Annotated in this window: 53 protein-coding genes and 1 pseudogene; 24 read left to right on the forward strand and 30 right to left on the reverse strand. The window is 61.0% G+C overall.

The features are described from left to right. Nucleotides 1-725, reverse strand: a 725-nt coding sequence (locus QZ498_RS07795; protein ID WP_294621283.1) for a tyrosine-type recombinase/integrase, incomplete at its 3' end; no start/stop codon positions are given. Nucleotides 726-1689: 964 nt separating this feature from the next. On the opposite strand from QZ498_RS07795, the gene QZ498_RS07800 reads away from it, so the two are divergent. Then, entirely contained in the window at nucleotides 1690-2016 is a 327-nt protein-coding gene (locus QZ498_RS07800; protein ID WP_294621356.1) for a thermonuclease family protein, read from the forward strand. 184 nt (nucleotides 2017-2200) lie between these two features. Here QZ498_RS07800 and QZ498_RS07805 read toward each other — a convergent pair whose 3' ends face one another. After that, nucleotides 2201-3334, reverse strand: coding sequence for a putative sulfate/molybdate transporter (locus tag QZ498_RS07805; protein ID WP_294621284.1), 1134 nt, complete (start codon nucleotides 3332-3334; stop codon nucleotides 2201-2203). Nucleotides 3335-3411: 77 nt separating this feature from the next. Between QZ498_RS07805 and QZ498_RS07810 the strand changes: the two genes are divergently transcribed. Continuing rightward, nucleotides 3412-3621, forward strand: a complete 210-nt coding sequence (locus QZ498_RS07810; protein ID WP_294621285.1) for a TOBE domain-containing protein — start codon at nucleotides 3412-3414, stop codon at nucleotides 3619-3621. On the opposite strand, the gene QZ498_RS07815 is transcribed toward QZ498_RS07810, so the two are convergent. From QZ498_RS07815 to QZ498_RS07830, 4 genes are read right to left on the reverse strand one after another with little or no spacing between them, the layout of a single operon-like run. Further along, nucleotides 3576-4397 (reverse strand): ABC transporter ATP-binding protein, encoded by an 822-nt coding sequence (locus tag QZ498_RS07815; RefSeq protein ID WP_294621286.1) that lies wholly within the window; start codon nucleotides 4395-4397, stop codon nucleotides 3576-3578. The genes QZ498_RS07810 and QZ498_RS07815 overlap by 46 nt on opposite strands. Next, on the reverse strand, nucleotides 4397-5419 hold the full coding sequence (locus tag QZ498_RS07820; RefSeq protein WP_294621287.1) for an iron ABC transporter permease: 1023 nt from the start codon (nucleotides 5417-5419) through the stop codon (nucleotides 4397-4399). Before QZ498_RS07820 ends, QZ498_RS07815 begins: the two co-directional genes overlap by 1 nt. After that, nucleotides 5392-6420, reverse strand: coding sequence for an iron ABC transporter substrate-binding protein (locus tag QZ498_RS07825; protein WP_294621288.1), 1029 nt, complete (start codon nucleotides 6418-6420; stop codon nucleotides 5392-5394). The genes QZ498_RS07820 and QZ498_RS07825 overlap by 28 nt, the downstream gene beginning before the upstream one ends. Nucleotide 6421: 1 nt before the next feature. Next, nucleotides 6422-7201 (reverse strand): molybdate ABC transporter substrate-binding protein, encoded by a 780-nt coding sequence (locus QZ498_RS07830; RefSeq protein WP_294621290.1) that lies wholly within the window; start codon nucleotides 7199-7201, stop codon nucleotides 6422-6424. Between the two features lie 470 nt (nucleotides 7202-7671). Here QZ498_RS07830 and QZ498_RS07835 point away from each other — a divergent pair, with 470 nt between their 5' ends. The 3 genes and pseudogenes from QZ498_RS07835 to QZ498_RS07845 all read left to right on the forward strand — a co-directional run bounded on the left by QZ498_RS07835 (nucleotide 7672) and on the right by QZ498_RS07845 (nucleotide 8386). Continuing rightward, nucleotides 7672-7815, forward strand: coding sequence for a hypothetical protein (locus QZ498_RS07835; RefSeq protein WP_294621291.1), 144 nt, complete (start codon nucleotides 7672-7674; stop codon nucleotides 7813-7815). Between the two features lie 35 nt (nucleotides 7816-7850). Further along, nucleotides 7851-8096, forward strand: a pseudogene (locus tag QZ498_RS17065) (formate dehydrogenase accessory sulfurtransferase FdhD); the annotation flags it as partial. Nucleotides 8097-8182: 86 nt separating this feature from the next. Then, nucleotides 8183-8386 carry a formate dehydrogenase subunit delta gene (locus tag QZ498_RS07845; protein ID WP_294621292.1) on the forward strand — a complete coding sequence of 68 codons (204 nt, stop codon included), beginning with the start codon at nucleotides 8183-8185 and terminating at the stop codon, nucleotides 8384-8386. Between the two features lie 232 nt (nucleotides 8387-8618). Here QZ498_RS07845 and QZ498_RS07850 read toward each other — a convergent pair whose 3' ends face one another. Continuing rightward, nucleotides 8619-9404 carry a helix-turn-helix transcriptional regulator gene (locus QZ498_RS07850; protein WP_294621293.1) on the reverse strand — a complete coding sequence of 262 codons (786 nt, stop codon included), beginning with the start codon at nucleotides 9402-9404 and terminating at the stop codon, nucleotides 8619-8621. Nucleotides 9405-9529: 125 nt separating this feature from the next. Between QZ498_RS07850 and QZ498_RS07855 the strand changes: the two genes are divergently transcribed. Together QZ498_RS07855 and QZ498_RS07860 are read left to right on the forward strand one after the other, a co-directional pair. Next, the gene (locus QZ498_RS07855; RefSeq protein WP_294621294.1) at nucleotides 9530-11128 is read left to right on the forward strand and encodes an ABC transporter substrate-binding protein; all 1599 of its coding nucleotides are present in this window, start codon (nucleotides 9530-9532) and stop codon (nucleotides 11126-11128) included. 107 nt (nucleotides 11129-11235) lie between these two features. Further along, on the forward strand, nucleotides 11236-12741 hold the full coding sequence (locus QZ498_RS07860; protein WP_294621295.1) for a M81 family metallopeptidase: 1506 nt from the start codon (nucleotides 11236-11238) through the stop codon (nucleotides 12739-12741). Between the two features lie 284 nt (nucleotides 12742-13025). Here the strand turns inward: QZ498_RS07860 and phnE are convergent, their stop codons facing one another. From phnE to QZ498_RS07875, 3 genes are all read right to left on the reverse strand, one after another. Then, the gene (phnE, locus tag QZ498_RS07865; protein WP_294621297.1) at nucleotides 13026-13826 is read right to left on the reverse strand and encodes a phosphonate ABC transporter, permease protein PhnE; all 801 of its coding nucleotides are present in this window, start codon (nucleotides 13824-13826) and stop codon (nucleotides 13026-13028) included. Next, nucleotides 13819-14625, reverse strand: coding sequence for a phosphonate ABC transporter ATP-binding protein (locus QZ498_RS07870; RefSeq protein ID WP_294621298.1), 807 nt, complete (start codon nucleotides 14623-14625; stop codon nucleotides 13819-13821). Before QZ498_RS07870 ends, phnE begins: the two co-directional genes overlap by 8 nt. A 61-nt stretch (nucleotides 14626-14686) precedes the next feature. Further along, complete coding sequence (locus QZ498_RS07875) at nucleotides 14687-15544, reverse strand: PhnD/SsuA/transferrin family substrate-binding protein (RefSeq protein ID WP_294621299.1); 858 nt, start codon at nucleotides 15542-15544, stop codon at nucleotides 14687-14689. A gap of 102 nt (nucleotides 15545-15646) precedes the next feature. Between QZ498_RS07875 and QZ498_RS07880 the strand changes: the two genes are divergently transcribed. After that, entirely contained in the window at nucleotides 15647-16771 is a 1125-nt protein-coding gene (locus QZ498_RS07880; protein ID WP_294621300.1) for an alpha-D-ribose 1-methylphosphonate 5-triphosphate diphosphatase, read from the forward strand. Next, nucleotides 16764-17573 carry a phosphonate metabolism transcriptional regulator PhnF gene (gene phnF, locus QZ498_RS07885; RefSeq protein WP_294621301.1) on the forward strand — a complete coding sequence of 270 codons (810 nt, stop codon included), beginning with the start codon at nucleotides 16764-16766 and terminating at the stop codon, nucleotides 17571-17573. Before QZ498_RS07880 ends, phnF begins: the two co-directional genes overlap by 8 nt. An 866-nt stretch (nucleotides 17574-18439) precedes the next feature. Here phnF and QZ498_RS07890 read toward each other — a convergent pair. Both QZ498_RS07890 and dapA read right to left on the reverse strand, forming a co-directional pair. Further along, nucleotides 18440-19558 carry an AI-2E family transporter gene (locus QZ498_RS07890; protein ID WP_294621302.1) on the reverse strand — a complete coding sequence of 373 codons (1119 nt, stop codon included), beginning with the start codon at nucleotides 19556-19558 and terminating at the stop codon, nucleotides 18440-18442. Between the two features lie 311 nt (nucleotides 19559-19869). Then, nucleotides 19870-20745: a 4-hydroxy-tetrahydrodipicolinate synthase gene (gene dapA, locus QZ498_RS07895; RefSeq protein WP_294621303.1), complete on the reverse strand. Its 876-nt coding sequence runs from the start codon at nucleotides 20743-20745 to the stop codon at nucleotides 19870-19872. Nucleotides 20746-20903: 158 nt separating this feature from the next. Between dapA and QZ498_RS07900 the strand changes: the two genes are divergently transcribed. After that, entirely contained in the window at nucleotides 20904-22874 is a 1971-nt protein-coding gene (locus QZ498_RS07900) for a lytic transglycosylase domain-containing protein (RefSeq protein ID WP_294621304.1), read from the forward strand. Nucleotides 22875-22962: 88 nt separating this feature from the next. Here the strand turns inward: QZ498_RS07900 and QZ498_RS07905 are convergent, their stop codons facing one another. From QZ498_RS07905 to mnmD, 4 genes are all read right to left on the reverse strand, one after another. Then, nucleotides 22963-24069 (reverse strand): transporter, encoded by a 1107-nt coding sequence (locus QZ498_RS07905; protein ID WP_294621305.1) that lies wholly within the window; start codon nucleotides 24067-24069, stop codon nucleotides 22963-22965. 69 nt (nucleotides 24070-24138) lie between these two features. After that, nucleotides 24139-24513, reverse strand: coding sequence for a hypothetical protein (locus tag QZ498_RS07910; protein ID WP_294621306.1), 375 nt, complete (start codon nucleotides 24511-24513; stop codon nucleotides 24139-24141). 81 nt (nucleotides 24514-24594) lie between these two features. Then, a complete protein-coding gene (locus QZ498_RS07915; protein WP_294621307.1) occupies nucleotides 24595-25461 on the reverse strand; it encodes a DMT family transporter in 867 nt (288 codons plus the stop codon). After that, nucleotides 25458-26129, reverse strand: a complete 672-nt coding sequence (gene mnmD / locus QZ498_RS07920; RefSeq protein ID WP_294621308.1) for a tRNA (5-methylaminomethyl-2-thiouridine)(34)-methyltransferase MnmD — start codon at nucleotides 26127-26129, stop codon at nucleotides 25458-25460. Before mnmD ends, QZ498_RS07915 begins: the two co-directional genes overlap by 4 nt. Nucleotides 26130-26234: 105 nt before the next feature. Here mnmD and QZ498_RS07925 point away from each other — a divergent pair, with 105 nt between their 5' ends. Then, complete coding sequence (locus QZ498_RS07925) at nucleotides 26235-27266, forward strand: FAD-binding oxidoreductase (protein ID WP_294621309.1); 1032 nt, start codon at nucleotides 26235-26237, stop codon at nucleotides 27264-27266. An 88-nt stretch (nucleotides 27267-27354) separates the two neighbouring features. On the opposite strand, the gene QZ498_RS07930 is transcribed toward QZ498_RS07925, so the two are convergent. Next, nucleotides 27355-28149, reverse strand: coding sequence for a MaoC family dehydratase N-terminal domain-containing protein (locus QZ498_RS07930; RefSeq protein WP_294621310.1), 795 nt, complete (start codon nucleotides 28147-28149; stop codon nucleotides 27355-27357). Nucleotides 28150-28191: 42 nt separating this feature from the next. On the opposite strand from QZ498_RS07930, the gene QZ498_RS07935 reads away from it, so the two are divergent. After that, nucleotides 28192-28596: a VOC family protein gene (locus QZ498_RS07935; protein WP_294621311.1), complete on the forward strand. Its 405-nt coding sequence runs from the start codon at nucleotides 28192-28194 to the stop codon at nucleotides 28594-28596. A 4-nt stretch (nucleotides 28597-28600) separates the two neighbouring features. On the opposite strand, the gene QZ498_RS07940 is transcribed toward QZ498_RS07935, so the two are convergent. Continuing rightward, nucleotides 28601-29137 carry an NADPH-dependent FMN reductase gene (locus tag QZ498_RS07940; RefSeq protein ID WP_294621312.1) on the reverse strand — a complete coding sequence of 179 codons (537 nt, stop codon included), beginning with the start codon at nucleotides 29135-29137 and terminating at the stop codon, nucleotides 28601-28603. A gap of 157 nt (nucleotides 29138-29294) precedes the next feature. Further along, nucleotides 29295-30200, reverse strand: a complete 906-nt coding sequence (locus tag QZ498_RS07945; protein WP_294621314.1) for a LysR family transcriptional regulator — start codon at nucleotides 30198-30200, stop codon at nucleotides 29295-29297. Nucleotides 30201-30394: 194 nt separating this feature from the next. Here QZ498_RS07945 and QZ498_RS07950 point away from each other — a divergent pair, with 194 nt between their 5' ends. Beyond that, a complete protein-coding gene (locus QZ498_RS07950; protein ID WP_294621315.1) occupies nucleotides 30395-30838 on the forward strand; it encodes a DUF4399 domain-containing protein in 444 nt (147 codons plus the stop codon). Between the two features lie 4 nt (nucleotides 30839-30842). Here QZ498_RS07950 and QZ498_RS07955 read toward each other — a convergent pair whose 3' ends face one another. Further along, the gene (locus tag QZ498_RS07955) at nucleotides 30843-32870 is read right to left on the reverse strand and encodes an NADPH-dependent 2,4-dienoyl-CoA reductase (protein WP_294621316.1); all 2028 of its coding nucleotides are present in this window, start codon (nucleotides 32868-32870) and stop codon (nucleotides 30843-30845) included. A 373-nt stretch (nucleotides 32871-33243) separates the two neighbouring features. Here QZ498_RS07955 and QZ498_RS07960 point away from each other — a divergent pair, with 373 nt between their 5' ends. Together QZ498_RS07960 and QZ498_RS07965 are read left to right on the forward strand one after the other, a co-directional pair. After that, nucleotides 33244-33612 carry a DUF411 domain-containing protein gene (locus QZ498_RS07960; protein ID WP_294621357.1) on the forward strand — a complete coding sequence of 123 codons (369 nt, stop codon included), beginning with the start codon at nucleotides 33244-33246 and terminating at the stop codon, nucleotides 33610-33612. A 29-nt stretch (nucleotides 33613-33641) separates the two neighbouring features. Continuing rightward, nucleotides 33642-33977 (forward strand): cupin domain-containing protein, encoded by a 336-nt coding sequence (locus tag QZ498_RS07965; RefSeq protein ID WP_294621317.1) that lies wholly within the window; start codon nucleotides 33642-33644, stop codon nucleotides 33975-33977. 7 nt (nucleotides 33978-33984) lie between these two features. Here the strand turns inward: QZ498_RS07965 and QZ498_RS07970 are convergent, their stop codons facing one another. Further along, entirely contained in the window at nucleotides 33985-36018 is a 2034-nt protein-coding gene (locus QZ498_RS07970; protein WP_294621318.1) for an NADH:flavin oxidoreductase, read from the reverse strand. Between the two features lie 10 nt (nucleotides 36019-36028). Then, nucleotides 36029-36895 (reverse strand): branched-chain amino acid aminotransferase, encoded by an 867-nt coding sequence (locus QZ498_RS07975; protein ID WP_294621320.1) that lies wholly within the window; start codon nucleotides 36893-36895, stop codon nucleotides 36029-36031. A 135-nt stretch (nucleotides 36896-37030) separates the two neighbouring features. Here QZ498_RS07975 and murJ point away from each other — a divergent pair, with 135 nt between their 5' ends. Beyond that, nucleotides 37031-38575, forward strand: a complete 1545-nt coding sequence (gene murJ / locus QZ498_RS07980) for a murein biosynthesis integral membrane protein MurJ (RefSeq protein ID WP_294621321.1) — start codon at nucleotides 37031-37033, stop codon at nucleotides 38573-38575. On the opposite strand, the gene QZ498_RS07985 is transcribed toward murJ, so the two are convergent. Beyond that, nucleotides 38572-39258: a rhomboid family intramembrane serine protease gene (locus QZ498_RS07985; protein ID WP_294621322.1), complete on the reverse strand. Its 687-nt coding sequence runs from the start codon at nucleotides 39256-39258 to the stop codon at nucleotides 38572-38574. The two genes, murJ and QZ498_RS07985, sit on opposite strands and share 4 nt — an antisense overlap. Before the next feature lie 75 nt (nucleotides 39259-39333). On the opposite strand from QZ498_RS07985, the gene trpS reads away from it, so the two are divergent. After that, nucleotides 39334-40359 (forward strand): tryptophan--tRNA ligase, encoded by a 1026-nt coding sequence (gene trpS, locus QZ498_RS07990; RefSeq protein ID WP_294621323.1) that lies wholly within the window; start codon nucleotides 39334-39336, stop codon nucleotides 40357-40359. A 157-nt stretch (nucleotides 40360-40516) separates the two neighbouring features. On the opposite strand, the gene QZ498_RS07995 is transcribed toward trpS, so the two are convergent. Then, nucleotides 40517-41440 (reverse strand): MBL fold metallo-hydrolase, encoded by a 924-nt coding sequence (locus tag QZ498_RS07995; protein WP_294621324.1) that lies wholly within the window; start codon nucleotides 41438-41440, stop codon nucleotides 40517-40519. 134 nt (nucleotides 41441-41574) lie between these two features. Between QZ498_RS07995 and QZ498_RS08000 the strand changes: the two genes are divergently transcribed. After that, a complete protein-coding gene (locus tag QZ498_RS08000) occupies nucleotides 41575-42906 on the forward strand; it encodes an MFS transporter (RefSeq protein WP_294621325.1) in 1332 nt (443 codons plus the stop codon). Between the two features lie 54 nt (nucleotides 42907-42960). Next, nucleotides 42961-44286, forward strand: coding sequence for a glutamate--tRNA ligase (gltX, locus tag QZ498_RS08005; protein ID WP_294621326.1), 1326 nt, complete (start codon nucleotides 42961-42963; stop codon nucleotides 44284-44286). A gap of 534 nt (nucleotides 44287-44820) precedes the next feature. Here the strand turns inward: gltX and QZ498_RS08010 are convergent. The 4 genes from QZ498_RS08010 to QZ498_RS08025 form a co-directional block, all read right to left on the reverse strand. Then, nucleotides 44821-45423, reverse strand: a complete 603-nt coding sequence (locus QZ498_RS08010) for a glutathione S-transferase (protein ID WP_294621328.1) — start codon at nucleotides 45421-45423, stop codon at nucleotides 44821-44823. 62 nt (nucleotides 45424-45485) lie between these two features. After that, the gene (locus QZ498_RS08015) at nucleotides 45486-45965 is read right to left on the reverse strand and encodes a hypothetical protein (protein WP_294621329.1); all 480 of its coding nucleotides are present in this window, start codon (nucleotides 45963-45965) and stop codon (nucleotides 45486-45488) included. A 96-nt stretch (nucleotides 45966-46061) separates the two neighbouring features. Next, nucleotides 46062-47552: a D-alanyl-D-alanine carboxypeptidase/D-alanyl-D-alanine-endopeptidase gene (gene dacB / locus QZ498_RS08020; RefSeq protein WP_294621330.1), complete on the reverse strand. Its 1491-nt coding sequence runs from the start codon at nucleotides 47550-47552 to the stop codon at nucleotides 46062-46064. 55 nt (nucleotides 47553-47607) lie between these two features. Next, complete coding sequence (locus QZ498_RS08025; protein WP_294621358.1) at nucleotides 47608-48222, reverse strand: nicotinate-nucleotide adenylyltransferase; 615 nt, start codon at nucleotides 48220-48222, stop codon at nucleotides 47608-47610. Between the two features lie 181 nt (nucleotides 48223-48403). Here QZ498_RS08025 and QZ498_RS08030 point away from each other — a divergent pair, with 181 nt between their 5' ends. Further along, nucleotides 48404-50239 carry a bifunctional diguanylate cyclase/phosphodiesterase gene (locus QZ498_RS08030; protein ID WP_294621331.1) on the forward strand — a complete coding sequence of 612 codons (1836 nt, stop codon included), beginning with the start codon at nucleotides 48404-48406 and terminating at the stop codon, nucleotides 50237-50239. A gap of 74 nt (nucleotides 50240-50313) precedes the next feature. Further along, on the forward strand, nucleotides 50314-51969 hold the full coding sequence (gene ettA / locus QZ498_RS08035; RefSeq protein WP_294621333.1) for an energy-dependent translational throttle protein EttA: 1656 nt from the start codon (nucleotides 50314-50316) through the stop codon (nucleotides 51967-51969). A 280-nt stretch (nucleotides 51970-52249) separates the two neighbouring features. Here the strand turns inward: ettA and QZ498_RS08040 are convergent, their stop codons facing one another. Further along, nucleotides 52250-52636 carry a BrnA antitoxin family protein gene (locus QZ498_RS08040; protein ID WP_294621334.1) on the reverse strand — a complete coding sequence of 129 codons (387 nt, stop codon included), beginning with the start codon at nucleotides 52634-52636 and terminating at the stop codon, nucleotides 52250-52252. 167 nt (nucleotides 52637-52803) lie between these two features. Here QZ498_RS08040 and QZ498_RS08045 point away from each other — a divergent pair, with 167 nt between their 5' ends. The 3 genes from QZ498_RS08045 to QZ498_RS08055 all read left to right on the forward strand — a co-directional run bounded on the left by QZ498_RS08045 (nucleotide 52804) and on the right by QZ498_RS08055 (nucleotide 55033). Then, a complete protein-coding gene (locus QZ498_RS08045; protein WP_294621335.1) occupies nucleotides 52804-53964 on the forward strand; it encodes an NAD(P)/FAD-dependent oxidoreductase in 1161 nt (386 codons plus the stop codon). Between the two features lie 76 nt (nucleotides 53965-54040). Next, complete coding sequence (locus tag QZ498_RS08050; RefSeq protein WP_294621336.1) at nucleotides 54041-54607, forward strand: L,D-transpeptidase; 567 nt, start codon at nucleotides 54041-54043, stop codon at nucleotides 54605-54607. Between the two features lie 219 nt (nucleotides 54608-54826). Continuing rightward, nucleotides 54827-55033 carry a cold-shock protein gene (locus QZ498_RS08055; protein WP_294621337.1) on the forward strand — a complete coding sequence of 69 codons (207 nt, stop codon included), beginning with the start codon at nucleotides 54827-54829 and terminating at the stop codon, nucleotides 55031-55033. Between the two features lie 218 nt (nucleotides 55034-55251). On the opposite strand, the gene QZ498_RS08060 is transcribed toward QZ498_RS08055, so the two are convergent. Continuing rightward, a complete protein-coding gene (locus QZ498_RS08060; RefSeq protein WP_294621359.1) occupies nucleotides 55252-55899 on the reverse strand; it encodes an arylesterase in 648 nt (215 codons plus the stop codon). Nucleotides 55900-55909 lie beyond the last annotated feature (10 nt).

Here is a 55909-nt window from a genome sequence, read left to right on the forward strand (position 1 = left end):
TGACCTCGTTTCAGGTCAATATCGGCCAGCGTGAGCGAGAGGATTTCGTTTTTCCGCGCGCCAGTGGAGAGCGCAAACACCACCACGGTATAGAGCGCGGCGTTGGTGCTGGCCTTGCAGGCCGCCAACAGCCGGTCGCGTTCATCGTCGGACAGGAAGCGGGTGCGTTCATTCCTGATTTTGGTGATTGCCGTCACGCCGTCCATAGGATCGTCGGCCAGCCAGCCCCAGGAGCGCGCTTTCTTGAGTATGGCTGCAAGGCTGTCCCGGTAGAGCTTCACGGTCTTACGGCTTTTAGGCTTCGCCGCCTTGGCCGTATCCTCATTTTCGCTGGCCGGACTCTTGCGGCGCGTGTCGCCGGCTGCGGCGAGATCGCCGAGCGCGCCGGAGATATGTTCCGGCGTCAGATAGGAGAGGGCATAGTCGCCCAGGGCGCGCTCCCAGAACGCGAGATATGTGGCCGCCGCCCTTTGTGTGCTTTCCGCTTTGTGGGGCAACTCTTCGCGCCTATAGCGCGCAATCACATCGCTCAGCGTCTTTGTAGCGGCTTTGCTGACCACGTTCTTGAACTCGCCACGCCGGATGGCCGCTTCGGTTTGTTGCGCCCACATTTTGGCGTCTGTAACGCGCTCGAAAGTCTTCTGCTGGGGTGGATAGCCCTTGATGCGCACGCGTACCCGATAATAGGTGCCGCCGGGGCGTTTGCGTTTCTCGATTGTTGCCATGATTGCGTCTCCGGGCCGGACCAAAAAGAAGTGGAGGGAATGCGGACCTATCAGGGGCATTAGGCGTTCGCCCTGCGGCCGTCATTCCCTTGCATCGATCCACGGGGCAGAGGTGGTTCCCTTTCCTGATAGCCTCCGTGGGGACACTATGGGGACACTCAATATCATTTTTGGTCGCTATTAGCCAAGAGTCATCAACAAGTCACGTCAGCCAAAACACTGTTTTTATTATGTAAAAAAGTTGACGTGTTTTGGTGATTTTAAGAATACATAGAACTCATAACCTGAAGGTCGCAGGTTCAAATCCTGCTCCCGCAACCAAAAATATCTCATAAATACAGATATTTATTGATCCCCTCGGGTGGTCGATTGCATTAGCAATTTGCCCGTGGAAGCACTGTGGAAGCAATCGGATTGCGAAAGTTGGTGTGGCAATTTTGCTGCATGAGACCCGCAGAGCTTTGACGATTTCCGGCCCAAACCGGCCTTTCGGCTATAAATAGCAGATGCTTCGGTCATGCCTGTCAAACCCGATATTCAAAGTACGGTTGACAAAACCGGGAAGGTTCTAGCGACATTCTGTCGCTTGATAGGTCTATTATGAAATAGCCTGTTGCTTTGAAATCAATTTGTCGTTGGGAAAACTGTCTCGTAATCTATCGAAATGATAAAATTTCTTTTTTTGAGCGCTGCTTAAGCCAAACTATCGGCGTAAGGCCGAACCAAACAAGAAACCTGCTAGAGATACGCTTGCCTATAAGGCAGGTCACAGCTTTTCTACGTCTTCCGCGAAACGAAAACCGCCACAGACGAATACATCCGCACGCGGCGAAGCGTTCGATGCAGCGACCGCTCACCCAGTCACGCTTCCGCGCGTGCTGGAAGGGCCAGCTTTGTTACAGAGGGTGATACGATTACTATCCAAAAGACACAGGTACGTCTTTACGGAATAGATGCACCCGAACTGCATCACCCCTACGGGAAAAAGGCCAAGTGGGCCATGGTCCGTTTATGTAAGGGTCATCGCATACGCGCAGAAATCACCGATGAAGATGACTATGGCCGCACAGTTGCCAAATGCTTCCTACCTGATGGCCGTGACCTATCCGCGGAACTGGTTAAGGAAGGGCTTGCTATCGACTGGCCAAAATTCTCAGGGGGTAAGTACAGGCATCTTGAGGTGGCAGGCACCCGAAAAAAGCTCTGGCTTGCCGACGCACGTCAAAAGGGCCGTATGCATGTTTGGAAACAGTTCGAAGCGCACAAGAACAGTGCAACCAAACAAAAATGAAGGAAACGGCCCACACAATGCATTCACCGCCGCTTGACTTCGCTGCGGTGCGGCTCGCCATACCGGACTATCGCTGCGGGGCAGGAATAGGCCTTGCATTTTCGAGCAGACGACCAATCCTGCGGCGCGTTACAGTCCGACTGGTCTACGAAAGGCAAGGTCGGCACGCGTTGTCACGACGATCCTATTCTCGCCAGATCTTGCGCTTCGACAGGATAATTTTCCGGACGATCTCGGCACAGGTGCCCGCGACCAGCCCCAACAATGGGTTCGCCAGCACCGTGACCAGCGCGGTCACCGCGATGACCGGGCGGCAGGACGGTCGGGCGTCAATCAGGCGGCGGCTGATGGCAAGTTCCCACGCCGCGATCAGGAGCAGCGCGCCCAGAGTCGCGGTGGGAATGGCCGCAAGAACCGCGCTTTGCACAGATGGCGGCAGGATCGCGAGAAACAACAAAAGACCACCGATCATGCAGGGGGCAGCACCCGTGCGGGCCCCGAACCTGTGATGCGCCGCGACGCCTCCCGCACCGTGGCACATCGGCAAGGCCCCCATCGGTGCCAGCAACAGATTGGCCAGCCCCGAGGTCAGGCACAGCTTGCGTGCGCTGACATGCGCCGCGCGTGCACCGAACAGGTCCCCCGCAACGAGCGTCGTCAGAAAGACCGCGTTGGTCAGGGTCAAGGCCAACTGCGGCAGGGCCAGGTCTGTTATGGCGCGCGGCAGGTCAGCGAACCCAAAATGGGGCATGACCCAAGGCGCGGCATGTAGTGCAGGCCCTTCGGGAAGGCCAGTGATCAGCCCGAAGGCGATGCCGACAATGATTGTCAGCATAGCCGCATGGGTGCCGACCCGAAGGGCGGTCATCGCCACCCCGAAGCACAGCGTGCCGATCAACCATTGGTCCAGCATCAGACCGACCGCAACCCAGGCAAGGGACAGGCCCAGCCCCAATTGTAGCCCCGACAGAATAGATTGCGGCACAAGTCGCGCAATTCGGTCAATCAGACCGCTACCACCCAGCATCAGCAGCACCAAGCCGATCAAAACGCCACTCAGCGCGATCTCGGCGGGGGAGACCACGCCCAGCATGGCCACGGCAGCGATTGCCTTCATCGGCTGCACCGGAACCGGCAGGCGATAGACAAGGCCCGAGAAGATGTAAAACAGGCCAAAGCCCATCAACACCACAGGCGCGGACAGGCCCGCCAGTGCGATGGCCCCAAGGCTCAGCGGCAGCAGCGTGCCGATATCGCCAAGGGCGCCATTCGCCTCGCGCAGATCAAAGCGAAACGCATTGCCGCGTGGATCACCCATGCTGTCCTGCCCCGTTGAAATCGCCTTGCGATATCATACCCTTTAAGAAAGCGAAAATCAGCAAGCGAGGAAAGCCCATGAAAATCAGCGCACGCAACAAGTTGGCTGGCACGGTGGTCGGTATCGAAAAAGGGGCTGTAAACGCCACGGTTCAGATCGACCTTGGCGGCGGCAGCATCGTGTCCGCGATGATCACCAATGCCTCGGTCGAGGACTTGGGACTGGAGGTTGGCAAAACCGCCTATGCCATCGTCAAGGCGTCCGATGTCATGGTCGGGGCCGACTGACGCAAGGACGGCAGACAAACCCTGCGACCAGAGGCCGTGGTTTCGACCGTGACAGGCAGGCCATAGACGGCGCTTAGGTTGGCATCGGTCAAAACATCCTGTGCCGGACCATCTGCCAGCACGCCGCCACCGCTCATCAACATGACCCTCGCATTCAAGGCAAAGGCCTGATCGGGGTCATGCGTTGACAGGATCACGCCGCGTCCGTCCTTGCCCGCCGCATGCGCCAACCCGGAAATCTGTGCCATCACCTGCGCCTGATTGCCGAAATCAAGACTGGCGGTGGGTTCATCCATGACAATGAGCGGCGCATCCTGCGCCAAGGCGCGGGCGATCAGAACAAGCTGTCGCTGGCCGCCGGACAAGCGTGAATAGTCCCGGTGCGCAAGGTCGGCGATGCCAAGCCGCTCCATCGCGCCGCGGGCTGCCGCTCGATCCGCTTTGCCCGGCTGCGAAAACGCGCCAAGCCGCGCCGTGCGCCCCATCAGCACAACCTCTATTGCTTCAAAAGGGAAAGGCGGCGCGTGGGCCTGCGGAACATAGGCGATGGCCTGCGCGATCTTGGCCCTGCTCCGGGCGCTGATCGGGTGCCCTTGCAAGAGAACCTCGCCTGCCAACGCCGGCAACAACCCCATCAACGTGCGGAAAAGCGTGGTCTTGCCGCAGCCATTGGGGCCGAGCAGGCAAAGGATTTCGCCACGTTTGACCGACAGGGTAAGGCCGCTGCCGATTTCGGATCGTCCGTGGCCGATCGACAGGCCCTGTGCCTCTAACATCAGGACCACCCCCGACGACCGCGCGCAAGAAGCCAGACGAAGAATGGCGCGCCGATAACGGCGGTCAGCACACCCAAGGGCACCTCGACCGCGGCGATGGTCCGCGCCAGCGTATCGACGATCAGCAGATAACCCGCGCCGATCAGCGCCGAGGCAGGCAAAAGCCGCCCGAACCCCGGCCCAACCAACATCCGCGCGATATGCGGGATCACAAGGCCAACCCAGCCGACCACCCCGGCCAGCGCCGTAACGCTGGCGGTGATCAGTGTAGCGGCGGCAATGACCAGAAAGCGGGTGCGCCCGGCCTCGACCCCCAGCGCGCGGGCCTCATCATCACCAAGCGAAAGAACATTGATCCGCCAGCGCAGCAGGGCCAGCGGCACCAAGCCGATCAGCACCATGGGCAAAGCGGGCAGGATGTCGCGCGTCGTGATCGAGGCCAGCGATCCAAGCAACCAGAACGTGATTGCCGGAAGCTGATCATAGGGGTCGGCCATGACCTTCAAAAGCGAGGTCGCCGCCCCCGCCAGCGCCCCCACCACCACGCCCAGCAGGACCAGCGTCAGCGTTCGGTCGGCATGACGCACCATGGCACCGACCAAAGTGACCACCCCCACCGCCGCCATGCCGCCGACAAAAGCCGAAGCCTGAATCGCGGCCACCGGCAGCGAAAGAAAGATGCCTGCCACCGCGCCCAGCCCTGCCCCTGCAGACACTCCGAGGATGTCCGGTGACACAAGCGGGTTGCGAAAAAGCGCTTGGTAACTGGCCCCGGCAGCCGCCAGCGCTGCGCCCACCAAAAGCGCCGCGCCGACACGGGGCAGACGGATGTTCCAGACGACGATCTGCGCCTGTTGATCGCCATAGCCCAGCAAGGCAGAAACAACCTGCTCCGGTGTCAGGGCATAGGGCCCGATCATCACCGCCCCAAAGGCCAGCAGAGCCAGCACACCCGCCAACACACCGGTCAGCGTCAGCCCGGCGCGCGGCAGGGTTACATCGGCGGTCGTCCCTCGGCCCATTCCAGCAGCCTTTCCAGATCGTCGTCACCAAGATCGACATGATAATAGCGCTTGTAGAAGGCACGGGTATCGGCCTTCAGATCGCCCTCCCAACGGTCAGGATACAGCAGCCCCGCCATCCAGTGTAGCCCCATCAACCTGTTCAATGATGGCGGCCGATCAATCCATCCGAAGGGGGCCGTAGGCGACAGATAGACTTGGCCATCGCGCACCGCATCAATCCCCTGCCAGAGTGGATCGTCGAACACACGGGCAAAGAAATTCCGGTCCCATGTCACGATGGTATCCGGGTTGGCGACGATCACCTGTTCCATCGAGGCATTCACCAAACCCTTGGTCACGCCGCCATCATCGGCGACATTGCGACCGCCTGCCCGCTCGATGATCTCAGTGTTGATCGAGCCTTTCATCCCGGTTTCCAGACCCTCTGGCCCACGGGCCAGATAGACGCGCGGGCGGTCTTCCTCGGGCACCTCGTCCAGCATGCTGTCCAGCCGTGCGAATGTCGCCTCGACATCCCTTGCCAGCCTTTCACCGCGTTCAGGCACACCCAAAGCCGCGCCCATGGTGCGCAGCGCCTCGGCGGTATTTTCAAAACGTCCGTCGATCAACAGATACGGGATGCCGGTCTGCTGCTGCACGCGGTTGGCAAGGTCGATATAGGTATCGCGCACCGACCCGAAATCGACGATCAGATCTGGCTGTATCTGCAACACGCGTTCCAGGTTCGCCTCACCGCCGCGCCCGGTCAGACGCCCGGTTGCAGGCAGATCGCGATAAGGTTCGGCAATGTAAACACGCTCATCGGGGCGCAGGGCGCGAGGCCAGCCAGTCAAGGCCTCCGGCTTGAGGACATAGACCAGAATTGAGGCCGGCGGCCCCGCCGCAAAGACTGTGTTCACATTGTCCGGCACCTCGACAACGCGGCCCGCGCTGTCGGTCACGCTGCGGGCTTGCGCCGGGACGGCCAGCAGCGCAAGGATCATCACAAGGTAGCGCATCTTATCCTCCGTCCACGGTCTCAAAACCATAACCGGCCAGCACGGCCTGCCCCTCGGGGGACAAGATATAATCGGCCAGCGCCGTCGCGCCGTCCGGTGCGTCGTTCAGCACGATCAGCCCATAATCCGCGCCCACGGACAGCACCTCGGGAATCTGCACGATCTGCAAATCGGACACCTCTTTTTGCGCCAACACCGCGTTGGTGCAATAGGTCAGGAAAACATCCGCCTGATCACTGTCCATAACCCATGCATAGGTGTTCCGACCCTGAGGTGGCTTTTCGCTGTCGGGTCCACCGGTCAGTTGCAGCGATTTGCCTTTCAACACCTCCGCATGGTCGGACTTGTCGAACAAGGCAAAGGCATAGTCGCCCGACGGGTCCGCCTTGGGCGTCGAGGTGCCAAGCCGAATGGCATCCTTTAGCATGACATCCAGTAATGTGCCGGTCGACACCGCAACCTCTGGCCGGGCCAGTGCGCACAGGCGGTTGCGGGCGAATAGCGTCACCGTCCCACCCTTGCCAGCGTCCGACAGCGTCCGCGGGTGGCGCATATTGGCCGAGGCAAAGACATGCGCTGTCTCTCCCGCCTCGATGCGTTCGCGCATCAGACCGGAAGGACCAAAGCTGGTCGTAACAGCGGTGCCCGTCGCCTGAGTGAAATCCTCCACCACGTCCGACAAGGCGGCCTTCAGACTGCCTGCCGCATACAAGGAAACCTCTTGCGCCATGGCGGGGCTCATCGCCAAAGCAACGAGGCTTGCAATAATGGATTTATACATGGACATCCTCCCAAGTGTTTAGGCCTTCAGCTTTGGATTGGGCCGGTCTGGCGCTTTCACAACGAAAGCCCGCCGGAGCTTTACGACGTCGCTCAGGACCATGCCGGATCGGGGTATACTCGAACCTTCACGCCAAAGCGTCGTTTCATTCGTGAGAGGGGCATTGCTGAGGCATGGCCCACGGCGTCCCACCCCGTTGGATACATCGAAACTTGACCATTGATGTCGTCCAGCGCTGGTCAAATACCTCACCCCCGCAAAAGCCCCTTCATGTACCCGTCACCGTTCCGAAAATTATGCAGTAAAAAGCGATAACCTTCGAGGAAACGCGGGCGATTTTCTAATTTTGAAGGGAAAAATTATTAAATCATAGCCTTGATCTTCAGATGTCTTGGCGCAGGAGAATAAAACTGTTCGTAGAAATTGCAAAATTGTGCGTATTTACGCTGGTTGTGTAGAGGGAGGCGAGCATGGCAAACACATCCGAAGCGGCCAATGATCCACTACGCGGTGCGCGAATTCTGATCGTCGATGACGAACCCGGAGTGCGGCACTTTCTTGTCAACACACTGAAACCGCTGTGCGGTGGCGTGGACAGTGCTGAGAATGCGTAGGCAGCCGAGAAGCTGCTGGAGTCCCGTCAGTATGGATGGCGACCCCTGCTAACCTGTCGGATTTTGCGCATGGCTTTGCTTTGACCGAGGGCATCATAAGCGATCTCGCGCAGATCGAGGATTTCGAAATCGTCCATCACGAGCAGGGACTCGAGGCGCGGTTCTTGCTGAGCGAGGATCGGGCCGATGTGCTCATGGCGCGCCGTCGTGCCATGACCGGCATTTCCGTGCTGATCGCGGTCTCGGACCCCACTGGCGCTGCCGTACATCTTGCACAGCAGGCCGGGATTACCCTTGCCGCTTTTGCTCGGGCCGGCGGTTTCGATCTTTATTCCCACCCCCCACCGCATCACCGACGCGGCCGAAGATGTCGCCTGAAAAAATGGCCCGCATGGCGAACCAGATCGCCCCCTTCTTCAAATCACAGCCGAACGAGTACGCCCCGGCCAGGGTTGCCGCGCATATCAATGACTTCTGGGAGCCACGCATGCGACGCCAGCTACGTGCCTACGCCGAAACCGATGGCGCGGGGCTCGATGATATCGTCCTGAAAGCGATACAACTGGTCTGACTGCAGTTATCGCGGCGTTTGTGATGTAATGGCGACTTTCTTCCCTTGAATGCATTCGTTGCGACATCGCAGCAAATGGCCGTTTCCAGCCGGGACTACGGGGCCACCGGACCTGTCACGTATGGCCCGCAGCTGGCCTTCGTTCGACTTCAAGCGATTTCTCCCTCGACGCTTTACCGCTGCGTGACGGCCATTCCAAGGACCTCATAAGGTCAGCAGTCTGACGGTTGATCTAATTGCCCAAAGATGTCTCTTCACGTCCCGTCGCGAGATAATTCCTGATAACCGGGTCAATCTTGCGACTGTCGGCGGCATAGAGCCCACAGGACCGCAGAACGTCCCTTGGGGATTTGTAATCCGCCACGCGTTTCCAGACCACATCTGACGCAAATGGCGTCCGGCGTGGCAGGGACGCGAGGAAGGACATCTTGCCGAAGAGGTATTGTTTCTTGTGCCTGTGGGGCGGGATCAGAATGGACATGGTGAACGCCCCCTCGTTTTTCTCCTCATAGTCGATGACGAAGATCCGTCCGTTGTGATAGGCAGCCTTGCCATCACATCGCGTCCACCGGCGCGATTTCGCGCTTCGGTCGAAAAGCGTCTCCACCAACCGGCTGTGAACGACACCATCCCTTTCGTCGAGAAACGCGGCATTTACCACGATACTCCCCGGAGCGGCGGGGGACAGGAAATGAACCTGATAGGCTCCCAGTAGCGGACGCAGCCTACCTATGTCGCCGGGAAAGGCGACGGCAAACGGATCTCGCCGCCTGTCCGACAAGGATCGCTTTTGCCTCCGGACATCGCCGACCAGTTCATCATGCGGCCCAAGCAACTGCGTGTCTTCAAGCCCGAAAAATGCGGCGATCCTTCGCAGGTTGTGCGCGGACGGTTTGGCCCGACCGCTGAGATACTTGCTGAACTGCTGGTGGTTAATGCCGATCTCGCGGCAGACCTGCGCCACAGACGGTTTTTCCGCGCAGAGATATCGCAGATTGGTCGCAAGGTGGTCAGACATGCACCAGGATTCCTTTCGGTGTAAAAAGCATAAACTCGCTTATACCAGCATAAGGTCGCTTAATTGTGTCTGACAAGGATTCGGCTGATCCCTTCCCAAGAACAAATCGACTGGGAGACCGCGACATGGACAAGAAGACCTATCTGAGATCACTCGAAGCCCGCCTGACCGCCCGTCAAATCGATCGCCGGGATTTCATGCGCGGCGCATTGGCCACTGGTCTAAGCGTTGCGGCTGCCACCGGCCTTGCGAACCGGGCCGCCGCAGCAACACCCAAGAAAGGCGGCATGCTGACGGCTGGTTTGGGCCACGGCGCAACCACCGATACGCTTGATCCCGGCCGACTTGAGGCGGGCTTCCTCATCCCCTTGGCACTCGGCGTGAATGGATACCTGACTGAAATCGATTCCAACAGCTCCGTACAGCCCTCGGTGGCGGAGTCCTGGGAGGCGTCACCCGATGCGAAGGTCTGGACGTTCAAACTGCGCAAAGGGGTGGAATTCCACAACGGCAAGTCTGTGACTGCCGAAGACGTCATCGCATCAATCAATTACCACCGCGGAGACGACTCCGAATCCGCCGGCGCACCACTGGTTGCCAGCGTCACCAATATCCGCGCGGACGGGTCCGACACCGTCGTCTTTGAGCTGGATGCCGGCAACGCAGATTTCCCGGCGGCTCTGAGCGATTACCACTTCCCAATTCTGCCTGCCTCGGGCGGAGACATTGATTGGCGGTCGGGTATCGGATGCGGGGCCTACAGGCTTGATGCTTTCGATCCCGGTGTCTCGGCCGACCTGTCGCGCTTCGAAAACCATTGGACGGATGCGGTAGGCCATGTCGAAAAATGGCGCCTTCTGACGCTACTCGATACCAATGCAAGGATGACCTCTGCCGTGTCCGGCGACGTTGATCTCATCAACAAAGTGGATTTGAAGACAGCCGCGCTCTTTGCCCGCAAGCCAGGTATCAACCTTCATTCCGTCGCCGGAACACAGCATTATTCCTTCCCGATGCTGACGAATGCTTCGCCCTTCGACGACAACAATGTGCGCCAAGCGATCAAGTGGGCCATCAATCGCGAAGAACTCGTCGAGAAAATCTTGTTCGGCTATGGCGCGATCGGCAACGACCATCCAATCGGGTCGGGCCAGAGGTTCTTCAATAGCGATCTGGAACAGAAATCCTTCGACCCGGACAAGGCGAAATTCTTCCTAAAGCAAGCCGGCCTCGACACTCTCGACGTCAAACTCTCCGCCTCCGACGCCGCCTTCCCGGGTGCCATTGATGCTTGCTTGCTGATCCAGAACTCGGCCCGTCAGTGCGGGATCAATGTCGAAGTCGAGCGCGAGCCGAATGACGGCTACTGGAGCGATGTCTGGAAGACAGCCCCTTGGTGCGCAAGCTACTGGGCGGGCCGCCCGGTTGAGGACCTCATGTTCTCGCTCGCGTTCAAGTCCGGCGTGTCGTGGAACGAGAGCTTCTGGTCGAATGAGCGGTTCGACAATCTCTTGATCGAGGCGCGCGCCGAGCTTGACGAAGCCAAGCGCCGCGAGATGTATTTCGAAATGCAGGACATCGTGGCCAACAAGGGCGGTGTCGCCATCCCGATGTTTGCCTCCTACGTCTTTGCAACGAGTGACGCGGTTGGAACCCCCGAGACTTTTGCCTCCAACCAGGATCTCGATGGCGCCAAATTCCTGGAACGCTGGTGGAAGGCGTAGGATAGACAATCCAGGCAAAGATCACATGCGGGCTGGGGCGACGCCCCGGTCCGTATCGTTCACATCAGAGTCTTGCATACAACAGGAATAGAAACAGGGGGCGATTGATGAAGCTCTTCATGGCGACACTGTCGACCGAGACGAATACGTTCTCGCCCATGCCTACGGCGATGTCAGGGTTCGAGGAGTTTTACCTGCGTCATGGAACCGCAACGCAGGACCCCCCAAACCTGATGACGGAAGCCTTGCACGTCTGGCGGCGGCGCGCCGAAGAGCACGAGTGGGAGGTGATCGAAAGCCTTGCGGCGATTGCCGAGCCTGCGGGACTGACCGTAACCGCCACATACGATGCGCTGCATGGTGAGATCCTTTCCGATCTTGAGCAGGCGAAGGGGGCTGACATAATCCTGTTGCAGCTGCATGGCGCGATGGTCGCAGAGACTGTCGAGGATTGTGAGGGCGACATTCTCAAAGCCGTGCGCGCCAGATGCCCGGATGCCATCATCGGGGTGAGCCTTGACCTGCATTGCCACCTGACGGACGCCATTCTGGCGGCGGCGGATCTGGTGATCACGTTCAAGGAGTATCCGCACGATGATGCAACAGCGCGCGCAGAAGAACTGTTCGATCTCGCCTTGCGTATGACGCGGCGTGAAATTCGCCCGGTCAGCCGCATTTTCGACTGCCGCATGTTGGGGCTGTATCTGACCAAAGAGGGCGAGATGCAATCCGTCGTCCGCGAAATGCAGGCGCTCGAGGCGCAACCCGGTATCCTGTCCGTATCTCTTGCGCATGGGTTTCCCTGGGCAGATGTCACTGATGTCGGCACCCGCGTGCTGGTGATCGCGGATCGGGACGAGAGCCTTGCCGCGGAAACCGCCGAGCAGTTCGGGCGATCCTTCTTCGCACGCCGCCACGCCCTATCCACAGCTTATCCAGATCTCGACATGGCGCTGGACAGGGCAGCAGAGATTCCTGCAAGTCCGGTGGTTCTGGCCGACATGGGCGACAATTCCGGTGCCGGTGCGCCCGGCGATGCGACCTTCGCCCTCCGAGAGGTCATGCGACGTGGACTAACCAGCATCGCGGCGGGTTTGTTCTGGGATCCGATTGTCGTGCGAATATGCGCTGATGCCGGTGTTGGGGCGGATCTGTCGCTCAGGCTTGGCGGAAAGGTTGGGCCAGACTCGGGCGATCCGCTCGACATTCAGGCTCGGGTGATGCGTATTTCCTCGGGCCTAGGGCAACATCTGGGCGAAGGCATCGAACCCCTTGGAACCATGGTTTGGCTGAAGATGGATGGAGAGATTGACCTTCTGGTCAATGACCTTCGCACACAAGTTTATCACCCGGAAGCGTTCGAGCAGATGGGGATCGCCCTTTCGTCAAAACGCCTTGTTGTCGTGAAATCCACGTTCCACTTCTACGCACCGTTCAAGGCAATCGCGTCTCAGGTGATCCAGGCGGCCACGCCCGGAGGGGCCTCACCGGACTTCAGAAATTTTGAGTATCGGCGCGGCGGCGCCGAATGCTGGCCGTTCGTGGATAACCCTCTTGAGGTCAACACCCAAAAGACATCGCAAGCCAAGGAGAGGGATCGTACCTTCGTTTGAGTCTCTACGCGAGAGTGTCAGCGTAGGTTTTATTATTTTGCTTCCATGGTCAAAACGGGATCCTGTCATTGAGCAGAAGCAAACCTCAGCAAAGTGGTCATTCATCACTGACCTGCCACCGGACCTGTCACAACCGGCCCGTTCCTGACGTTCGCCACACTTACTCGCTGCGGAGCGGTATCCCAAGACTGGCCACCCTAAACTCGAAGTCGTTTCTACGAGGACCTGCGGCGCCTTAAGCGCATCCGCGACAGAGAGCCGGGCGAGGCGATCGCCTTCCCGGATCACTGGATGCGCGCGCGGAGCTTGTCGGTGATGATCTCCATCACCATGACAATCACGAAAATCGCAAGGATGATCATAGATGCGTTGCGATATTGGAACAGGTCAAAGGCCACCTTGAGCTCCTGTCCGATCCCACCCGCGCCTACCAATCCAAGCACGACAGACGATCGCACCGCCTTTTCCAAAGCGAAAAGCGACGAGTTGATGAGAGACGGCATGATATCTGGCAGGATTGCCCCAACAAGGACCGATCCACGCCCCGCCCCTATGGCCGACAAGGCATCTTGCGGCTCCTTCTCGGCATCTTCCATAGCTTCAGCGAAGAACCTGCCGCAAAAGCCGATCGTATCGACCATGATCGTCATCGTTCCGGCCACTGCGCCCAGTCCGATCGATGCAACGAACAACAACGCCCAGACAAGATCAGGCACCGTGCGCAGGAAGGACACGAATGCCTTGACCAAGATGCTGCCGCGCCCAAGTGGCGATACGCCCCTTGCCGCGCACCACGCTATCGGCAGGCTCAGCACGATCCCCAGCGCCGCGCCCACAAGCGCAATCTGAAAGGTTTCGAGAATGCGAATACCGATACGAGCAAGAAAATCGGGCTCCGTGTTGGGCGGCAGCATCCGGCCGACAAGGTTGGCCATGCCTGGCACGCCCTCGGCCAGTTGCTGTGGCGATGGCGCCACCTTACCCATCGACGCAAGGATCATCGCGCCGACGGCGACCAACAGCACGAAGTTGAGAGGCGAAAACCCAGTCCAACGGCCGGGCGCGTCAAGGCCGCGATCAGCCATCGAAGGTGTCCTTCAGATCGGCCCGTGTCACCCGCTGCGCCGGACGGTCGAACAAAACCCGCCCATGCTTCAGCGCCACGACCCGGTCGGCGTAGTCGACCGCATGGGCCATGTCGTGCGACGTGTAGATAAGCGTGATCGCATGATCCCGGCAAAGCTGCGTGAAAAGGTCCATGACATTGCGCCCCGAAACCGGATCGAGGCTGGCCGCCGGCTCGTCCGCGATCAGAAGACGTGGTCGACGCACCAAAGCCCTGGCAATCGCCACACGCTGCTGCTGTCCTCCCGAAAGCGCATCGGCACGTTCCATCGCCTTATCCGCCAGATCGACCTCGGCCAGCGCGTGCATGGCCCGCAGGCGCCAGTCCTCTCGGGCCAGGCTGTGGGAAAAAGCGTGCCAGCTTCCGCGCTCGCCGAAAAGGCCGTGGATGACATTCGACAGAACGGTCCTGCGCCGAACAAGGCAGTGTTTCTGGAAAACGAAGCCGGTCCGCCGCCGCATCGACAATCTTTGCGCACGCGTGCCTTGCATCCCGACTGGATCGCCAAAGCAGCGCAACGTGCCGCCCGAGATCGGGTGCAGACCGATCAGGCTCTTGAGCAACGTGGACTTTCCACAGCCGTTCGATCCGATCAGCGCTACGCGCTCGCCCGCCTCGATCGTCAGGTTGATGCCATCCAGCACCATCCTGCGCCGATCGTAGGATTTCATCAGCCCGCGCGCCTCGATCAGCGGCATGGGCCCGGACAGGGCCTGTTGCCCCGTGTCGGCAGAATTCTCGGTCACAAGGTCCAGCATCTGTCCTCCGGATGAACAAGACCAGGGGCCGAGGCCCCCGGTTCATTTCGGCGGGAGCCGCTCAGTTGCCGACGAAGGCACTGGTGTCCACGCCGATCGTTTCATACATGGAACGGACGTAATCGTATTCGCTGTCTTCCACCTTGGTCAGGAAGAACCCGCCGCGGTATTTCTGATTGTCTTCGCCTGTCAGAATCGCCTGCATAAGTTCCACCGAATGATCCACGAAGGCCGACTTCACGCTGGCGATCGTGTCCTCCTCCAGATCGGACCGCGCCACCAGGATGTCGTTGGGCAGGTCACGACCACGGGCAACCACGGTAAAGGACGTATCGGGGAACGCCTCGCGGATGCGCCGCAGATGGCCTTCATTCATCCCAACCGCATGAACGTCACCACGGATCAGCGCTTCCACGGCCAGGTTCCGCGAGATGATCTGGGGTTGGTAATCCGCATTGTAAGCAAGCCCGAAATCAGACAGAACCTGTGCCGGCCCCAGGTGCTGCGAGGTCGAGCCGACCGAGCCAAAGGTCACCACCTTGCCTTCAAGATCCTGCACCGATTTGATCGGGCCGTCCGACAGAGTCACGATCTGCGCATAATAGTTCGGGCGCTGCCAAGCGGTCACGATCTTGGCATCGGTTAGTTCGTTGATGACAACGTATTCGGCCGGCCCAGTCAGAACCAGATCTACTTTGTCCTGGTTCAGCGCTTCGACGGCGGCGGTGCGTGACGAAACCGGGAAGAGGTCGATCTCGTGGCCGCTCAGCTCTTCCAGCTTCGCTTCGAATGCGCCGAATTCCTGTTGGAGGGCCTCCAGCCCCTCGATATCTGTTACTGCGAATTTCAGGGGTTCAGCAAGGACGGGAAGGGCAGCGCTAAGGGAAACCGCGGCAGCGGTGATCATGGAACGGATCATCATGTCTCTCCAAATATCCGGTGTTGTGTATACAGGAACGTCACACGCCAACGGCATAAGGGATTCGATTGACACTTTCGTGACACGGAGACCGACAAAGACATGACTGACTGCTGGACTATCACAGGAGCCGAGGTGCTCAAGCCGGGCGGATTCGTGACCGCGCCGCTGCACGTGGCAAACGGCCGGATAGCCGAAACACCCGAAAACCGCGGGCCAGTGCTTGACGCGGACGGTGCGTGGGTTCTTCCCGGAATCGTCGATCTGCACGGCGACGGATTCGAAGCCATCGTGCAGCCGCGCCCCGGTGTCCACTTCCCCTATCACCTTGCCTTTGCCGAGGCCGATGCGCAGATGATCGCCAACGGCATCACTACCGCATATCACGCGCTGACCGTGTCATGGGAAAGCGGCCTGCGCGATATCGCGGTGTCCCGCGCGCTCGTCTCAGCCCTCAGACAGGCCACCCCGAACCTGTCCTGCGACACACGCCTCAACATCCGATGGGAAACCTTCGCGCTCGACCACGTGGACGAGGTGATCAGCTGGCTGACCGAACGTCCGGGCGACATCCTGTCGATCAACGATCACACCACAGCCAATCACCACTTGGGCGAAGACAGTGCCAAGCTCAAACGCATGGCGGCCCGTATGGGCCTGTCGCCAATCGGGGCGAAACAGGAAATCGCGCGGGTCTGGGCCCGGCGCGACGAGGTGCCCGGCGCCACCGATGAGATCTGCTGCCGCGCGTTTGCCCTCGGGCGGCCCGTCCTGTCGCACGACGACGCGACCCCTAATGACCGCCGCGCGGGCCGCGCGCGGCACGCCACCGTGGCCGAGTTCCCTACAACCGCCGCTGCCGCCCGCGAGGCGCGCGACGCCGGGGAACATGTGGTCCTCGGCGCGCCCAACGCCCTGCGCGGGGAAAGCCATAATGGTGCTCTGTGTGCCACTCAGGCCATCGGCAACGGGCTCTGCACGGTTCTGGCGTCGGACTACTACTACCCCGCGCCCCTGCACGCGGTATTCCGCCTGCACGATGCCGGGGTCCTGCCGCTGGAACAGGGCTGGCCGCTGGTCTCCGCCAATCCCGCCGCGGCGGTCAGCCTGCACGACCGCGGAACGCTCGATCCCGGGCAACGCGCCGACCTGCTTGTCGTCGACAGGAAAACGCGCAAGATTAGGGCTGTTTTCGTCAAGGGAAGAAAAGTGCTCGACCGTGACTGACACGTGCTCCGCCATCACCAGCAACGCCAGCGGGCTTCAGGCGCTGGCGCGACGGCCCTATGACAAACGCGCCACCCGCCCGATCTGGTTGCAGATATACGACCGGCTCGCCCGCGCCATCGACGAAAACGTCGTGTCCCCCGGCAGCCGACTGCCGGGCGAGGTGCAACTGGCCGCGATGTTCCGTGTCAACCGTGTCACCATGCGGCGCGCTCTTGCGCTGCACCAAAGCGAAGGCAACCTTCAGGCGCGCAAGGGCGTGGGCATTTTCGTGCGGCCCAAACCCCGCCCCTTCCTGATCCAAGACGATATGCGCTTCGCCGACTCGCTCGGCGAGGCCGGTCAGAACGTCACATCGCGCACCCTGCGCCTTCACCGCGCCACGCCCAGCCCCGAAGCCGCCGCCCTGTTCGATCTCGACGACGGCGACACCGTCATCGTGCTGCACCGCGTGCGGCTGCTCGATGGAGCGCCGATCTACGTCACGCACAAGGAATTTCCCGCCCGCCGGTTTCCCGACTTCGAACGCCTCTACACCGAAACCCAATCTGTCAGCGCGATCTACAAGGCCTCCGGCATCGCCCGGTTTCACCGCGCCGAAACCCGGGTGCGGGGCGGTCTGGCCCAACAAGACGAGGCCGAAATCCTCGGCATTAACGCCAAGACGCCCGTGCAGTATGTTACCGCGATAAACACCGACCTCCAAGGTCGCCCGATCGAATTCAGCCACGGCTGCTGGTCCATGACCAGTGTAGAATTCCTGTTTAGATCATCCGAAATACGGCACAGTGGCCAGCTCTGAGGCGCCCTGGCTGCGCGCATCGCAGCGCCGTGCAAGTCTCGGCAATTCTGTACCTATTGAACGCCCAAAAATGCAGCGCAACACAGTCTAACTCGGGCCCATCTCAGCCATCTGCCGCTGCCAGTCCTTTTTCAACAAGTCCAGGGTCTCCCGGTTCTTCAGGCGTGGATTATTCATCGCCCCCCCCTCCCGTAGGCTTGGGATTGTCTTGTTGACTGCGCTACATAGGCACAGTCGGCTTGGCCCGTTGAACGTTTGGCAGTGCGGCTTCACAGATTGTCGCGTAGCGGCAGGCTTGGCACGGTTTGCCGTCGCAGAAAGCTACGCCGAGCCGCTTTGGATCGGCGCCCTGATAAGGCGGGGCAACCGTCCGCGTCTCCTCCGTGGCCTTGTCGACTACGCCCTTCACGAACCCAGGGTCGAGGAGGTAGCAGCGCATCAGCTGGCCACTGTCAGGGCGGCCGTCATTATTCAGCGAAGCTTATCAACGCCCAGGGGCCGGATGCTTGATCCACCAAGCCACCTTGTGGCCCTATCGCGGGCTTTGTCTACCCTTTCCAAGGCTGTTCGATCCGGGCAATCGGACCCTTCGCTCCATTTGTTTCGCTCGACAACTGCGTTTTGATGATTGGATACAGACAATGACAAAACCGAGCGCTTTCTCACCTAACCAACGCTATGTCTTGGCCAGCCGCACCCCTTGTTGACAACGGTTCAAGCGGCCGACACCGCCTAGGCCCCTGGCGCCGGGAATGTGCGCGCGATGATTGAGGGGCCGACGCAGGGTCGAAGGGCTTTAGCCGATTATCGGCTATTTTGAGCAAGCATCAGGCGGTACGTGGCCGGCGGTTTGATGAGAAATGCGATCAGGATGCCTTGCGGTTTTCAATCTCTTCATTGAAGCGATCGAGTTCGCGCTCGTCTTCCGGCAAGCCTTCTCGCGAAAGCAAGACAGCGACCTTGCGCAGCCCCGGAACATGACTGCAGATCACCAGCAGCATGACCATGATCGGCACCGACAGGAACATGCCGGGGATGCCCCAAACAGCGCCCCAGAACGCAAGGCTAATGATGATCCCGAAAGAAGACAGGCGCAAAGCCCGCCCCATCATCCACGGGTCAATCACATTGCCGTTCACAAACTGTATGGCGCCGGTGATCAGGAACAGCAGGGCCGTCGTCGACGGCTCACCCGTTTCGACGAAGCCAACCAGCGCCACCATTCCCGTCGCGACGATGGAGCCGATGTTCGGAATGTAGTTGAGGATGAACGTCAGGATACCCAGCGACAAAGCGAGTTCGATGCCAAAAAACGTCGCCACGACATAAACCATTGCCCCGGTGATCAGGCTGACGGCGGTCTTGACCAGCAGATAATAGTTTACCCGGTGGATGATTGACGTGATGATCTTGTTCGCGCGCTCGGCCTGCGCCTCATCGCCGAAGAAATTCGACATCTTTGCGCCGAACCAAATCCGTTCCGCGAAGAGAAAGCCGACGAAGAGGATGACAAGAACCGTTCCTTGCATCAGGTTCCCGGCTTGCCCGGCCGCGGTGCGAACGTAGCTCGACAACTCCACGCTGTTCAGCGAGTTGAGCACCGCCCGCTCTACATCGTCGCCCATCCAGGCGAAAAGCGAGGCCACCGCCGAAGGCGCGCGCTCGGCATAGGACAGGGTGGTGCTCAACACGGTATTGAGTTGCGCCAGCAGGATGGACGACAACAAAAGTAGCGCGGTGGAAATGAGCACAAGGGCCGCAATGGAGGCGAGCCAGTTCGGCACGCCAAAGCGTCCGATACGTTGTCTGGCGATCAGGCGGATCACATCCGAGGTCAGCGAAAACAGGATAATTGCCACCGCCAGCGAAATCAGAAGAAACCGCGCCTGAACCAACAGGAACAAGACCACCGCGAAAGCGATGATCACAAGCGCGCCGGTGCGTACCCGCGCGTAGTCCTCGGTTTCCCCCGGAATCCCAGACATTCTGTCTTTCCTTGTCGGCATGGGTGCCATTTTTACCCCTGATCCGACTATGCGCATCTCGGCAACATGACACAAGTCATGGCACAGCTGTGATCGGTGAATTCCCGGTCTTCAGACCGACATTGACGAAAATCGTGGCGACGCGCCTGCACAGAGCCATTCCTTCAGGTCGCCAGCTTGTTTGATTTGGGTGCCCCGTCCGGGCGCCTAGAGGCTCCAAGAGTGGTGCCCGGCCGCCAAGCTCCCTCCAAAGGAAACGCGCCCCGGGCGTATGACCCGTGGCGCAAGTTTCAGTCTGGAATATTGGGGGATCAGTTCATCAAACCCGCAAAACGCAGGGCATCATTCACCATCCCCTTGGTTTCATCCGTCAAACCGGTGAGGGGGGAGCGAACCTCTTCGCTGCACAGGCCCAGTTGCGACATGGCATATTTCACGCCAACCAGACCGGGTTCGGTAAAGATCGCGGTGTGCAGCGGCATCAGCCGATCCTGCAACTCCAGCGCCTTGGCATAGTCACCTTCCAGCGTCGCGTTCTGCACCTCGGCCACCAAACGCGGTGCCACATTGGCCGTCACCGAGATCACGCCCTGACCGCCCTGCGCATTGAAGCCATGAGCCGTGCCATCCTCGCCCGAGATCTGGCAGAACTCCGGCCCACAGATCATCCGTTGCAGGTTGACCCGCGCCAGATCGCCGGTGGCATCCTTGACGCCCACGATCCGAGGGAGCTTGGCCAGTTCACCCATGGTTTCAGGCGTCATATCCACGACCGACCGGCCCGGAATATTGTAGATGATGATCGGCAGCTCACAGCAATCATGCAGCGCGGTGAAATGTGCAATCAGCCCGCGTTGCGTCGGCTTGTTGTAGTAAGGCGTCACGATCAGCGCCGCATCAGCCCCGACTTTCGCCGCGTGCTGCATGAAGCGCATCGATTCCAGCGTGTTGTTGCTGCCCGCGCCCGCGATCACCGGAATGCGCCCGCCCACCGCGCGGACCACTTCCTCGACCACGGTTTCATGCTCTTCATGGGTCAGCGTCGGGCTTTCGCCGGTGGTGCCCACGGGCACAAGGCCATGACTGCCCTCGCCGATATGCCATTCTACAAGTTTTTTGAGCGTATCCAGATCCAGCTCGCCGTTCTTGAACGGCGTGACCAGGGCAGGAAAAGATCCTCTGAACATGACACGCTCCTTTGCTTTTGCGTCGTGGCCGTTTGAGGCCGGTTGATACTGTGCCACTGCGTGCGCGGCGAAAGCCCGCCGCCTTGCCGGGAATGTGAATGGACGCAAGGCGCGCGCATGCATAGGCTGGCGCTGTCTATCCTTCGAACGGGCCAAAAATGCAAGAGATGTTGCGCCTCATAGCTCTGTCATTGATGCTCATTTGCCAGAGTCTCCCGGCTTTGGCCGAGACACCCCCGCGCGTGGCCCCCAGGCCTTTGTCCAGTGCCTTCGATGCGCTTTCGGGCGGGCGCTGGGAGGTGGCTGCCGATCTGGCCCGTCGCGATGGGGCGGCGGCCGAGGCGCTGGTGGAATGGTACCGCCTGCGTACGGGGCACGGCACCCCGCTGGAGGTGCTCGAATTCCTCGACACCCATGCCGATTGGCCGGGTCTCGACTATCTGCGCAAGCAGAGCGAAGAGGCGATGGCAGATGCTCCCGATGAACTGATCCTGCGCTTTTACGATGGCATCCGTGCGCAAACCGGCATCGGTGCGCTATCGCAGGCCCGCGCGCTTCTGGCCGCCGGCCGCAAAGGCGAGGCCGAGGCCAGCCTTGTTCTGGCCTGGCGCACCCTTGATCTTAGCACCGAAGAACACGAGGCTTTCATCGCCCGCCACGGCGCGCTCCTCAAGCCGCACCACGCCGAGCGCCTCGACATGGCCCACTGGCGCGGGTTGCGCGACGTGGCCCTGATGCTCCCATTGGTGGATGAGGAAAAGCGCCAACAAATCGAAACCGCCCAGATGATCGACAGCGCACGCCGCGGCCTGGACGATCGAATCGATGATCTGTCCGAGGCTGAAAAGACCGATCCGCATGTCGCCTATGCACTGTTCAATCACTACCTTGAACGCAACCGGCGCCAGGATGCGCTCGACACCATCCTCACTCAAAGCCGCATCCCGGGAGGCTTGGGCGAACCCGACCGCTGGGCGGGCTGGCGCCGCGCCTTGGCGCGTGACCAAATGCGCGACGACGACCCGCAAACCGCCTACGCCCTTGCCGCCACCCACCAGCTTGCCGATGGGTCAGCCTATGCCGATCTCGAATGGCTTTCGGGCTACCTTGCGCTGACTTACCTCAAAGATGCCGAACTCGCCCGCGATCACTTCCAACGGTTCCGCGCTGCCGTGGACACGCCCATTTCCCTTGGCCGGGCGGGATACTGGATTGGCCGCGCCCAAGAGGCGCTGGGCGATGATGAGGCCGCGCAAATGGCCTATGCCCAAGGTGCAGACCATCAAACCAGTTTCTACGGCCTGCTGGCCGCCGAAAAGGCCGGGTTGCCCTCGGATCCGGCTCTGAAAGGCGTGAATGATTTCGCAGAATACGAAGGCAGTGAGTTGATCCAACGCCCGGTGACCCAAGCCGCCATAATGGCGCTTGCCGCGGGTCGTTTGAACCTTGCCGAACGATTCTTCACCCATATCGCCGAAACGCTGGACGAGGACGGGCTGAAACAACTGGCCGGCCTTCTACGTGATCTTGAGCAACCGCATTTGCAAGTGATGATCGGCAAACGCGCGGCCCGCCGCGGCCTTACCCTGCCGGGGCCCTACTATGCCCTGCACCCAATGACCGAAATGAACCTGTCCGTGTCCATGGAATTGGCCCTCGCCATAGCCCGCCGCGAAAGCGAATTCGATCATCGGGTTTCAAGCCGTGTCGGCGCCGAAGGCCTGATGCAGCTTATGCCGGGAACCGCCTCGGACATGGCCCGCGATCTGGGGATTGAACATGACCGCAGGCGCGTGCTGTCCGATTGGGCCTATAACGCGCAGCTCGGCTCGGCCTACCTTGCCTATCTGGCGGATCGCTTCGACGGCAATATCGTGCTGATGTCGGCAGGCTATAACGCCGGGCCTGCCCGCCCCGATCGCTGGATCGAGCGCTTCGGCGATCCCCGGCGCGGCGATATGGATGTCGTGGACTGGATCGAACACATCCCCTTCCGCGAAACCCGCAACTACGTCATGCGCGTCGCCGAAAGCGTGGCCGTTTATCGCGCCCGTCTGGGGCGCGATCCACACCCTGTGCCCTTTTCTAAGGAGCTCACCGGCGCAACCCTGCGCGTGGTACTCGATTAACCGCTCTTCAGGCCTCGCGGCCTTCTTCGCGAAAAGGCCCCGAAAGGGGCCGATGAGCGGCGCGAGGCGTCCCCGCGCCACCCTTGTCTCAAAACCCTTTGCGCCATGCCACCTGCAATGACCAATCGCGCTTCAATCGCGGACCGTTCAGGCGTTGATAAACCGGAACGCCAATTTCCAACCCGATCTTATGACCCTTCAGCGCGCCGCGCTGCACGGTGAAATCCGCGCCGCCATAAATGCTAACCGTTTCACCACCGTAGTTCAGCGGATCAGTCCCCGGCATGGCGCCGCCGATCAGCGGGTCGCGCCCGTCGATCCGGCCTTCGGTCTCGGCCTCGACCCGCGCCGAGTAACTCACCCATTTCGCGGCACGGTAGCTGGTCCATGCGGTCACGCTCGCCTTGTCCCCAAGGCTATAGCCCTCGTCGTTGCTGCCCAGGCGGATCACACCGCTGGCCTGCGCACCCCAATTCCAGCGCCCCTTGCCATCCGACCACGTCAGCCTTGGCATCAGATCATAGGTCCCCGACCCCAACTGCATGCTATAGGCCATCCGTCCGACAGGACGTGCCCCGTTCGGCATCAGCATTCGGCCCGTTTCGGTGATCGACCCGGTGGGCAGGCTCAGACCCAGACCAAGGGTCAGCCGCTGGCGCTTTTTCTTGTGCAGCCCGACAAGCGCGCCAACCTTGATATCGCCCAGGCCTTCCGAACGCATCGTATTGGTGCCAAGCCGCGTGGCCCCGGCCATCCCCGAATAGGTCAGCGCGGTCATGGATTTCTTCACATAAGGCACCATCGCCATCAGGGTGACCTTGTCGCTCAGGCCATACATCCCGCCCACCATCTGCATATCGCCTTCCATCGAAAGCGGGATCACCCGCAGGTTCGCAGGCGGGGCGAACCGGTTGGCCAAGGTGGTTGCCGCCACATCCGGGGCATAATCCGTCGTCCCCGACCGTAGACCCGACATCTCCATATGCCCCGCCCGATAGGTCAGCATGAATTTCCCCTTGGGCAGGGTATGCCGCCCCATCACACCAATTGGCCCATGCATACCGCCATGCATCATCTTGTCCTTGTGCGCCTTCTGGCCCATGTCCCCCATATCGTCGCCCATCGCCATCTGGGCCGCGGCACCACTGGCCACAGCCATACACAGCGCCAAGGCGCTCAAAAATTTCACTGTCATTGTCATGTCCTTTGTCTCCCGCAGGCCCAAGGCCGCGGAGTATTGTCCGAGAGTTTGTTTGACTTGATCTCAGACAGGCAAAGGCGGCGCGCGCGCGGTATTGCTGCGCGCCCGACGGGATTGGACGTGTAAGGAAACGGCGGGCCAGTCGGCCCATTGCGCCACGCGCTCTGGCCGGGTCACCTGAGGGGGCTGCACCCCGACCAGCGCCAGCGTGACACCGTGGAAGGGGCACGGCTCGCCTTCGGGTGCGTCACCATCCACGGGTGTTCCATCCAGCGTGACGTAATAAACCTCACCACCCGAACAGACCGCGATCAACCCGGGTTCCGGGGCCGACAGGATGACGGGGGCGGCAACAACCCGCAGTGCCACCACAAGCACCAACAGGGCGGCCAAGCCACCCCGCGCCCATGATCCAACGCTGTTCAGGGTCGCTCTCACCGCGCACTCGCCATTAACATTCCAGCGCTGGAATGTTTGTCACAATCCGATCACCAAGGGAAGGCGGTCAAACCGCCGCAGCTAGGCTTTTTGCCTTTGCCGCCACAGGGTAAAGAGGCCCGCCCCAACAATCAGGGCCGCGCCAAGTGCCACGTTCAACTGGATCGTCTCGGCAAACACGGTGATTCCGATGGCGCTGCCAAAGACCAGCTGCAAATAGGCAAAGGGCTGCACCGAACTGGCCTCGGCCACCTCGTAGCATTTGATCAGCGTGAAATGCCCCAAGGCCCCGGTGATGCAAAGCGCCCCCATCCAGACCCAATCCGGCCCGGTCATCGGCTCCCAAAACCAGATGCCCACGGCGGTCATCGCCACCGATCCCACCGTGCCGGTCCAGAAAAACGAGGTCGCCGCACTGTCCTGCCGCGCCACATAGCGCGTCAAAAGCCCATAAAGCGCGAACATCAGCGCCGCGATCAGGGGAACAACGGCAGCAGGCTGAAAGACGCCAAACCCCGGCTCCAGAATGATGATGACACCGATAAACCCAACCCCAATCGCCGCCCAGCGGCGCCAGCCCACATGCTCACCCAAAATCGGCCCCGATAGCGCGGCAATCAACAGCGGGTAACAGGTAAAAACCGCATGGCTTTCCACCAGCCCCAAAAGGGTGAATCCGTAAACCATCACACAGATTTCCGCGACAAGCAGAACCGCCCGAAACCCCTGCACCACGGGTTGCCGCGTTCGCGCCGCCGCCCTTAGGCCACCGGCCTTGCGCGCCGCCACGCTCATCACGAAGGCGGCAAAGAACCAATAGCGGATCATCACCACCATCAGCACATTGTATTCCCCCGCCAAATGGCGGCTGATCCCGTCCTGCACGGCAAAAATAAATGTCGTCACCACCATCAGGATGATGCCAAGCCGGGTGTTTTGCTCGGTCATGCGCTACCCATCCTAGCCTGTGTCATGTGCCGTTTGCGGCCATAGCCCGGCACGCGGGTTACCGTGAAGCCCGCCGCCTCCAATCCCCGCCGCACGAAACCCGCGGCGGTATAGGTCGCCGCCGTTCCATTCGGGGCCGTATGCGCGCCCACTTGCGCCATCAAGCCCTCTTCCCACAACTCCGGGTTCTTCGCGGGTGAAAACCCGTCCAGAAACCACGCATCGGCCCGGCCTTGCCAGTCCGGCAATGTCTCCCTCGCGTCGCCCTCGATCATCTCGAACCGCAAATCGGGCAGGTCAAACGCCCGCGCCCCGCGCTGCCAATGCGCAGCCAACGCCTCGGCAATCTCCGCCACCTCCGGAAACCCCGCCTGTGCCCGGATCATATCCTCCGCCGCCATCGGAAAGGCTTCGAACGTGGTGTACCGCAAAACGCCGGAAACCCCCGCCGCCCGCCACGCCTGCAAGCAGGCCAACAGGTTCAGCCCCGTGCCAAACCCCAACTCGGCCACCTGAAACCCATCCTTGAGACGCGCGGACAAATCATTGCCCGCCAAGAACACATGCCGCGTTTCCGCCAACCCGTTTTCAAGGCTGTAATAGGGGTCGTCGAACCGGGTTGAGACCGGCACGCTCTCACGCCATTGCAACTCGGCTTGCCCCGTCATGTCCTTCGTCGCCTTTCGGAGTGTCTGAGGCGCGCGCCGGATATACACCGCGCCGCCCTCATGCCATAACGCGCCCGACACTGCCGGGGAAGAAGGGAAATGGCAATGGCCGACGTCACCATTCGCGGCGCGGGAATCTTCGGGCTCTCCATCGCTTGGGCCTGCCTGCAAAAAGGCGCGACCGTCCGGGTGATTGACCCGCACGGGCCGGGGGCCGGGGCCTCGGGCGGTGTTGTCGGCGCGCTCGCCCCGCATGTGCCGGAAAACTGGAACGCCAAGAAAGCCTTTCAATTCGACAGCCTGCTCATGGCCGCACCCTTCTGGGCCGAGGTCGAGGCGCTGGGCGGCCTGTCCTCCGGCTATGGCCGCACAGGCCGCCTGCAACCCATCGCTGACGATCACACTCTATCCCTTGCCCATGCCCGCGAAACCACCGCGCAAGAGCTTTGGCAAGGTCACGCCACATGGCGCGTCATCCCCGCCACGGGGGATGCGTGGGAGCCGCACAGCCCCACGGGCTTTCTGATTCACGACACGCTCACCGCCCGGATGCACCCGCGCCAAGCCTGCGCCGCGCTTGTCGCAGCCCTGCGCGCCAAGGGGGGCGAGATCACAACCGAAGGCCCCGACACCGGCCATGTCCTGCACGCCACCGGCACCGCAGGGCTTGAGGAGCTCACCCGCCACCACACCCGCACCGTCGGCAATGGCGTCAAAGGGCAGGGGGCGGTGCTGGATTATGCCATGCCCGACGCGCCGCAGCTTTTCGCCGATACCATCCACATCGTCCCCCACGCCGATGGCACCACCGCCATCGGCTCCACGTCCGAGCGTGACTACGATTCCCCCAACACCACCGATGCCCAACTCGATGAGGTCATCGCCCGCGCCCGCCGTGCGGTGCCCGCACTCGCCAAGGCCAAGGTCACCGAACGCTGGGCCGGGGTCCGCCCGCGCAGCCGCTCGCGCGCCCCGATGCTCGGTGCGCACCCGCTTTATCCCGGTCACTTCATCGCCAATGGGGGGTTCAAAATCGGCTTCGGCATGGCCCCCAAGGTGGGGCAGGTCATGGCCGAGCTAATGCTCGATGGGGCCGATCACATCCCGCCGGATTTCCGGCCCGAGGCGTCTTATTGAGGGGCGTTTCGTACGACTCGTACGAAAGATTTTTGGCACCCCCTGATTTTCGTACGAAAATCGGGGTCTGACCTTACGACTCGTACGATTATTCTGCCGTCGCCGTCAGACACTGCCGCCCGTCCGGCCCGCGCACCCAAACGCGCCCCTCAGGGTGCCAACAAATCTCGGCTGTCTCGAAATGCATCAAGGGGGCCGTGGCCCGAAAGGCAAAGCGTTTCAGCCCGCCAAGCTCCCTGTCGGCCAGCGAAATCATGTGCTGCGCGAGAAGCGGGCCATGCACGACCAACCCTTGGTACCCTTCAATTTCTTTCGCATAATCAATGTCATAGTGGATGCGATGGCCATTGAAGGTCAGGGCGGAGTAGCGAAACAACAACGTGCTATCGAAGCTCTTGGTCTCGCAAACCGCCTCATCCGTGGCGGCCTCTGGCGGTGTGGGTTTCGGCGCATCCGGGCTTGGATCTTCACGATAAACCAAGTCCTGCCAATCGGTTAGGCACAGGGTCTCGCCTTGCCAAAGCTCATGCCGCAAGGTGACGAACCCCAAAGGCCCGGTACGCCCCATCTTGCGTTCTGATTTTTCTAAGTAAGTCAATCGCTTAGCGGATTTTCCTGCACGCAACGGTGCATGGAATTCCATCCGCCCCCCGGCCCACATCCGCCGTGGTAGTCCCATATCCGGGATCACGCCGCCCACCTTCGGATGGCCATCTCGTCCCAAATCTTGTGGGTGCTGTGGATCCCAACAGTATATCTGGTGGTAAAAAGGCGGCAAAGGGTCCCCGGCCCCAATCGTCGCCTCACCCCCCAATGTCACCTGCAACGCTCTCGCGCGCGCAGGGTCCATCACATCGTTGATTTCTTGTAACGGCTTGCTCATGGAGATAAGCTAACCACCTGAGATAAAAGGAACAATCCCAAAATGAAGCCGCGCGTCGACAGCCTCGATCACCTTGTTCTGACAGTCTCTGACATCCCCCGAAGCATCGCCTTTTACGAAACCGCGCTGGGCATGGTGGCCGAAAAGTTTACCCCGGCCGATGGCACAACCCGTTGGGCTTTGAAGTTTGGCAACCACAAGATAAACCTTCACCAAGCCGGCGCGGAGTTCGAGCCGAAGGCCCAATGTCCGACACCGGGAAGCGCAGACCTTTGTTTTTTAACCAAAATTCCGCTTTCAGAGTGGTGCACCCGCCTTGACCAACAGAATATCCCGATCCTGGAAGGCCCGGTTCCCCGTACCGGGGCAACCGGGCTCATCGTGTCGATCTACCTACGTGATCCCGATGGTAATCTTCTGGAAATATCAAATGAATCAAATGGTTAGTTGTTCAGGTCGCGGCACGTAGAGCGTCCATCTTGCCGCCCAAAACCTTGAGGTAGTGATCGTTCGTCATGCGGCTATCGTCATTGAATTCCTTGCCTGCGGCAGCCACGCAAAGCATTGGCCCGGGAATGACATGCGCCTGAAGCGGCACAAGGCAACTCAGTACCATGAATTGCCCGGTTTCCCCACCCGTGCGCCCGGCATTTGCCGACATGACCACCGTGGGTTTGCCCTTGAAGGGCATGCCTTCAACCCGACTGATCCAGTCGAACGCGTTTTTCAGAACACCGGTGATTCCCTTGTTGTACTCAGGGCTGGATATCACCACCGCATCGGCGTTTTTTACTTGTTCGGCAAGGGTTTGCACAGCACTTGGCACTCCCTCGGCCTCTTCCAGATCACCGTCGTAAAGCGGTAGGTTCAGGTCGGCACGCGTAACCTCTGCGTCACCAAAAGCGCGTTCCGCCTCGCCCAGAAGCATCCGGTTGAAAGATCCTTTGCGAAGTGAGCCCGAGATCGTCAGCAACTTGGGTTTGGACATTGAAACATCCTTTCTTGGCAATTTGATTTGCTCTCAATGTGTCACGCTCAGGGCGCGGGACAAGGAAAAACCCCGCACAGTGCCTGTACAACGGCCAAAGAAAACCCCGGCGCGCGATTGCGGCCGGGGAAGGTTGCCATTGATGGCGAGGGGATACTTACCAGTCGGTCGGGCCCTTGTCGGCAAAGGCATGAACCAGAAAATCTATGAACGCGCGGACCTTGGGCTGGGTGAACCGCCCCGGTGGGTAAACCGCGTAGATGCCTTGAGTCTCAACCGGCAAATCCGGGATGACATCCTCAACTAGGCCGTCCGCCATGGCTTGCGCGTAGAGAAAGCTGGGAAGATAGGCGATGCCAAGCCCGGAAATCGCCGCGTTCAGCAGGGACTGCCCGTCATTCACCGAAAGGCCACCTGCGGTTCGAACCTGCCGTTTCTCGCCCGAGGGGGCCGTCAACTTCCAGACCGCGCCGTTGGATTGGCTGGAATAGTGAAGCAGCTTATGCTCGTTAAGCTCGTCGATCTTCGAGGGGCGGCCGTGCTTTTGAATATAGTCCGGGCTGGCGATCATGCGTTTCGTGGTTTCGGTCAGTTTCCGAGCGCGCAGGGTGCTGTCCTCCAGCTCCCCGATGCGAATGGCCATATCAAAGCCCTCGGAAATCAATTCCACATAGCGGTTATTGAGCACCATGTTCACGGTGATATCGGGGAAATCATCAAGAAATTCACCCAAAATCGGACTCAGGTGATTGACGCCGAAATCCGTAGCCACCGAAATGCGCAAAAGGCCAGAGGGGTCCGATTGCATGGAGCTGACAAGCGCGTCCGCCTCGCCTGCATCATTGAGAACCCGAAGCGCCCGGTCGTAATAGGCCAGGCCAATCTCCGTCGGGCTAACCCGGCGGGTTGTCCGGTTCAAAAGGCGCGCCCCAAGCCGTGCTTCAAGGGATGAAACGTGTTTTGACACCGCGGACTTTGAAATGCCCATCTTGCGAGCCGCGTCTGTGAAGCCACCTTGATCCACGACCGTGGCGAAGGCTTCCATTTCCGTCAGGCGATCCATGCTCAGTACCTCTGCGTGTTTTTCTGAAGGCAGGTATCGCGCTGAATTCGGGCGCAACTTGGGCATGTCCCAGACAATATCTGGGTTTTGTCTGGGATCGTTCGTGTCACGGAAACAAGGAAACGGCTGTTTCCATGACTTGGGGAAGCCTGTCATGTCGTGCTAGGGTTGTGGCCTATACTTGGGAGGAAACAATGATCAAATACATCAAAGCGGCTTCACTGGCGCTTGCCCTTGTGGCGGGCCCTGCGATTGCCGGGGATACACCCGCGCCCGAGGGGGCCGAGGTCTATTTTGCCAACCTTGAAGATGGCGCGACAGTCAGCGCACCGGTCACGGTTGTCTTTGGCTTGAGAGGTATGGGAGTGGCTCCGGCAGGGACCGATAAGGAAAACACGGGTCACCATCACATCCTTATAGACCGCCCGCCTTTGGGTGAAGGGCCGGATGGGGCCGAAGAACTCGAATATGGCCTGCCAGCCGACGACAACCATGTCCACTTTGGTGGCGGGCAGACCGAAGTGTCGCTTGATCTCGCGCCGGGGCAGCACACACTACAGTTGGTTTTGGGGGACATGAATCACGTGCCCCATGACCCGCCGGTTGTATCTGAGGTCATCACCATCACGGTCGAGTAATACCCTAAAGCGTGGCGGCCAGCCGTGTGCCTTGGTCAATCGCGCGTTTCGCGTCCAGTTCGGCGGCCACATCCGCGCCGCCGATCACATGAACGGAAACGCCGCGCTCTTGCAAGGCGTCTGCCAAACTACGTTCCGAGAGTTGCCCGGCGCAAAGCACGATGGTGTCTGCTTCGATCAGCCTTGGGTTCTCGCGGGCTTCTCCCTCGGAGACATAAAGGCCCGCGGCGTCAATACGCTCATAATTCACGCCGCTGACCATCTGCACACCCTTCATCCGCAGCGCCGCGCGGTGAATCCAACCGGTAGTTTTGCCAAGTCGCTTGCCCACGCGCTCGGCCTTGCGCTGCAAAAGCGTGACCTGACGTGCGGGTGGTTCGGGTTGCGGGCCTTCGGGGGCCAAGCCACCGCGCGCCTGCTCCGGATCGCCCACGCCCCATTCCTCTTTCCACTCGGCCAAATCCTCGGTGGGGCTTTCGCCTTCGTGAACAAGGTATTCAGCCACGTCGAACCCGATCCCACCCGCACCGATGATCGCCACGCGCTTGCCCACCGGGGCCTTGCCGCGCAGCACGTCGATATAAGACAGCACATTCGGCCCATCCTGGCCCTCAATCCCCGGATCACGTGGGACAACGCCCGTGGCGACGATCACCTCGTCAAAGCCGTCAAGATCATCCGCGCCCACCTCGGCGCCCAGTTTCAAGGTAATGCCAAGATCATCCACCATGGTGGCGAACCAATCGACAAACCCGTGAAACTCCTCCTTCCCGGGGATTTCGCGGGCCATGTTGAGCTGCCCGCCCAGTTTGTTGTCACGGTCAAAGAGGGTCACGCTATGGCCCCGCTCGGCGGCTGTCATGGCGGCGGAAAGTCCTGCTGGCCCGGCGCCGACCACACCAATGGAGCGGGGGCGTTCCGTCGGCGTGACGGTCAGTTCTGTTTCATAACAGGCGCGCGGATTGACCAGACAACTTGAGATTTTGCCGCTGAACGTATGGTCCAGACAGGCTTGGTTGCAGGCGATACAGGGGGCAATCGTATCGGCGCGGCCATCCTTGGCCTTGCGCACGAAATCGGGGTCGGCAAGGAAGGGGCGCGCCATCGAGACCATATCGGCGCAGCCATCGGCCAGCACTTGTTCGGCCACATCAGGCATGTTGATCCGGTTCGAGGTGATCACCGGGATGCCCACCTTGCCCATCAGCTTCTTGGTGACCCATGCAAAGCCCGCGCGTGGAACGCTGGTGGCGATCGTGGGAATGCGCGCCTCGTGCCAGCCGATGCCGGTATTGATGATCGTGGCCCCGGCTTTCTCAATCTCTTGGGCCAGTTGCACCACCTCGTCATGGGTCGATCCTTCGGGCACCAGATCAATCATAGAGAGCCGATAAATAAGGATAAAATCGGGGCCCACAGCCTGGCGGGTGCGGCGGACGACCTCTATGGGAAGGCGCATGCGGTTCTCATAGGAGCCGCCCCAGCGGTCGGTGCGCTTGTTGGTGTGGGTGACAAGGAACTGGTTGAGGAAGTAGCCCTCGGAGCCCATGATTTCGGCCCCGTCATAGCCCGCCTGCTGCGCGCGGGCGACGGCGGTGACGATGTCGGAGATCTGTTTCTCAATCCCCTCTTCGTCCAATTCCTTGGGCGGAAAGGGCGAAATCGGCGACTTCACGGGCGAGGGGCCGACGCAATCGGGGCTATAGGCATAGCGGCCCGCGTGAAGCACCTGCATGGCGATCAGACCACCGGCATCGTGCACGCGGTCCGTCACAACCTTATGATTTTCAATGTCTTTTTCTGTATAAAGCCCCGCCGCGCCGGGAAAGACCCCGCCTTCGGGATTGGGAGCCATTCCGCCGGTGACCATCAAGGCCACGTCACCACGGGCGCGAGTGGCATAGAATTCGGCCACGCGGTTCCAATCCTTGGTTTCCTCAAGCCCGGTGTGCATGGAGCCCATCAAAACACGGTTCTTCAAGGTCACATGCCCAAGGTCCAGCGGGGCAAGAAGATGCGGATATTCACTCATGGAGGCCTCCCTTATTGCGCGTCACGATGCCTGTGAGCGGCCAAATTGTCACCCTGAACGCTGCGTTAAAAACGGCCAAAAATCCACGTCGGCAAAACGTCGGTATTCTGTCGGTATCGCGTCGGTGGCAAATCCGGCCGCGCTTATCAGCCCTGACGGGCTTCTTCGCGAGGAGCGGCAGCGATGAGCGCCCCGCCGCTTGTTGGAGGCTTGACGGTTGCGGCAGGGTCGCCTCAGACTATGTTCTCAAAAGAAAAGCCAAGGGAGTTCACCCGCCATGCTGACACGTCGCAGTTTCTTTGCTGGAGCCGCCGGAATGATCGCTGCCACCCCGATTGCAGGGTTGGCCAACCAAGGCCCGGAAATTCACGTGATGAAAGACCCTAATTGTGGATGTTGCAAGGCGTGGATGAAGATCTTGGCCGAGGATGGGTTCACCGTGACCAGTGAAAACGGCTTTGGCTCGCTTCTGATCCGCTACAAGTTGGACAATGGCGTGCCGCAAAGCATGATGTCCTGCCACACTGCGCAGGTGGAGGGATATGTCATCGAAGGTCATGTGCCGCCCGCTGACATCCGCCGCCTTCTGGCCGAGCGGCCGGATGCGGTTGGCCTTGCCGTGCCGGATATGCCCTATGGATCGCCTGGCATGGGGCCGGAGGACCGGCGCGAGGCTTACGACGTGTTCCTGATCCGGCCCGATGGCAGCACCGAGGTTTTCCAGAGCTACGACGCAGCCTGACCCCGTCCAAGCCTTGAGAAGGAAAGACCATGCCATACCCGGACTTCATAAGAGAGTTGCCACGACTTGACGTACCTTTCCCCGAGGATGTGGTGGAAACATCGGTAGTGAAGTCTGCTTCGGGGTTGGTCGCGTTTTTCACATTCCTCAAAGACATGGAGCTGCCGCCCCATTCCCATGGCGCGCAGTGGGGCACTGTGGTGGAAGGGGAGATTGAATTGACCATCGGGGCTGAGACCAAGGTCTACCGCCCCGGTGACAGCTATTCGATTCCGGCAGGCGTAGAGCATGGGGCGCAGATCAAAGCCGGGACGCGCGTCATTGACGTGTTTGAAGAGGCGGATCGTTACCCTGTGAAGGCGTAACGCGCCCTTACATCACCCGCATCAGCCGGAAGGCATCCAAGATCGCGGCGTGGGTGTTGCGGGAGGAAACCGCATCGCCGATGCGGAAAAGCTGAAACCCCTGCGGCCCACCGTTCATTTGTTGCGGCCGACCCTCAAGCAAAGCGTCATAGTCCACGGCCCCAAGGTTTTGTGACTGTGGTTTGAGGTCGAAATAGAGATCATCCAGCGGGTCGATGCCGGAGTTGACCACTACTTGATCCACTTCGCGGGTCTGGGTGAGGTCCATGTAATCCGAGCCGATATGCGCGCGCAGGCGGTTGCCGTCGCGTTCCACCCCGGTCACGCGGTAGGTGACGGTAAAGCGCACATCGCGGTCCTGCATCTGGCGCATGAAGGGGACAAGGGTGATGCCCGAGACCTCGACCGAAAGCGATTGATGCGGTGTCATCATTTCCAGTTTCGCCCCGGATTCGGCCAGCATTTGCGCGGCTTGGATGCCCACGTAATCGCCCACCTCGTCAAACAGCAGGACATTATCGCCGGGTTTCACATCGCCCGACAGGATATCCCACGCCGACACGACAAGGTCATTTCCTTGCTCAAAAAGCTCGGTCCGGGCCAGCCCACCGGTGGCGATGATCGCCACGTCGGGCTTGAGGGCCAGCACATCCTCGGCCTCGGCGAAGGTGTTGTAGCGGAAGGTGACGCCTTGGGCCTCGCATTGTGCGGCGCGCCAATCGGTGATGCCGATCATTTCCGAGCGGTCGCGGGCCTGCGCGGCCAGCCGGACCTGTCCCCCCGGCGCGTCGGCAGCCTCCAGAACGGTCACGTCATGGCCGCGCAATGAGGCGACGCGTGCGGCCTCAAGCCCGCCGGGGCCTGCGCCGACGATCACCACGGTTTTCTTGTCCGAGGTTTTTTCCACCTCATGCGGCAAGTATTCTTCGCGCCCCGTGGAGGGGTTGTGAATGCAGAGCGCGGCACCGCCGTGGTAAATTCGGCCTAGGCAATAGGTGGCCCCAACGCAGGGGCGAATGTCATCCTCTTGTCCGGCTTCGATTTTGCGCACGATATGCGGGTCGGCGATATGGGCGCGGGTCATGCCGACCATATCAAGCTGTCCGGTGGCCACGGCATGGCGCGCGGTGGCCACATCGGGGATGCGCGCGGCGTGGAAGGTGGGCAGGCCCACCTCGTGCCGGATGCGCCCCGCAAAATCGAGGTGCGGGGCATAGCGCATCCCTTGCACCGGGATCACATCGGCAAGCGCGGCATCGGTGTGCACGCGGCCACGAATGACGTTGATAAAGTCGATGACGCCGAGATCCTTGAGGGTTTGGGCGAATTGCACGCCTTCTTCGACCGGGATGCCGCCTTCCTCGGCCTCGTCTGCGACAAAGCGCAGCCCGATGATGAAATCCGGCCCGACGCGGTCGCGGCAGGCGGTGAGGATTTCGGTAGCAAAGCGGGCGCGGTTTTCGAACGCTCCGCCGTAAGCGCCATCCATCTGGTTGGTGAGGGGGCTAAGAAATTGATCGGGCAGGTGGCCGTAACATTCGATTTCCACCCCATCGAGGCCTGCGGCCTGCATCCGTTCGGCGGCATCGGCGTAGTCGGCTATGATGCGCGGGATATCCCAATCTTCGGCCTGTTTGGGAAAGGCGCGGTGCGCCGGTTCACGCTTGCGGCTGGCCCCGAGGTTGGGCAGCCAATCGCCCGCGTCCCAACGGGTGCGACGGCCAAGGTGTGTGAGCTGGATCATCACCTTGCAATCGTGTTCGTGGCAATCGTCGGTCAGTTTTTTCATCCAGCCGACGACCTCATCCTTGTAGGCGAGGATATTGCCGAAGGCGGGCGGGCTGTCGCGCGAGACCACGGCGGAGCCCGCTGTCATGGTCAGGGCCACGCCGCCCTTGGCGCGTTCAAGGTGATAGAGGCGGTAGCGATCCTTGGGCATCCCGTCTTCGGTATAGGCGGGTTCGTGGCTGGAGATCATCAGCCGGTTCTTCAGCGTCAGATGCTTGAGCTGATAGGGTTGCAGCAGCGGATCGTTTGCCATGGTCTTGCCTTTACGCTGTGGTGGCGGCCCAGTCCCAGTACATCTCGCGGATGCGGCGGGTAAGGGGGCCGATCTGGTATTGCCGGTCCTCGAAGGCGGTGACCGGCGTGACCTTCATCATGTTGCCCGAGAGGAACACTTCGTCGGCATTGCGGAAATCCTCGAAGGACATGACGCATTCATGGACCGTCACGCCATCGGCGCGCAGGTTTTCGATGTGGCGCGCGCGGGTGATCCCGGCAAGGAAGGTGCCGTTGGGGACGGGGGTAAACACCTCACCATCCTTGACGGCAAAGGCATTGGCGGTGGCGGCTTCGGCGACATTGCCAAGGGCATCGGCGACAAGCGCGTTGCCGAACCCCTTGTCGCGGGCCTCGGCCAGCATGCGGGCGTTGTTGGGGTAAAGGCAGGCGGCCTTGGCGTTGACCACGGCATCCTCCATCACCGGACGGCGGAAACGGGTGCGGGCCAGAGTGGTGCTGGCCTCGGGCGGGGCCATGGGGATTTCCTCAAGGCTGATGGCAAAGCCTGTGCCGCCGCCCTCTTTCGGGACGATCGCCGACATGCCGCCATCGAGCGCCCAGTACATGGGCCTGATGTAGACCGCCGCATCGGGGGAATAGGCTTTGAGGCCTTCATGGATGATCGCGACCATGTCCTCGGGCGTCACGGTCGGTTCCACCATCAAAGCGCGAGCCGAGGCGTTAACCCGGGCGCAGTGCTTGTCAAGGTCGGGCGTGAGTCCATTGGCATAGCGCGCCCCGTCAAAGACATTGCTGCCCAGCCACATGCCATGATCGGCGGCGCGCATGACGGGCACGTCGCCATCGTGCCACGTGCCGTTGAAATAGGTGCGGATATTGCTGCCGGTTGCCATGGGTCTCTCCCTGATTTGGCGGTACGTTAAGACGGCATGGCGGGGGCGTCCAGAGGGGGCGCGCGCTTTGGCCTTCCCCCTTGGCACGTGATCCGCTAGGCAAGGGCAACCCGCCGCAACCCCGAAGGCCCGCCCATGAGACCCGTTCGCCTGCTTTCCGGTGTTCTGACCGTCGGCGGCTGGACTTTGGCCAGCCGGATATTGGGCTTTGTGCGCGACGTGCTGATTGCCAATTTCCTTGGGCCGGGCGCGGTGATGGATGCCTTTGTGGCGGCCTTCCGCCTGCCCAACATGTTCCGCCGCTTCTTTGCCGAAGGGGCCTTCAACGCCGCTTTTGTGCCGATGTTTTCCAAACGGCTGGAAGGCGACGAGGATGCCGTGGGCTTTGCCGCGCAGGCGCTTTCGGGGCTGGCCTTTGTTCTATTGATCCTCACTGGCCTCGCAATGGTCTTTATGCCGGCGCTGGTCTGGGCCACGGCGGAGGGGTTCGTGGGCGACGAACGCTTTGATTTGACAGTAGAGTTCGGGCGCGTGGTGTTCCCCTACATCTTCTTCATCTCACTGGCGGCGCTGTTCTCGGGCGTGTTGAACGCCAGCGGGCGATTTGCCGCCGCCGCGGCTGCGCCTGTGTTGCTCAACATCATGCTGGTCACGGCGATGAGCGTCTCGGCCATGATGGGCAAGCCGGTAGCCACGGCGCTGGTCTGGACCATCCCGTTTGCCGGAGTTGCACAGCTTGCCCTGGTCTGGGTGGCCGCTGACAAGGCGGGGATGCGGATCAGGTTTACGCGCCCGCGCTGGACGCCCGAGATGTCACAGCTGGTCCGGATTGCCATTCCGGCTGCATTGGCGGGGGGCGTGATGCAGGTGAACCTGTTGGTCGGGCAGCAGGTAGCGTCGAACTTCGATAAGGCGGTCAGCTGGCTTTATTCCGCCGATCGCCTCTATCAACTGCCGCTGGGTGTGGTGGGGATTGCGGTGGGCATTGTCCTGTTGCCTGACCTGTCGCGTCGCCTGAAGGCCGCCGATGATGCGGGCGCGCGCGAGGCCTATTCGCGGGCGGCTGAAATTTCATTGGCGTTGACGGTACCCTCGGCGGTGGCCCTGGTGGCAATCCCGATGCCGATTGTCTCGGTCCTGTTCGAGCGGGGGGCCTTTGGGTCGGACGACACGGCAGCCACGGCACTTGCGGTGTCGGTCTATGGCTTGGGCCTGCCTGCTTTTGTTTTGCAAAAGGTGCTGCAACCGCTTTTCTTTGCTCGAGAGGACACCAAAAGCCCTTTCCGCTTTGCTCTTGTCGCCATGGTGGTCAATGCGGTTCTGGCGATTGGCTTGGCCTTTCTCATCGGTTGGATCGCGGCGGCGATTGCCACTACGGTCGCAGGCTGGGCCATGGTGTGGCTTTTGATGCGCGGCGCGCGGCCCTTGGGTGATGTGGCGCGGTTTGACGCGCGCTTTCATCGGCGTGTCTGGCGGATCGTTGCGGCGTCCATACTCATGGGGGCAGTGCTATGGGGCGTGAACCTCGTGCTGTCACCGCTGTTTGAGGTAGGCGGGCTGCGCTGGCTGGCGCTTTTGTTGCTGATCGGGATCGGGAGCGTGGCCTATTTCGGCATCGGTCACGCGCTGGGCGCGTTCCGGGTGCAGGAGTTTGGCAAGGCCTTCCGGCGGGGCGGTTAATTTCGGCGGATGCGGCTGCGGATACGCCGCCAGCCGCCGGGGGCCAGAAAGATCGACAAGATAAACCCTGCTCCAAAGCCCGTGACATCGGCGATCCATGTGCTGTTGGCGCCGAAAAGCAAGCCGAAGATGAGTTGCAAAAGCATCAGAACGCCAATGAGGGTAAAAGCGCGGTATTGCTTTTCACCCATTTGCCCCAGCTTGAGCCACATAAGGTAAGTGAACCCGCCAATCAGGCCATAGACGCCGGGAAAGGCCCCCATCAGCCAAGGCTGTGCACCAGCAAAAAGCGTAAAGCCCAAGGCACCAATGATGCCCGAGAGCAGAAAGAGAACGATCACCGCCCATTGTGCGAAAACCTCGCTCACGAATTTGCCCAAGGCGAGAAGCATCACGCCCGCGAAAAGCGCATGGGTGAAGGTGCCGTGGATGAAGGGGAAGGTGACAAAGCGCTTGAGATGCTCCAGCGGCCAGATGTTGTTTTGCAGCATCCAGCGCAGCACATCGGCGTTATAGCCGTAATCCTGAATGGCGACGGTGCGCCAACCGACAGCCGCAGGTCCGCCGACAAGGCCGCGGTTGCCAAGGGAAAACGTGGCCTCAACGCCAAGGACCACCAAGAAAAGCGCCACCACGGCGGGCGGCAGGGGATTGACGACGGTGTGGTTCTCGGGGCTGCTCATGGCCTGCTCTCCTTGACGGGGCTTTGCCCCATGGGTAAGCGAGGCGGGCAGTAAAATCCACCACGGAGATCAACCATGTCAGAGGTGTCCTTCACCCCCCGGGTATTTTCCGGCATCCAACCTTCGGGGCGCCTGACCTTGGGCAACTACCTTGGGGCGATGAAGCGTTTCGTGGAAATGCAGGACGAGGGGCGCGAGACGATCTATTGCATGGTCGACCTGCACGCGATCACCGTTTGGCAGGACCCCGCCGACCTGCGCCGCGCCACGCGTGAGCTTTGCGCAGGGTATCTTGCCGCCGGGCTGAACCCGGAAAAGTCGATCCTGTTCAACCAGAGCCAAGTGCCCGAGCACACGCAACTGGCGTGGATTTTCAACTGTGTCGCGCGCATGGGGTGGATGCAGCGAATGACCCAGTGGAAGGACAAGGCGGGTAAAAACCAGCAGAACGCTTCGCTTGGCCTGTTTGCCTATCCGGCGCTGATGGCGGCGGATATTCTGTTGTATCATGCGACGCATATCCCTGTGGGCGAGGATCAAAAGCAGCATGTGGAACTGACCCGCGATATCGCGATCAAGTTCAATAATGACTTCGGTCAGGAGTTCTTTCCGATCCCGGAGCCGGTGATCGAAGGCGCCGCGACGCGGGTGATGAGCCTGCGGGATGGCTCTAAAAAGATGTCGAAATCCGACCCTTCGGACATGAGCCGGATCAACCTGACTGATGACGCTGACACGATTGCCAAGAAAATCCGCAAGGCCAAGACCGACCCCGAGCCCCTGCCATCCGAGGCCAAGGGGCTGGAAGAGCGGGCCGAGGCGCGCAACCTGGTCAATATCTATGCCGCTCTGTCGGAGCAGAGCGTGGATCAGGTGATGGCCGACGTGGGCGGCAAGGCGTTTTCGGAGTTCAAGCCGATGCTGGCCGATCTGGCGGTAGATCGTTTGGCGCCGATTTCGCAGGAGATGGCCCGGCTGATGGGGGACGTGAGCGAGATCGACCGGATCTTGGGCCGAGGGGCGGAGCGGGCGCGCGAGATCGCCAGCCCGATTTTGCAAAAGACCTATGACATCGTCGGGATGGTCGGCGCGAAAGGCTGACCGCATGACCAAAAGGAGCGGCTTTCGCCGCGCAGGTTAAGCGCGCTGTCGCGCGCCGGTGGGGGCTTTGCCCCCTCGTTGAAAATGGGATTTTCAACGCCCCCCAGGATATTTATGGCCAGAAGAAAGGGGGGCGTAGAGATCCCTTTGATTTTCGTTACAGCATCAGTTGGTAGCTGGTGGGGACGTAGCTGTAACCCTCGCCCTGTTTTTCCACGAAGCCAGTGCCGGGCCATGGCATGTGGTAGCCGATGAAGGGAACCTGATCGGCGGCCAGCATGTCGAGGATGCTGCGGCGGGTTTTGGCGGCGGCGGCTTTGTCCATGTCGAATTTCACTTCCCAATCCGGGTAGCCGAGGGACCAGACGTAGTGGTTGGCGAAATCAGCGGCGACGAGGAGCTGTTTGCCTTCGCTTTCCAGCATGTAGGTCATGTGGCCGGGGGTGTGGCCGAAAGCGGCCATGGCGGTGATGCCCGAGGCGACGCTGCCGCCCTCGTCGAGCATGGTCATTTGTTCGGCCAGCGGGCGGACCTTGGCGTTGAAGCCGTCGTTATCCATCGCGGCCCATGCATCGAATTCCTTTGAACCGGTGACATAACGGGCGTTGGGGAAGGTGGGCATATCGCCCGCCATTAGGCCACCGATGTGATCGCCGTGCATATGGGTGATCACCACCACGTCGACCTGATCGGCGGTATAGCCCGCCTGTTCGATGGCGGCGGTGGTGCCTTCGGCGTTGAGGCCGGTGTCAAAAAGCACCAGCTCATTGCCGGTGTTGACCAGCGTCGGAGTAAAGAAGAACTGGGCCGCGTCGGTGGGGATATGGGCGGCCTGTGAGGCCTCGGCAAAGGCTTCGGCGCTGACGTTCATGCCGAAGATGTTTTGCGGCTCGGGCACGGTGCGGGTGCCGGCGAGAATGGTTGTCACCTCGAAGCTGCCCAGCTTGACGCGGTTGAAGCGGGTGGAGGCCACGCCCATCATCGGGGCCGCGGCACGCGCGGCACCTGTGGTTGCGGCGGCCAGCGGCAGGGCCGCGGCGGAGGCCAGAACGTGGCGGCGGGTTAATCCAGTCTTGGTCATGGCGAATCCTCTCTGCGTAGTACGTGTATGAGCCCAAGCGTAGCGCAACTTTGGAGGGGCCCTTGGGGGTTCACGGGAATGTGAAGCCAATGTGCTTACTTAACGTAGGCAGGGTAGCGCGCTATCCTGCGAATATGATTGCAATTTTGAGCAACCCCACCTTCCGCGCACTTTTCGCAGCACAGATCATCGCGCTTGTTGGCACGGGCCTTTTGACCGTTGGGCTTGGCCTTTTGGCATACGACCTTGCAGGCGAGCGGGCGGGCGTTGTTCTGGGGATGGCGCTGACCCTGAAGATGGTGGCCTATGTGGGCTTGTCGCCCATAGCACAGGCCTTGGCCACGCGCCTGCCGCGTAAGGCGGTTTTGGTCGGGGCGGATGTGGTGCGGGCACTGGTGGCCTTGTGCCTGCCATTCGTCAGCGAAGTCTGGCAGATTTACCTGCTGATTTTCGTTCTGCAATCAGCCTCGGCCACCTTTACGCCCGCCTTTCAGGCGATGATCCCGGATGTTCTGCCGGATGAGGGGGACTATACCCGAGCACTATCGCTGTCGCGCATGGCTTATGATCTTGAAAACCTGCTCAGCCCAGCCTTGGCGGCGCTGCTGTTGAGCTTTGTCAGCTATAGTTGGCTGTTTGTCGGAACGGTTCTGGGGTTCGTGCTCTCTGGGGGCTTGGTGCTGGTGGCCGCTGTGCCGCCTTTGGGAAAAGATGCAGGCCAGCGACCGTTCCGTGAGCGTTTGACACGGGGCATTCGGATTTACCTTGCCACGCCGCGCCTGCGAGGGCTTTGGGCCTTGAACCTTGCGGCCTCGGCGGTGGGGGCCTTCGTGCTGGTCAATACCGTGGTTCTGGTGCGTGCGGGATATGGCGGGGATGAGCGTGACCTTGCGCTGGCCATGGCGGCCTTTGGCGCGGGGTCCATGGGGGCGGCGCTGATCCTGCCGCGATTGTTGGAGCGGATGGCGGACCGGCCCGTGATGATGGGCGGCGCGCAGGGGTTAGCCCTGGTGGCGCTGGTCATGGGGGCGGTCTTGGCCGTGGGTGGCTTGCCGGGGTGGACGGTGTTCTTGCTGGTCTGGGCGATGACCGGGTTTCTATACGCCGCGATCCTGACGCCGTCGGGGCGGCTTTTGCGGCGCTCGGCCCATGCCGAGGACCGGCCTGCCGTTTTTGCTGCGCAGTTCGCGCTGAGCCATGCCTGTTGGTTGGTGACCTATCCCACAGCGGGCTGGGCTGCGGAAATTTTGGGCATGGGTGGCGCCCTTGTTTTATTGGGGTTCATGGCGCTTTTGGGGGTGGTTGCGGCGCGTGTGGTTTGGCCTGCGGGGCTGGCACAGGAGGTTGAGCATGAGCACCCGGATCTGCCTGCTGATCACCCGCATTTGCGCGCTCATGGCGGGCGGCGGCATGCCCATGTGTTCGTGATCGACGATGAGCACAGGGTTTGGCCGACGCAGGGCTAATCTGGACAATCGCGCGCCACTGTGACATGGCCCACGCGAACCAGGAGACACCAGATGACCACCACCCGTTTCGCCCCGTCGCCCACTGGATATATCCATGTGGGCAACTTGCGCACCGCCTTGATGAACTTCCTCATTGCCCGCAAAGCCGGGGGGCAATTCATCCTGCGGATCGACGATACCGATCCGGATCGGTCGAAAGAGGAATATGTTGATGCCATCAAGGCCGATCTTGAGTGGCTTGGCTTGCATTGGGACAAGGTTGAGCGGCAGTCAGACCGCTTGGACCGCTATGAGGCGGCGGCCGGCAAACTGCGGGACATGGGCCGATTTTACGAGGCTTTTGAGACACCTACGGAACTGGACCTCAAGCGCAAGAAACAGCTGAACATGGGCAAGCCGCCGGTCTATGACCGCGCGGCCCTGACCCTTTCGGACGAGGAGCGCGAGGCACTGCGGGCCGAGCGGGGCAATGGGGTTTGGCGGTTCAAACTGGAGCATGAGCGGATCGAGTGGGAGGATGGTATCCTTGGCCATACCTCGATTGATGCGGCAAGCGTCAGTGACCCGGTGTTGATCCGGGGGGATGGGCAATTTCTCTACACCCTCGCCTCGGTCGTGGATGACACGGAAATGGGCGTGACCCATGTGGTTCGCGGCTCGGACCATGTGACCAATACGGCGACACAAATTCAAATAATTCAAGCGCTTGGCGGCAATGTGCCCAGCTTTGCGCACCATTCGCTTTTGACCGGACCGCAGGGCGAAAGCCTGTCGAAACGACTTGGCACGCTCAGCTTGCGGGACCTGCGGGCCTCGGGCGTGGAGCCTATGGCTCTGCTGAGCCTGATGGCGCGGTTGGGGTCGGCCGATCCGGTGGAATTGCGCACGGATATGGCGGAACTGATCGAGGGGTTCGACATCACCCGCTTTGGCGCGGCACCGACGAAGTTTGACGTCAATGATCTGTATCCGCTGACCGCGCGCATCCTGCACGAGCGCAGTTTTGACGAGGTGAAAGACCAGATCGCGGACATCGGCGTGCCCGATGATCTGGCCGAGCGATTTTGGACGGTGACGCGGGAAAACATCACGACTCTCAATGACTTATCCGCCTGGTGGGAGATGTTCCACGACGGAGCGGAGCCGGTGATCGACGACGAGGACGAGGAGTTCGTGGCCGAGGCCATGGCGCTTTTGCCCGAGGGGCCTTATGACGGCGAGACTTGGGGGCAGTGGACCGCTGCGGTAAAAGAAGCCACGGGGCGCAAGGGCCGGGGGCTGTTCATGCCGCTCAGAAAGGCGCTGACCGGGCAGAGCCACGGGCCGGACATGGCCCAGGTCTTGCCGTTGCTGCAAAATATCAAGGCCAAGGGGTAAGGATTTCCCTCAAGGCAGGCGAATCGGGGCTAACCCATTGGTTAACCTCGAAAACCCCTGTCTGTAACGCATCGGTTTCACGTCGGTATCGTGTCGGTATTCTTGTCTGTGACCGGGTGGGTTAACAGGGCGCGCAGTGAGAGTTGTACGAAACGTACGCGGGTTTCGTACGTTCGCTTTGCGGTCGCTCATCAGCCCTGACGGGCTTCTTCGCGCAAGATGCGTCCTTGTGAGGGTCGGCTGTTCGGGACGACGCGGAGGACCGTGGCGTTTGGCCTGATTGGCGGTTTTCGGAAAACCACCCGGACCTTGCAAGTTCCACGTCCTGCGCGTGGTTGCCGCTTGACCCATCATCTGACCGACGCAGGCAGCCCCACAGGCAAATCCGGACCATTTTGCCAAGTGCCGAACATGAGCGCCTAAACGCGTTCCGCCTTTGACCCTAGGCGTCAGACAAAGGGGAACGCGTGCAACGAGTGAGCCGAGCACTGCGTTGTGCGAAAGGCTATGGTCCAGGTATTTTTGAAAAACGCTTTAGGTCGGCTGCGTGACCTTCATCGCGTCACGTTCGGCAAAAACTGCCAGCCAGTCATCCAGCGCGTCGTTCCCCTTGCGCCAGTTCCGCTCGGCGTGGCGAAAATCCAGATAACCCAAGGCGCAGCCCACGGCGATTTGTCCGGCGTCCAGCGGCCCGTTCAGGTGGCTCATCCAACGGGCATTGAGGGCGCTGGTGGCGCGTTCGATCTTGGCCCATTGGGCATCGCACCAGCCGTCAAAAACCTTTTCGGGCGGGCGGAAGCGATGCTCGTAAACCATGGCCACAGCGGCGTCCATGATCGCATCTGCCGTGGCCTCCAGCGTCAGCACCTCCCAGATGCGCGCCTGCGGATAGAGCTCTGCCTGTGCATGATCGTCCAGATACCGGCAAATCACCCGGCTGTCATAGATCGACGGCCCCTCGTCGCGGATCAGTGCCGGGATTTTGCCCAAGGGGTTGGCCGCGATCACCTCGGCGGGGCTGTCGAAGGGATTGGTGGCCACCGGGACGATCTCGACCTCATTCAGAAGGCCGGTTTCGTGCAAGACGACATGCACCTTGCGCACAAAGGGCGAGGCGGCGGCAAAGACGAGTTTCATCGGGGATACCTCCTTGGTCTGTCGTCACGCTAGACCGCGGCAGGAGGGCTGGCAAGATCGCTTCAGAAACTGAAGAACTCACCGAGGTTCTCGATGATCGCGACCAAGAGGACCATGCCCGCCACCAAAAGCGCGACCCACCACAGGAACTGGAACACGATCGCGCCGAGACCAAGACAGGCCCCATAGGTTGGAAGGCGCCAATTCTCGCGCTTGACCGCCGAGACCGCTGCCAAGATCACGGCGAGAACCCCGAAAACGGGGGCGATCATCGCCAGGTAATAGTGCATGGGCACGGCCTGCACCTCGGGTTCGGGTTTCGGCAGGCCAAGGAAGCTGCGCCATGCGGCGCGCTTCATCTCGCCTGCGATTTCACCCACACGTTCCCCAACCGAAGGGCTGGGCTCCAATGAGGGGGCAACGATCTGGGCAAAGACAAGGACCATCGCCAGACCACCCGCCAGGATCGCCCAAAACCCCACGTTTCTGAACGGGCTTGGATCGGCCAAGGTGGCGGCGGCTGTATTGGCGTTATGTTCCATGCCTTGGTGGTATCCATGAAATCGGACAGAAATGGTGCGTCAAAAGGGTTTTTGCGTGTCACGTCGGCTAGGGCCTGTGGACAGTCACCACGGACCCTAGCTGCCATAGACCATACCCCAGCGCTCGATCAGCTTTTGCTGTAGCTGCTTGGCCCGTCTGTTCCAACTGCGCGCGCCCGGAGGGCGTTCGGTCACGCTGGAATCAATCTTTGCGCGCCGCCCCGTGTCGGCGGTGAAGATCGCGAAGGCCAGTTCGGTGCCATCGGGCGCCGTCATGTAGCCCGCCAGCGAGGAGACGAAATAAAGCGTGCCTGTCTTGGCCTGTACCTTGACCGGGTGATTGCGGTTCACCCTGCCATTGCCGTCACGCAGGTCGATGTCCTTGAGGATCGGCCGCAAGGCGCGGGCACCATGCACCTTGACCAAGGCCTGTGCCATGGCCCGCGCCGACAGGCGCGAGGCCTCGCCCAGCCCCGAGTGATCGACCAGCTTCGCGCCGCTCATGCCCAGCTCGCTCCGCGCCCAGCGGCTCATCTCGCGCGCCGAGGCATCCAGTGATTGCACCCGGCCATTGCGTGCACGGGTGGCCATCATGCCCACCAGTTCGGCGGTAAGGTTGGTGGAATACTTGAGCATCCCGCGCAGCACATCGCGCAGGGGTGCGCTTTGATGTGTCACCAAGGCGGTGCCCTTCGGCGTCTGGCGCAATTCACCGCCGTCTTTCAGAACGATCCCCTGCGACCGGGCGAAGACGGCAAAGACCTCACCGGCATAGGCCGCCGGTTTGCGCACCGGAAGCCAGCGTGCCCCGCGCCCGCCCAGCGCGCCACGCGCCACGGTCCAACTGTCGTATTCGCCACGGTCCTTGTAGGTGTAGACTGGCGATGAGCGTGTCGAAATCACCATGCGCGCGACCCGCACCTCGGGACGGTAGCGCGCGGAGCGGGCGTCCATCGTCACCTGATAGCCATCGCCGCCGCGCCGCCATTCGAAATGCACGCGGTTGTAATTCAGGTTCAGCCCGGAAATCGACGGGTTGTACCCCACATGCGCTGGTTGTCCCGCGTCGATCACCTTTTCGAAGGGCAGCGCGCCGCCCCATGTGCGGAACTGCCCGCGTACCTCGCGCACGCCCTTTGCTTTCAGGGCCGCCGCCATCTCGGCCAGCGCATCGGTGTCCAGCGTCGGGTCGCCGCCGCCGGCAAGAATCAGGTCGCCCTTGAGAACCCCGCCCTCAACCGGGCCGGTGGCAATCAATTGGGTTTTGAACCGATACCCCCCGCCCAAGGTATCGAGGGCATAAAGCGCGGTCACCGCCTTGGTCACGCTGGCGGGCGGTTGGCCATCGCGCGCCTCGCGCTCTTCCAGCGTCAGGCCGGTTTTCACATCCATGACCGAAAAGGACACCTCGCCACCAAGCTGCGCCTCTGCAATCAGCCGCTCGACACCGGGCGCCGCTCTTTGAATGAAATCCTCGGGGCGTCTTTCGGGGCGCAGAGAAACGGCAGGGGCATTGGCACAGGCCGCAGCACCGAACACCGACAATCCCGAGGACAAAAAGGCACGTCTGGAAAACAGCGTCATCATGGTGCCAGTTAACCGCAGGTCCGGGCTTCAGACAATCCACTGATTGCGCTTTTGATTAAGGTTTTTCGCTTTGCCTCCATGCCCCGCGCGCCCGCAGCCGGGTCGAGGAGATATCCAGCATCGGCACATTGACGAAGGCCCAGGCCGGCGGCATGGCCCGGCCCAGCATCACCGCCCTTTTGCCGCGCAGCCGGGCATGGCCATAAACCCGCGCCGCCTTGGACATCCGCGCCGAAATCCTTTGCCCGGGTCGCGCAAGCACACCTACCGGCACTCGGCCCATGATGTCGTGCCAATCCTGCCACTGGTCGAACTGCGCAAGGTTGTCGGCCCCCATCAGCCAGACAAAATGCACGCCCGGATAGCGCGCCTGAAGCGCTCGTAGGGTTTGTGCGGTATAACGCGTGCCAAGCTGCGCCTCGATATCACTGACCGTGATGCGCGGATGCGTGACCAGATCACGGCAGGCGGCCATGCGTGTCTCCAGCGGCGCGGGTCCATGGTCCTTCAAAGGGTTGCCGGGACTGACCAGCCACCACACCCGATCAAGGCCAAACCGGCGCAGCGCCTCGCGGCTGATGTGCAGATGCCCTGTGTGCGGCGGGTCGAACGACCCCCCCAAAAGCCCGATCACCTGCCCGGCCCGCGCCTTTGGCATGCCGTACCGCATCTGCCGCATCCTCCCATGTTTACCCGGGGCCAGAAGACCATGGCCGTCAACCTGTTTGCCATAGTCGAAGTCACTCACAAGGTTCAATCATTTCAATTCTAAGGATTTCGGGACCCGGGACTGCGCCATTGGCTACCGAATGTTAACGCGCGTCGTCGCACTTTGCCTGCAAAACAGGCGAATGCAACAGGCGGCCCCGGTGACCTTTGAGCAGACCAGAACAGGCGAAGCGACTCATGACCAGACGGTTTGGGCCAATGAACAAGCGATTGTTGGTCTTGTGCTGGATCACACGCGCGATGCCATCATCGTGCAGGATGTCGAGGGCCACGTCGAATGGATCAACCCCGCCGCTGAAGCGATGTTCGGCTGGTCGCTGGAGGAGGTGCGCGGATACAAGACCCACGGCTTTATCCTGCCCGAGGGGCTGCGCCCCTCGCCCGAGCGGCTCAAGGCGTTCCGCTATGATCTCAACAGCAAACTGTTTGATCGCTACCACCTTGCCGAGCACCAGCGCCGCGATGGCTCACGCTTCTGGAACCAACAGAACTTCTCGGTCATCGACCTTGGTCAAAAGGACGGGCAGAAGAAGATCGTCATCACCTGCCGCGATGTCACCGATCAAGTCACCACCGAGGCCGAGTTGCGCCGCGTGCAGGTTGATCTGCAACATGCCGCTTATCACGACGACCTGACCGGGCTGGCCAACCGCAAGCGCCTGACCGAATACCTCGCCTCGGACATGGTCGACGGCCATATCCGGCGGCAGGAAATCGGCGTGCTTCAGGTGGATGTCGACAAGTTCAAGGAAATCAACGACACCTTGGGCCACGCCGCGGGCGACGCCACGCTTGTGCATGTCGCGCAGGCCCTGCGCGCGGCCTGCGGGCGGCACGATCTGGTCTGTCGCACGGGGGGTGACGAGTTCTTGCTTGTCGGGCTCAAGACCGTGAGTCAAGACGCCCTGATGGCGCGGGCCGAATTGCTTTTGCGGGAAATCGCCAAGCCCCTTCCATGGAAAGATCAGACCATTCGCATCGGCGTCTCCATCGGGGCCAGCCTGTGCGCCACCGGGCGCTGCACCGGCGAGGCGCTGATTCAACAGGCCGATCAGGCGCTTTACGCCGCCAAGAACCGGGGTCGGGGCTGCGTGGTGTTCTACACCGAGCATCTGGGCCGGGTGCAAAAAGCGCAACAACAACTGGCCCGTGACCTCAAAAGGGCTGTGACCGAGGACCAGTTTGAAATTCACTTGCAACCGCAACTCCTGTTGCCCGCAAATCGCATCACCGGCTGCGAGGCGCTTTTGCGCTGGAACCACCCCAAGCGCGGCCAACTTGCCCCGGGGGCTTTCCTAGAAGCCGCCCGCAAAACCGGCCTCATGGCCGAGATTGATTACATCTCGATGAACCTCTCGCTCGATGCCCTCGTGGCGCTGCGCGAAAACGGCTTTCCCGATATGTGCATGGCGATCAATGTTTCCTGCGCGATCCTGGCCGACAGCAACTATCCCGGGCTGCTGGACTGGGCGCTGCAATCGCGTGGCCTGCCTGCCTCCTCCGTCTGCGTCGAGATTCTGGAAACCACCATCCTAGAAGGCGGTGATCTGGATGTGGTCACCGCCGTGGACCGCCTCAAACGGCTTGGCGTGCGGGTGGCACTGGATGATTTCGGCACCGGCTATGCAGGGCTGGCGCATATGTCGGCCTTCGATATCGACGCGATCAAGCTGGATCGCTCGATGATCGGACGGCTGGATGATGACCCGCGCAACCGCGTCATCATCCGCTCTATCATCCGGCTTTGCGCCCTGCTCAACATGAAGGTCATCGCCGAAGGCGTCGAAACCAATGCGCAGCTTGAGATTCTCCGCCGTGCCAAATGCCCCCTGATCCAAGGCTTCGGCCTCGCCCGCCCGATGCCGGTTGACGCCATGATCGACTGGCTGCGCGTCAACACACCGCTTGATGCCCCGGTGACCTTCGACACCCCCGAGGCCTCGCGAAAACAGGGCTAACCTCCCATTGCTACGCCCCGCCCCCAAGGTTATATCGCGAGGAACCCAAGTTTTCCTCGCAGGAGCGGACCAAAATGGCAGCCTATCAATACGTCTATCACATGCAGGGTGTCTCCAAGACCTACCCCGGCGGCAAGAAATGCTTTGAGAACATCCACCTCAGCTTCCTGCCCGGCGTGAAGATCGGCGTCGTCGGCCCCAACGGCGCCGGTAAATCCACCCTGATGAAGATCATGGCCGGCCTCGACACCGAATTTTCCGGTGAGGCATGGGCCGCCGAAGGCGCCAAGGTCGGTTACCTGCCGCAGGAGCCGCAGCTTGACCCGGCGCTGACCGTCCGCGAAAACGTCATGCTCGGCGTGGCCGAGAAAAAGGCCAAGCTCGATCGTTTCAACGAGCTGGCGATGAACTACTCGGACGAAACCGCCGATGAAATGGCGGCCCTGCAAGATGAGATCGACAGTCAGAACCTCTGGGATCTCGACGCGCAAATCGACGTCTCCATGGAGGCCCTGCGCTGCCCGCCCGACGATGCCGATGTCACCACCCTTTCGGGCGGGGAAAAGCGCCGCGTGGCGCTGTGCAAACTGCTGCTCGAAGCGCCCGACATGCTGCTCCTTGACGAGCCGACAAACCACCTTGACGCCGAAACCATCGCATGGCTGCAACAGCACCTCATTGACTACAAGGGCACCATCCTGATCGTCACCCACGACCGGTATTTCCTTGACGACATCACCGGCTGGATTCTGGAACTCGACCGCGGCCGCGGCATCCCTTACGAGGGTAACTATTCCAGCTGGCTGGAACAAAAGGCCAAGCGGCTGGAACAAGAGGCGCGCGAGGATAAATCGCGTCAGAAAACGCTGGAGCGGGAACTGGAATGGATGCGCCAAGGGCAAAAGGCCCGGCAAGCCAAATCCAAGGCCCGGATCAACGCCTATAACGATCTTGCCAACCAGTCCGAGCGCGAAAAACTCGCCCGCGCCCAGATCGTCATCCCCAACGGCCCGCGCCTTGGCTCGAAGGTGATCGAGGTGGAGGGCCTGAAAAAGCACATGGGCGACAAGCTCCTGATCGAAGACCTGACGTTTTCGCTGCCCCCCGGCGGTATCGTCGGCGTGATCGGCCCCAACGGCGCGGGTAAATCCACGCTCTTCAAGGTGCTGACGGGCCAGGAACAGCCCGACGAAGGCACCGTCGAATACGGCGACACGGTGGATCTGTCTTACGTCGACCAATCCCGCGATGACCTCAAGGACGATGAAACCGTCTGGGAGGCGATCACCGGCGGCGCGGAAATCATCCAACTGGGCGACGCGCAAATGAACTCCCGCGCCTATTGCTCGGCCTTCAACTTCAAAGGCGGCGATCAGCAAAAGAAAGTCTCGCTTCTGTCTGGCGGCGAACGCAACCGCGTCCACATGGCCCGCCTGCTGAAATCCGGCGGCAACGTGCTCCTCTTGGACGAACCGACCAACGATCTAGACGTCGAAACCCTCCGCGCTTTGGAAGACGCGCTGGTGGATTTCGCCGGCTGCGCCGTGGTCATCTCCCACGACCGTTTCTTCCTCGACCGCATCTGCACGCATATCCTGGCGTTCGAGGGCGAAGCCCACGTGGAATGGTTCGAAGGCAACTTCGAGGACTACGAGGAAGACAAGAAGCGGCGTCTTGGCCCGGATGCGCTGGAGCCAACGCGGATGAAGCATAAGAAGTTTACGCGGTAACGTCGAACGCCCCGCGTTCGACGGGTGGGCGAAAGCGTTTCCAAAGGAAATGCGTGCCCACCCCGATTGCCATTCTAGGTGCCACAGCGATCACAATGACGTCCCAGACCCGATCCGGGACCTCGCCACCTCCGTTATCAAGCCACGCGCTCGCCAGCCCGGGGGGGGGGTGAGCAGGCTTCCCGGAAACGCTCCGGGGGAGCGTTTCGCCTGCGCACGGGCGGAGCCCAGGACTGGCGATCGCGCGGCGGCGCTACGCGCCTTGATTCCGCGCGGGGGCCTACTCCTCCGGTATCGCATCAGTCTCCTTTGGGGTTTCTGCCTCCTCCCCCTCCGGCACCTCCACCTTCTCCCCCCAGCCCAGCCGCTCTTTCAGCTTGGCCTCCAGTTCCACCTCCCCGGCGATCTTCATCTGCGCCCATGTGGCCAGCAACCGATTGATCCGCGCGTGGTACCCCTTGCCCATCGCCCGATAGAACCGCGCCACCGAGCGGTCCAAGTAAAGCGTCACCTTCTCTTTCGGTTCCTCCACGTCCACATCCGCCTCCAGCGTGTGCCACGCCTCGGGCACCTCCAAGGCAATGGTCGACGGGATCCACGTTTCCTGCGACAGGAACACGAGGTTCTTCATCAGCCCCTCACGGGCCAGCTTTTCGGTTTTGGTCATCCGGGCCATCATTTCGCCTTCCGTTTTGCAGCAGGCCACAACCCTCGCCAAACAGGGTTAACACCACCTAAGCAGGGCGCGCGCAGGCACCGACGCGATACCGACGTTTTACCGACGCGATACAGACACCGCTTTTCGCCCCCCGCCGAAGGGCTTATGAACACCACATGAAACAGGTCGATCTGGTCATTCTGGGCGCAGGCCCCGCAGGCAGCGCCGCCGCCGTCACCGCCCGGCGCGCAGGGTTAACCGTCGCCCTGATCGACAAGGCGCGCTTTCCCCGCGACAAGCTTTGCGGGGGGCTGGTGACAGGCCGCTGCGCTGCGCATCTGGCGCGGATTTTCGGGCAAGAGATCACAGAAGACCTCTTCGATACTCGCCGCAACTTTGAATTTTTCCTGCAAGGTCAGGACCTTGGCAGGCTGGATGACGTTCCGCCCCTGCACCTGACCATGCGCCACGCCTTTGATGCGCGGCTTTTGGGCCATGCGCTGGCGGCAGGCGCCGAGGATTTTACCGGCCACCGCGTGGCCACCCTCGATCTGGCGCAAAACCGTGTGACACTGGACAGGGGCGAGGCCCTCTTCTTCAAGGTTCTGATCGGGGCCGATGGCGTGCAAAGCCCTGTGGCCAAAGAACTTTTTGGCCGCGCCTTCGACCCCGACCGCGTCGGCTTCGCGTTGGAGGTCGAGGCCCCCACCCAAGCCGCATCCGAGCAAACACCCATCAGAATCGATTTCGCCGCCGCCCGCTGGGGCTATGGCTGGTCCTTCCCGAAACGCGGCTCAACCACCGTCGGCTTGGGCGGCTTGCATGCCCCCAACCCGGATATGAAGGCCCACCTTGCCGCCTATCTTGACCAGTTGAACACAGGCCAAGACGCCAAGGTCAAAGGGCATTTCCTCCCCTTTGGCGAGGCGAAATCACATCCCGGTCGGGCCAATATACTGTTGGCGGGGGATGCGGCGGGCTTTGTCGATCCGATCACCGGTGAGGGCATCGGCCACGCCATCCACTCGGGCGAGCTGGCCGCGCTTTCCGCCGCCCGCGCCATCCAGAAAAATATGCCAGATCAAGCCTTTAAAGACTATCGCCACGCCACTCGGCCGATCCGCCACGCCGTGCGGCACGCCCGCCTGTTGCGCCCCTTGATCTTCACGCCCCGCCTGCAACCCTTCTTCGCACGAACGTTCAGAACCTCGCGCAGCCTCAAGCGCGAGTATATGCACCTGCTGTCGGGGGAGGCGGAGTATCCCGAACTGCTCTTTCGCGTGCTGGCGCGGCTGCCTGCGGCGTCGTTGCGCAACATTCGCGGCAAAAATCCCTGAAACCAATCACTTGGTTTTGATTTTTGTCACGGGCGATGGCAGCATAGATAGACCGTGCAACAAGGGGAACGCACCAATGATCAAACGCCGCCACTTCATGGCCACCGGCATGGCCGCGCTTGCCGCTCCGGCAATTCTTCCCGGGGCTGCCCATGCCTTCGAGGTCGCCGATAAATTCAAGCCCACCAAGGTCCGCGTCCGGGCACCCTATGAACCGGGGCAATTGCTGATCTTGCCTCGGGCGCATTTCCTGTACTTCCTGACGGGCGAGCAAGAGGCGCTGCGCTATGGCGTGGGCGTCGGGAAGGCTGGCCTGCAGTTCACCGGTACCGCGACGATTGATGTCAAGAAAAAGTGGCCCACCTGGCGCCCCACGAACGAGATGATCGAACGTGAGCCCAAGACCTATGCCAAGTTCAAGGATAACGATTACGTGCAACCCGGCGGCCCCGGCAATCCGCTTGGCGCGCGGGCACTCTACCTGTTTCAGAACGGGCGGGACACTTATTTCCGCATTCACGGCACAACCGCGCCCCGGTCCATTGGGCGCTCGGTTTCGAACGGCTGTATCCGCATGTTGAACGAACATGTAAAGGACCTGTACGAGCGCGTGCCATTGGGCACCACGGTCACTGTTCTATAAGCGCATACATGGTTAAATCCTTGGCACGCTCATTCTTGAATGGGCGTGCGCGCGCCATGTCGAATCCTTGAAAACATTTCGGGTATGTCCCATATTTGCCCTTGCGACGTTACCTCTATCGACCACCTGCTCCTCTAACGGCCAGTCACTCGATCTAGCACTGACTGCGCCGGGCTGCCGCACTACCGCGGGCAGCATAAACTATAAGGAGACTGACGGATGGCTTCAGGTACCGTCAAATGGTTCAACACCACCAAAGGCTACGGCTTTATCGCACCCGAAGGCGGCGGCAAGGACGTTTTCGTTCACATTTCTGCTGTTGAGCGCGCTGGCCTGACCGGTCTGGCCGACAACCAGAAAGTGACCTTTGACGTGGAAGCGGGCCGTGATGGCCGCGAATCGGCGTCGAATATCGCCCTGGCCTAATCGGCCGTTATCACGACTGATCTTGCAGGGCCCCAAGCGGGCCCTGTTTGCGTTCAGGCCATCCTGCTTGGACGCGAGTGAACCGGATGCGAGGTAGCTGCCAATCCCGTTCGAACGGGATTGAACAACGCGGTTTTGAAACCGCTTAAAATGCGTTTTCGAAGGCGCTTGCGTCAAGCCGTTTCGAAACGGCTTGTGCGTCTCTTCAATAGCAAGCCTTAGGCCTCCGGCTCCTCGACCCGGTCGATCAGGTCCAGCACTTTCGGCCCCAAACCTTCAACGATTTTTTGCACCCCCTCGGCGTTAGGGTGAATTCCATCCGCTTGAAAATACGCCCGCGCCTGCGCGGGGTCTGAGGTGCCAAGGCCCACGAAAAAACTCTCGGCATAAAGCGCCCCGTACTCCTCGGCCAACTCCGGATATAGGCTGTCAAAATCCTGCTTGTACTCCGGCCCGTAATTGCCCGGCGCCTGCATGCCCACCAACAGCACCTCGACCGATTGCTCCTGCGCCGCGCGCAGGATCGTTTCGATATTCGCCCGCGTGACACTCGGATCAATCCCACGCAGCAAATCATTGCCCCCCAGCGTCACGATCATCGCATCAACATCCGGCGTCAGGCTCCACTCCACCCGCGCGGCTCCCCCGGCGCTGGTATCGCCCGAGACGCCGCCATTGATCACCGCCACCTTGGCCCCCTGCGCCTCAAGCCAAGCGTCCAGTTGTGGCACAAAACCGAAATCCTCGATCAATCCATAGCCTTGGGTCAGGCTATCGCCCAAGGCCAGAATCCGCACGTCCTCTGCCATGGCGGCAAAAGGCATCAGGGTACAAAGAATGGCCCCCGTCACCTTGCCCCTGAGCATGGCGATGCCA

The organism is uncultured Roseovarius sp. (assembly GCF_913057115.1).
GTDB lineage: Bacteria > Pseudomonadota > Alphaproteobacteria > Rhodobacterales > Rhodobacteraceae > Roseovarius.

Excerpts from the sequence above, each read along its gene's own strand:
- QZ498_RS07900 (WP_294621304.1), top strand. The coding sequence starts at position 20,904 with ATGCAAGAGATGTTGCGCCTCATAGCTCTGTCATTGATGCTCATTTGC.
- phnE (WP_294621297.1), bottom strand. The coding sequence starts at position 13,826 with ATGGCTGATCGCGGCCTTGACGCGCCCGGCCGTTGGACTGGGTTTTCG.
- QZ498_RS07825 (WP_294621288.1), bottom strand. The coding sequence starts at position 6,420 with ATGCGCTACCTTGTGATGATCCTTGCGCTGCTGGCCGTCCCGGCGCAA.
- ettA (WP_294621333.1), top strand. The coding sequence starts at position 50,314 with ATGGCAGCCTATCAATACGTCTATCACATGCAGGGTGTCTCCAAGACC.
- dapA (WP_294621303.1), bottom strand. The coding sequence starts at position 20,745 with ATGTTCAGAGGATCTTTTCCTGCCCTGGTCACGCCGTTCAAGAACGGC.
- QZ498_RS08010 (WP_294621328.1), bottom strand. The coding sequence starts at position 45,423 with ATGAAACTCGTCTTTGCCGCCGCCTCGCCCTTTGTGCGCAAGGTGCAT.
- QZ498_RS07870 (WP_294621298.1), bottom strand. The coding sequence starts at position 14,625 with ATGCTGGACCTTGTGACCGAGAATTCTGCCGACACGGGGCAACAGGCC.
- QZ498_RS07850 (WP_294621293.1), bottom strand. The coding sequence starts at position 9,404 with ATGTCTGACCACCTTGCGACCAATCTGCGATATCTCTGCGCGGAAAAA.
- QZ498_RS08040 (WP_294621334.1), bottom strand. The coding sequence starts at position 52,636 with ATGACCAAAACCGAAAAGCTGGCCCGTGAGGGGCTGATGAAGAACCTC.
- mnmD (WP_294621308.1), bottom strand. The coding sequence starts at position 26,129 with ATGACGGGGCAAGCCGAGTTGCAATGGCGTGAGAGCGTGCCGGTCTCA.
- murJ (WP_294621321.1), top strand. The coding sequence starts at position 37,031 with ATGAGACCCGTTCGCCTGCTTTCCGGTGTTCTGACCGTCGGCGGCTGG.
- QZ498_RS07810 (WP_294621285.1), top strand. The coding sequence starts at position 3,412 with ATGAAAATCAGCGCACGCAACAAGTTGGCTGGCACGGTGGTCGGTATC.
- gltX (WP_294621326.1), top strand. The coding sequence starts at position 42,961 with ATGACCACCACCCGTTTCGCCCCGTCGCCCACTGGATATATCCATGTG.
- QZ498_RS08000 (WP_294621325.1), top strand. The coding sequence starts at position 41,575 with ATGATTGCAATTTTGAGCAACCCCACCTTCCGCGCACTTTTCGCAGCA.
- QZ498_RS08025 (WP_294621358.1), bottom strand. The coding sequence starts at position 48,222 with ATGCGGTACGGCATGCCAAAGGCGCGGGCCGGGCAGGTGATCGGGCTT.
- QZ498_RS07905 (WP_294621305.1), bottom strand. The coding sequence starts at position 24,069 with ATGACAGTGAAATTTTTGAGCGCCTTGGCGCTGTGTATGGCTGTGGCC.
- QZ498_RS07965 (WP_294621317.1), top strand. The coding sequence starts at position 33,642 with ATGCCATACCCGGACTTCATAAGAGAGTTGCCACGACTTGACGTACCT.
- QZ498_RS07815 (WP_294621286.1), bottom strand. The coding sequence starts at position 4,397 with ATGTTAGAGGCACAGGGCCTGTCGATCGGCCACGGACGATCCGAAATC.
- QZ498_RS07995 (WP_294621324.1), bottom strand. The coding sequence starts at position 41,440 with ATGACCAAGACTGGATTAACCCGCCGCCACGTTCTGGCCTCCGCCGCG.
- QZ498_RS07845 (WP_294621292.1), top strand. The coding sequence starts at position 8,183 with ATGTCGCCTGAAAAAATGGCCCGCATGGCGAACCAGATCGCCCCCTTC.
- QZ498_RS07955 (WP_294621316.1), bottom strand. The coding sequence starts at position 32,870 with ATGAGTGAATATCCGCATCTTCTTGCCCCGCTGGACCTTGGGCATGTG.
- QZ498_RS07915 (WP_294621307.1), bottom strand. The coding sequence starts at position 25,461 with ATGACCGAGCAAAACACCCGGCTTGGCATCATCCTGATGGTGGTGACG.
- QZ498_RS07945 (WP_294621314.1), bottom strand. The coding sequence starts at position 30,200 with ATGGATCGCCTGACGGAAATGGAAGCCTTCGCCACGGTCGTGGATCAA.
- QZ498_RS07935 (WP_294621311.1), top strand. The coding sequence starts at position 28,192 with ATGAAGCCGCGCGTCGACAGCCTCGATCACCTTGTTCTGACAGTCTCT.
- QZ498_RS07805 (WP_294621284.1), bottom strand. The coding sequence starts at position 3,334 with ATGGGTGATCCACGCGGCAATGCGTTTCGCTTTGATCTGCGCGAGGCG.
- QZ498_RS07930 (WP_294621310.1), bottom strand. The coding sequence starts at position 28,149 with ATGAGCAAGCCGTTACAAGAAATCAACGATGTGATGGACCCTGCGCGC.
- QZ498_RS07940 (WP_294621312.1), bottom strand. The coding sequence starts at position 29,137 with ATGTCCAAACCCAAGTTGCTGACGATCTCGGGCTCACTTCGCAAAGGA.
- QZ498_RS07970 (WP_294621318.1), bottom strand. The coding sequence starts at position 36,018 with ATGGCAAACGATCCGCTGCTGCAACCCTATCAGCTCAAGCATCTGACG.
- trpS (WP_294621323.1), top strand. The coding sequence starts at position 39,334 with ATGTCAGAGGTGTCCTTCACCCCCCGGGTATTTTCCGGCATCCAACCT.
- QZ498_RS07950 (WP_294621315.1), top strand. The coding sequence starts at position 30,395 with ATGATCAAATACATCAAAGCGGCTTCACTGGCGCTTGCCCTTGTGGCG.
- QZ498_RS07830 (WP_294621290.1), bottom strand. The coding sequence starts at position 7,201 with ATGTATAAATCCATTATTGCAAGCCTCGTTGCTTTGGCGATGAGCCCC.
- QZ498_RS07855 (WP_294621294.1), top strand. The coding sequence starts at position 9,530 with ATGGACAAGAAGACCTATCTGAGATCACTCGAAGCCCGCCTGACCGCC.
- QZ498_RS08030 (WP_294621331.1), top strand. The coding sequence starts at position 48,404 with ATGCAACAGGCGGCCCCGGTGACCTTTGAGCAGACCAGAACAGGCGAA.
- QZ498_RS08050 (WP_294621336.1), top strand. The coding sequence starts at position 54,041 with ATGATCAAACGCCGCCACTTCATGGCCACCGGCATGGCCGCGCTTGCC.
- QZ498_RS07890 (WP_294621302.1), bottom strand. The coding sequence starts at position 19,558 with ATGTCTGGGATTCCGGGGGAAACCGAGGACTACGCGCGGGTACGCACC.
- QZ498_RS07875 (WP_294621299.1), bottom strand. The coding sequence starts at position 15,544 with ATGATCCGTTCCATGATCACCGCTGCCGCGGTTTCCCTTAGCGCTGCC.
- QZ498_RS07985 (WP_294621322.1), bottom strand. The coding sequence starts at position 39,258 with ATGAGCAGCCCCGAGAACCACACCGTCGTCAATCCCCTGCCGCCCGCC.
- QZ498_RS08045 (WP_294621335.1), top strand. The coding sequence starts at position 52,804 with ATGAAACAGGTCGATCTGGTCATTCTGGGCGCAGGCCCCGCAGGCAGC.
- QZ498_RS08060 (WP_294621359.1), bottom strand. The coding sequence starts at position 55,899 with ATGCTCAGGGGCAAGGTGACGGGGGCCATTCTTTGTACCCTGATGCCT.
- QZ498_RS07835 (WP_294621291.1), top strand. The coding sequence starts at position 7,672 with ATGGCAAACACATCCGAAGCGGCCAATGATCCACTACGCGGTGCGCGA.
- QZ498_RS07975 (WP_294621320.1), bottom strand. The coding sequence starts at position 36,895 with ATGGCAACCGGCAGCAATATCCGCACCTATTTCAACGGCACGTGGCAC.
- QZ498_RS08055 (WP_294621337.1), top strand. The coding sequence starts at position 54,827 with ATGGCTTCAGGTACCGTCAAATGGTTCAACACCACCAAAGGCTACGGC.
- QZ498_RS07880 (WP_294621300.1), top strand. The coding sequence starts at position 15,647 with ATGACTGACTGCTGGACTATCACAGGAGCCGAGGTGCTCAAGCCGGGC.
- QZ498_RS07925 (WP_294621309.1), top strand. The coding sequence starts at position 26,235 with ATGGCCGACGTCACCATTCGCGGCGCGGGAATCTTCGGGCTCTCCATC.
- QZ498_RS07860 (WP_294621295.1), top strand. The coding sequence starts at position 11,236 with ATGAAGCTCTTCATGGCGACACTGTCGACCGAGACGAATACGTTCTCG.
- QZ498_RS08015 (WP_294621329.1), bottom strand. The coding sequence starts at position 45,965 with ATGGAACATAACGCCAATACAGCCGCCGCCACCTTGGCCGATCCAAGC.
- QZ498_RS07820 (WP_294621287.1), bottom strand. The coding sequence starts at position 5,419 with ATGGGCCGAGGGACGACCGCCGATGTAACCCTGCCGCGCGCCGGGCTG.
- QZ498_RS07960 (WP_294621357.1), top strand. The coding sequence starts at position 33,244 with ATGAAAGACCCTAATTGTGGATGTTGCAAGGCGTGGATGAAGATCTTG.
- dacB (WP_294621330.1), bottom strand. The coding sequence starts at position 47,552 with ATGATGACGCTGTTTTCCAGACGTGCCTTTTTGTCCTCGGGATTGTCG.